This window comes from Clostridium sp. AF34-10BH (assembly GCF_003478095.1).
GTDB classification, from domain to species: Bacteria; Bacillota; Clostridia; order Lachnospirales; family Lachnospiraceae; genus Acetatifactor; species Acetatifactor acetigignens.
In genome coordinates, this window is record NZ_QUEC01000009.1 from 57,672 (window position 1) to 114,130 (window position 56,459).

General features: G+C 38.8%; 53 protein-coding genes (1 of these 53 only partly in view). 49 read left to right on the plus strand and 4 right to left on the minus strand.

The features are described from left to right. The 3 genes from DWZ61_RS08195 to DWZ61_RS08210 all read left to right on the plus strand — a co-directional run. Positions 1-569, plus strand: partial view of a hypothetical protein gene (locus DWZ61_RS08195; protein ID WP_118538025.1) — the 3' portion only. The gene continues 328 nt to the left of window position 1, outside the view; the window shows 569 of its 897 coding nt (coding positions 329-897); its start codon lies beyond the left edge, outside the window; its stop codon occupies positions 567-569. A 26-nt stretch (positions 570-595) separates the two neighbouring features. After that, positions 596-1,219 carry a hypothetical protein gene (locus DWZ61_RS08200; protein WP_118538026.1) on the plus strand — a complete coding sequence of 208 codons (624 nt, stop codon included), beginning with the start codon at positions 596-598 and terminating at the stop codon, positions 1,217-1,219. A gap of 580 nt (positions 1,220-1,799) precedes the next feature. Continuing rightward, complete coding sequence (locus tag DWZ61_RS08210; RefSeq protein ID WP_118538028.1) at positions 1,800-2,447, plus strand: hypothetical protein; 648 nt, start codon at positions 1,800-1,802, stop codon at positions 2,445-2,447. 73 nt (positions 2,448-2,520) lie between these two features. On the opposite strand, the gene DWZ61_RS08215 is transcribed toward DWZ61_RS08210, so the two are convergent. Then, positions 2,521-3,567 (minus strand): 5'-3' exonuclease H3TH domain-containing protein, encoded by a 1,047-nt coding sequence (locus DWZ61_RS08215; protein WP_118538029.1) that lies wholly within the window; start codon positions 3,565-3,567, stop codon positions 2,521-2,523. A gap of 108 nt (positions 3,568-3,675) precedes the next feature. Between DWZ61_RS08215 and ligA the strand changes: the two genes are divergently transcribed. The 5 genes from ligA (at position 3,676) to DWZ61_RS08240 (ending at position 9,535) form a co-directional block, all read left to right on the plus strand. Beyond that, complete coding sequence (ligA, locus tag DWZ61_RS08220) at positions 3,676-5,673, plus strand: NAD-dependent DNA ligase LigA (protein WP_182427034.1); 1,998 nt, start codon at positions 3,676-3,678, stop codon at positions 5,671-5,673. A gap of 15 nt (positions 5,674-5,688) precedes the next feature. Beyond that, complete coding sequence (locus DWZ61_RS08225; RefSeq protein WP_118538031.1) at positions 5,689-5,880, plus strand: hypothetical protein; 192 nt, start codon at positions 5,689-5,691, stop codon at positions 5,878-5,880. A gap of 103 nt (positions 5,881-5,983) precedes the next feature. Then, positions 5,984-7,027 carry a DUF1351 domain-containing protein gene (locus DWZ61_RS08230; RefSeq protein WP_118538032.1) on the plus strand — a complete coding sequence of 348 codons (1,044 nt, stop codon included), beginning with the start codon at positions 5,984-5,986 and terminating at the stop codon, positions 7,025-7,027. Between the two features lie 82 nt (positions 7,028-7,109). Next, the gene (locus DWZ61_RS08235; RefSeq protein WP_118538033.1) at positions 7,110-8,240 is read left to right on the plus strand and encodes a hypothetical protein; all 1,131 of its coding nucleotides are present in this window, start codon (positions 7,110-7,112) and stop codon (positions 8,238-8,240) included. Positions 8,241-8,338: 98 nt separating this feature from the next. Then, positions 8,339-9,535: a hypothetical protein gene (locus DWZ61_RS08240; protein WP_118538034.1), complete on the plus strand. Its 1,197-nt coding sequence runs from the start codon at positions 8,339-8,341 to the stop codon at positions 9,533-9,535. Positions 9,536-9,582: 47 nt separating this feature from the next. Here the strand turns inward: DWZ61_RS08240 and DWZ61_RS08245 are convergent, their stop codons facing one another. Next, positions 9,583-9,879: a hypothetical protein gene (locus DWZ61_RS08245; protein WP_118538035.1), complete on the minus strand. Its 297-nt coding sequence runs from the start codon at positions 9,877-9,879 to the stop codon at positions 9,583-9,585. Positions 9,880-10,045: 166 nt separating this feature from the next. On the opposite strand from DWZ61_RS08245, the gene DWZ61_RS08250 reads away from it, so the two are divergent. Beyond that, complete coding sequence (locus tag DWZ61_RS08250) at positions 10,046-10,627, plus strand: hypothetical protein (RefSeq protein ID WP_118538036.1); 582 nt, start codon at positions 10,046-10,048, stop codon at positions 10,625-10,627. Between the two features lie 36 nt (positions 10,628-10,663). Here DWZ61_RS08250 and DWZ61_RS08255 read toward each other — a convergent pair whose 3' ends face one another. Further along, entirely contained in the window at positions 10,664-11,326 is a 663-nt protein-coding gene (locus DWZ61_RS08255) for a hypothetical protein (RefSeq protein ID WP_118538037.1), read from the minus strand. Between the two features lie 213 nt (positions 11,327-11,539). Between DWZ61_RS08255 and DWZ61_RS08260 the strand changes: the two genes are divergently transcribed. The 27 genes from DWZ61_RS08260 (at position 11,540) to DWZ61_RS08390 (ending at position 36,548) form a co-directional block, all read left to right on the plus strand. Next, positions 11,540-11,818, plus strand: coding sequence for a hypothetical protein (locus DWZ61_RS08260; RefSeq protein WP_118538038.1), 279 nt, complete (start codon positions 11,540-11,542; stop codon positions 11,816-11,818). Then, on the plus strand, positions 11,808-13,241 hold the full coding sequence (locus tag DWZ61_RS08265) for a hypothetical protein (RefSeq protein ID WP_118538039.1): 1,434 nt from the start codon (positions 11,808-11,810) through the stop codon (positions 13,239-13,241). The genes DWZ61_RS08260 and DWZ61_RS08265 overlap by 11 nt, the downstream gene beginning before the upstream one ends. Position 13,242: 1 nt before the next feature. Next, complete coding sequence (locus DWZ61_RS08270) at positions 13,243-15,672, plus strand: type IV secretory system conjugative DNA transfer family protein (protein ID WP_118538040.1); 2,430 nt, start codon at positions 13,243-13,245, stop codon at positions 15,670-15,672. 120 nt (positions 15,673-15,792) lie between these two features. Continuing rightward, the gene (locus tag DWZ61_RS08275; RefSeq protein ID WP_118538041.1) at positions 15,793-16,155 is read left to right on the plus strand and encodes a hypothetical protein; all 363 of its coding nucleotides are present in this window, start codon (positions 15,793-15,795) and stop codon (positions 16,153-16,155) included. Positions 16,156-16,212: 57 nt separating this feature from the next. Further along, positions 16,213-17,268 carry a hypothetical protein gene (locus DWZ61_RS08280; protein ID WP_118538042.1) on the plus strand — a complete coding sequence of 352 codons (1,056 nt, stop codon included), beginning with the start codon at positions 16,213-16,215 and terminating at the stop codon, positions 17,266-17,268. A gap of 15 nt (positions 17,269-17,283) precedes the next feature. Continuing rightward, positions 17,284-17,724, plus strand: coding sequence for a PrgI family protein (locus tag DWZ61_RS08285; protein WP_118538043.1), 441 nt, complete (start codon positions 17,284-17,286; stop codon positions 17,722-17,724). 83 nt (positions 17,725-17,807) lie between these two features. Next, a complete protein-coding gene (locus DWZ61_RS08290) occupies positions 17,808-18,890 on the plus strand; it encodes a hypothetical protein (RefSeq protein WP_118538044.1) in 1,083 nt (360 codons plus the stop codon). Next, the gene (locus DWZ61_RS08295; protein WP_118538045.1) at positions 18,847-19,086 is read left to right on the plus strand and encodes a hypothetical protein; all 240 of its coding nucleotides are present in this window, start codon (positions 18,847-18,849) and stop codon (positions 19,084-19,086) included. The genes DWZ61_RS08290 and DWZ61_RS08295 overlap by 44 nt, the downstream gene beginning before the upstream one ends. 14 nt (positions 19,087-19,100) lie before the next feature. Beyond that, the gene (locus DWZ61_RS08300; RefSeq protein WP_182427035.1) at positions 19,101-20,318 is read left to right on the plus strand and encodes an ATPase, T2SS/T4P/T4SS family; all 1,218 of its coding nucleotides are present in this window, start codon (positions 19,101-19,103) and stop codon (positions 20,316-20,318) included. Further along, positions 20,278-21,282 (plus strand): hypothetical protein, encoded by a 1,005-nt coding sequence (locus tag DWZ61_RS08305; protein WP_118538047.1) that lies wholly within the window; start codon positions 20,278-20,280, stop codon positions 21,280-21,282. Before DWZ61_RS08300 ends, DWZ61_RS08305 begins: the two co-directional genes overlap by 41 nt. Before the next feature lie 19 nt (positions 21,283-21,301). Then, positions 21,302-22,147 carry a hypothetical protein gene (locus DWZ61_RS08310; protein WP_118538048.1) on the plus strand — a complete coding sequence of 282 codons (846 nt, stop codon included), beginning with the start codon at positions 21,302-21,304 and terminating at the stop codon, positions 22,145-22,147. Between the two features lie 103 nt (positions 22,148-22,250). Beyond that, positions 22,251-22,478, plus strand: a complete 228-nt coding sequence (locus DWZ61_RS08315; protein WP_118538049.1) for a hypothetical protein — start codon at positions 22,251-22,253, stop codon at positions 22,476-22,478. Between the two features lie 61 nt (positions 22,479-22,539). Beyond that, entirely contained in the window at positions 22,540-22,956 is a 417-nt protein-coding gene (locus DWZ61_RS08320) for a hypothetical protein (protein ID WP_118538050.1), read from the plus strand. Between the two features lie 5 nt (positions 22,957-22,961). Continuing rightward, on the plus strand, positions 22,962-23,654 hold the full coding sequence (locus DWZ61_RS08325) for a hypothetical protein (protein ID WP_147354700.1): 693 nt from the start codon (positions 22,962-22,964) through the stop codon (positions 23,652-23,654). Between the two features lie 14 nt (positions 23,655-23,668). Further along, positions 23,669-24,364 (plus strand): hypothetical protein, encoded by a 696-nt coding sequence (locus DWZ61_RS08330; RefSeq protein ID WP_118538052.1) that lies wholly within the window; start codon positions 23,669-23,671, stop codon positions 24,362-24,364. 67 nt (positions 24,365-24,431) lie between these two features. After that, the gene (locus DWZ61_RS08335) at positions 24,432-25,052 is read left to right on the plus strand and encodes a hypothetical protein (protein WP_118538053.1); all 621 of its coding nucleotides are present in this window, start codon (positions 24,432-24,434) and stop codon (positions 25,050-25,052) included. An 11-nt stretch (positions 25,053-25,063) separates the two neighbouring features. Next, a complete protein-coding gene (locus tag DWZ61_RS08340; RefSeq protein ID WP_118538054.1) occupies positions 25,064-25,324 on the plus strand; it encodes a hypothetical protein in 261 nt (86 codons plus the stop codon). Between the two features lie 86 nt (positions 25,325-25,410). Next, positions 25,411-25,983 (plus strand): GNAT family N-acetyltransferase, encoded by a 573-nt coding sequence (locus tag DWZ61_RS08345; RefSeq protein ID WP_118538055.1) that lies wholly within the window; start codon positions 25,411-25,413, stop codon positions 25,981-25,983. 316 nt (positions 25,984-26,299) lie between these two features. Next, a complete protein-coding gene (locus tag DWZ61_RS08350) occupies positions 26,300-27,013 on the plus strand; it encodes an MBL fold metallo-hydrolase (RefSeq protein WP_118538056.1) in 714 nt (237 codons plus the stop codon). A gap of 18 nt (positions 27,014-27,031) precedes the next feature. Next, positions 27,032-27,658, plus strand: a complete 627-nt coding sequence (locus DWZ61_RS08355) for a hypothetical protein (protein ID WP_118538057.1) — start codon at positions 27,032-27,034, stop codon at positions 27,656-27,658. A 487-nt stretch (positions 27,659-28,145) separates the two neighbouring features. Further along, entirely contained in the window at positions 28,146-28,367 is a 222-nt protein-coding gene (locus tag DWZ61_RS08360) for a hypothetical protein (protein WP_118538058.1), read from the plus strand. A gap of 340 nt (positions 28,368-28,707) precedes the next feature. Next, positions 28,708-30,882, plus strand: a complete 2,175-nt coding sequence (locus tag DWZ61_RS08365; protein WP_118538059.1) for an AAA family ATPase — start codon at positions 28,708-28,710, stop codon at positions 30,880-30,882. 90 nt (positions 30,883-30,972) lie between these two features. Next, positions 30,973-31,188 (plus strand): cold shock domain-containing protein, encoded by a 216-nt coding sequence (locus tag DWZ61_RS08370; RefSeq protein WP_118538060.1) that lies wholly within the window; start codon positions 30,973-30,975, stop codon positions 31,186-31,188. 78 nt (positions 31,189-31,266) lie between these two features. After that, positions 31,267-35,379 carry a DNA polymerase III subunit alpha gene (dnaE, locus tag DWZ61_RS08375; protein WP_118538061.1) on the plus strand — a complete coding sequence of 1,371 codons (4,113 nt, stop codon included), beginning with the start codon at positions 31,267-31,269 and terminating at the stop codon, positions 35,377-35,379. Positions 35,380-35,477: 98 nt separating this feature from the next. Beyond that, the gene (locus DWZ61_RS08380; RefSeq protein WP_118538062.1) at positions 35,478-35,990 is read left to right on the plus strand and encodes a hypothetical protein; all 513 of its coding nucleotides are present in this window, start codon (positions 35,478-35,480) and stop codon (positions 35,988-35,990) included. Further along, on the plus strand, positions 35,991-36,227 hold the full coding sequence (locus tag DWZ61_RS08385) for a hypothetical protein (RefSeq protein ID WP_182427036.1): 237 nt from the start codon (positions 35,991-35,993) through the stop codon (positions 36,225-36,227). Positions 36,228-36,275: 48 nt separating this feature from the next. Next, positions 36,276-36,548, plus strand: a complete 273-nt coding sequence (locus DWZ61_RS08390; RefSeq protein WP_118538063.1) for a hypothetical protein — start codon at positions 36,276-36,278, stop codon at positions 36,546-36,548. Here the strand turns inward: DWZ61_RS08390 and DWZ61_RS08395 are convergent. Beyond that, positions 36,545-36,772: a hypothetical protein gene (locus tag DWZ61_RS08395; RefSeq protein WP_118538064.1), complete on the minus strand. Its 228-nt coding sequence runs from the start codon at positions 36,770-36,772 to the stop codon at positions 36,545-36,547. The genes DWZ61_RS08390 and DWZ61_RS08395 overlap by 4 nt on opposite strands. Positions 36,773-36,838: 66 nt before the next feature. Here DWZ61_RS08395 and DWZ61_RS08400 point away from each other — a divergent pair, with 66 nt between their 5' ends. The 13 genes from DWZ61_RS08400 to DWZ61_RS08460 all read left to right on the plus strand — a co-directional run. After that, on the plus strand, positions 36,839-39,121 hold the full coding sequence (locus DWZ61_RS08400; protein ID WP_118538065.1) for a type IA DNA topoisomerase: 2,283 nt from the start codon (positions 36,839-36,841) through the stop codon (positions 39,119-39,121). Positions 39,122-39,215: 94 nt separating this feature from the next. Further along, positions 39,216-39,902: a hypothetical protein gene (locus DWZ61_RS08405; protein ID WP_118538066.1), complete on the plus strand. Its 687-nt coding sequence runs from the start codon at positions 39,216-39,218 to the stop codon at positions 39,900-39,902. A 117-nt stretch (positions 39,903-40,019) separates the two neighbouring features. Continuing rightward, positions 40,020-42,173: an anaerobic ribonucleoside-triphosphate reductase gene (nrdD, locus tag DWZ61_RS08410; protein WP_118538067.1), complete on the plus strand. Its 2,154-nt coding sequence runs from the start codon at positions 40,020-40,022 to the stop codon at positions 42,171-42,173. A 39-nt stretch (positions 42,174-42,212) separates the two neighbouring features. Further along, positions 42,213-42,650: a DUF488 family protein gene (locus tag DWZ61_RS08415; RefSeq protein WP_147354701.1), complete on the plus strand. Its 438-nt coding sequence runs from the start codon at positions 42,213-42,215 to the stop codon at positions 42,648-42,650. Between the two features lie 309 nt (positions 42,651-42,959). After that, positions 42,960-44,708 (plus strand): ATPase, T2SS/T4P/T4SS family, encoded by a 1,749-nt coding sequence (locus tag DWZ61_RS08420; RefSeq protein ID WP_118538069.1) that lies wholly within the window; start codon positions 42,960-42,962, stop codon positions 44,706-44,708. A gap of 83 nt (positions 44,709-44,791) precedes the next feature. Next, on the plus strand, positions 44,792-45,979 hold the full coding sequence (locus DWZ61_RS08425; RefSeq protein ID WP_147354702.1) for a ParM/StbA family protein: 1,188 nt from the start codon (positions 44,792-44,794) through the stop codon (positions 45,977-45,979). Positions 45,980-45,990: 11 nt separating this feature from the next. After that, entirely contained in the window at positions 45,991-46,716 is a 726-nt protein-coding gene (locus DWZ61_RS08430; RefSeq protein WP_118538071.1) for a hypothetical protein, read from the plus strand. A 12-nt stretch (positions 46,717-46,728) separates the two neighbouring features. Beyond that, positions 46,729-46,995, plus strand: coding sequence for a hypothetical protein (locus tag DWZ61_RS08435; protein WP_118538072.1), 267 nt, complete (start codon positions 46,729-46,731; stop codon positions 46,993-46,995). Between the two features lie 113 nt (positions 46,996-47,108). Next, positions 47,109-48,275 (plus strand): hypothetical protein, encoded by a 1,167-nt coding sequence (locus DWZ61_RS08440; RefSeq protein ID WP_118538073.1) that lies wholly within the window; start codon positions 47,109-47,111, stop codon positions 48,273-48,275. Then, entirely contained in the window at positions 48,272-53,557 is a 5,286-nt protein-coding gene (locus DWZ61_RS08445) for a hypothetical protein (protein WP_147354703.1), read from the plus strand. The genes DWZ61_RS08440 and DWZ61_RS08445 overlap by 4 nt, the downstream gene beginning before the upstream one ends. 467 nt (positions 53,558-54,024) lie before the next feature. Continuing rightward, on the plus strand, positions 54,025-55,047 hold the full coding sequence (locus tag DWZ61_RS08450; RefSeq protein WP_118538075.1) for a tyrosine-type recombinase/integrase: 1,023 nt from the start codon (positions 54,025-54,027) through the stop codon (positions 55,045-55,047). A gap of 25 nt (positions 55,048-55,072) precedes the next feature. Then, positions 55,073-55,459, plus strand: coding sequence for a hypothetical protein (locus DWZ61_RS08455; protein WP_147354704.1), 387 nt, complete (start codon positions 55,073-55,075; stop codon positions 55,457-55,459). 205 nt (positions 55,460-55,664) lie between these two features. Continuing rightward, positions 55,665-56,459: RNA-guided endonuclease TnpB family protein (locus DWZ61_RS08460; protein WP_147354705.1), on the plus strand; the 795-nt coding region annotated here is incomplete at its 3' end.

A 56,459-nucleotide genomic window follows, 5' to 3' on the forward strand; every position in this document is an offset into this window, starting at 1 on the left:
TTGATAATACAGGATATGCATTATCTCCACAGGACTATGCAGAACTTTATACTGGAGATGCCGGCGAAAACGCAAAAACGCCCGCTCCCGTCGATGAAAATACGCGCTTTGGCTTCGTTACATTTGCAGCCGCTGTCGAAGATGTTATTCACGAGCCTTGCTTCGTAGGTATTAAAGACGAAAATGGCGGTTATCAGGAAATCGATCTTTATGAAGCAAATGGATTTACAACTTTACAGCAGCTTCCTGTAGGAACTTATACCATTACGGAAGGTGGCATCATCGCAGACTTTACCGGAAAATATCCTTTGAAATACAAGGAAAATACGTTTGAAATTACCGAAAACTGCTCCATTATCGTTCCGTTAGCTATCGGTGATGTAGATATCCCCGGACAGAAGATTGAAGAAACGCCGGAACCTACACAGACACCGGAAGCAACCTCAGAGCCTGTAGAAGAAGTGGTCGAGAAGAGCAATAGCGGAGTGATTGCATGGATTATATCCGCAGGTTGTCTAATTGTTTTGGGAATCATTGGGTACGTTATTTATAAGAAAAAAACTAAGTAGTTATTATACCGAGAGAGGGAATTGATATGAAAATTGATGATATAGCAAGGCTGGTTGGGCAAGAAATTGTAAGTGAATCCAAAAATGGATGTGTTGATGTGAAATATAAGCATAGTTGTTGCTCTACATACATGAGAAAAAATGAATATTATCTTCAACTAATTACCGGATGTGACAATTATGGAAAATGGTTTGACATGAAATATTTTACCTCAATCTGGCTATTCCTTGGATCAAAGGGATTGATTTTTTGGGCAACTCCACTGGTGGGTTTTATCACAAAATTTTATATTCAAGATAAAACGATTAAAGCCATTATTTGTGCAATCCTTGCTTTAATTTGGATATTTTTTGTATCAGAGCCTATATATGATCGCATTGGATCTGCGTTGAATAAAATTCAAATGCCGACAATTATGTATTTATCAATTCTGTTTTTTACACAAGCTGCCGTTATTATGAGCATGAAAGCCGGAGAGATCATAATCATTCGCCATATATGTCAAACAGTATGTAAATTTTCTATTGGATTATTTTTTGTCGGATTAGCCCAAGCTATTATTTGGACAATTGGTTCAATTGCTCTCGATATAATTAATAGTTTTTGGAGCAAAAAAGTAAGCGCTCCTTATACGCATAAGAAAAAATAGGTAATAAATATGAAGCTAAATAAACAATGTTTTATTGATCGATACGATGAAGATAATCTCATATATTACGAAAAAGACTCGGATGGTAATCCTGGCGATGTTGAATTTATTTACAATTGGGAGTACGATTTACAGAGAATTACCGGTTGTGGGTGCGGAGGCCATTTCCTGAATCCAATTTTCCTTGGATACAATTTGCATTTTAAGGGAATCGCTATCATGTATGTTTTAGCCATGTTTGTTACATGGATATTATATATGTATCGGATCATCGACGTTCCTTTTCATAAAACGATGCTTACTTTTTCTTTATGTTTGATTGTAGCATATCCGGTAAACTGGCTGGCCGTAATATTGCCTACGTGGACTTCCGTATGACTTTGGATGTATTACATCAAGTCGTGCATGGATAGTTATTTTCCGGTAGCAGAAAGATTTCCTCATTACGAAAATATTGCAAAATTCTTTGTATACGTAGGATTTGCATTGTTTTTTTGTAAATTGTATTGGAAAGTGGATCAGTAATTTTATCCGAAGCCGAGAGGAGAAGAAGGGGAAACATTATGCTTATTATAAATATTTGGATAAGATAAAGGCTGCAGAGAAAGGAAGCAAAGAACTTAAATCCTCCGATGAACAAGAAGAGCCATATAAACCATGGGAAGATAAGGATTTTTTCACAAGGATTGCGATTCAGGATGCTATTGAAAATGAACAAATTATGAAATGTTGCGAAGAAGAGGAAATATATGAAGATTGGATGGACAATCCAAAGAATTTTCCAGAAGATCAGACGTTATTTAATCTTAATGATAAAATTATGGCTCCAATCTATAATTATGTTGGTGCTGAACGTCCTGAAAAAGCAACAGAAAAACAGAAGAAGCGAGCGAATTTCATCAGAAGAACATGGGATGCAAGAGGCAAAACAGAATTTTATTTCAATAATATAAGAAATGAGGCCCACGAAAGATTAGTTCGTTACGCAAAAGAAGAAGGCTTTCAAAAATATGGCAACGATGTAGATAAAATCATAGATGAATTTAAGAGAAAGTTATTCATAGAATCGGTGCGCGATTCTACATTGCAGGAGCTGAAATATAAAAATCCAGATATTTCACAAAAAGAAATTGATGATTTTTTGAATAGTTATGAAAAAGTTATTAAAACGGCTAAGTTTGAAGAATTGTATTTGAAACATGGTAAACCTATTCACATGGAATTGTGAATCTCTACACACCATAAAGGAATGTGGCTTTACGACAAAATTTATAAAAAAGTCCCCAAGTTGGGGACTTTTATTATACGGTTTTCAGAAGAGAGTAGAACTCAAGATATTCGTACCACTGTCTTCTTTTTTGCTGATCGATATTCAATTTTAATTGATTGAGAGCAATGTTGAAAGGAACATTTGTCTCGATCTGCGCAATTTTTTGAAAGAATCTGGCATTTTTCTCAAAATCCGGATCCAGCAATTTAGCTACAGGCAGGCGTGTACCGGTCTGCGCTGCAAAATCCTCTTTCAGTTTTTTCAACTTATCCTTATCCGCAAGTGCGCCGCTATTGATCACTTCGATAATCTTATCTATGGAACCGAAATATTTCAAAAGAGCGATTGCCCCTTTTTCGCCGATTCCTGCAATGCCGGGATAATTATCCGAAGTATCTCCGCTGATTGCCTTCAGATCAACAACCTGACTGGAATTGATACCCATAAAATAAGGAACATATTTCATGTTTACTGGAAAGATCTTATCAGGAAGTCCGTACTGAGATAAAGAAATCTGTTGTTCTCCCTGCATCATGTCATCGAACAGTTCCTCTGCCTGATTCGGCTTTTTGCAGGAAAACCACAACTGGGTACTGGGAGAAACTAACTGTGTCATATCTTTATCACCACTTAAAATAACTACCGGAATCTGATTTTCGAACTTTTTAGCTAGAGATCCAATGCAGTCATCAGCCTCATATCCATTCATACAAATAACTGGATAACCAAGTTCTGTGAGCATTCTCGGAAAAATTTCGCGCTGGCTGATAAAGCTTTCGTCCGGCTTTTCTCTGTTGCCTTTATATTCCGGATACATCCGTTTTCTAAAGGTATCGGAACTGATATCCCAGGCGATAGCGACGTACTCAAAATGCTGTTCTTCAATGATTTTTTCAATTCTTTTCATTGTAGTGAATAGAGCATTTGTGATAATCCCTTCTTTATTACGTAGCATTTCATGATACCATAAGTGCCATTTGCTTCTGTCTTTTTCTCTTTTCATCTGTTCCGGAAGAGTGCCGTAATAGGATTCATTAAGCACCGAACTTCCATCAATAATTAACAATCTCTGAAACATTTTATTTGCCTCCTATTTTTCTCATTTTCATTAATATGAGAGAAAATTTATAGATAAAGATTCTTTCATATTAATAGAGAAACTTATTGACAAATGGAGGATTTGAAAATGAACAAAGAAGAAAATATTGTAAAAATGCAGCACCTCATTGAAAGGATGAAGGAGGCTGCAGACGCGTATTATAACGGACAGGAGATTATGTCTGATTTTGAATATGACACCCTGTTCGATGAATTGCAGAAATTGGAGAAAGAGACCGGAATCACATTACCCGAAAGCCCCACTTCTTTTAAAGTAGGGGCTGCCCCAGTTGATGGAGCGGTAAAGGTAACCCACAAATATCCGGCGCTGTCTTTAGCAAAGACCAAAAGCGTGGATGATCTGAAGAACTTTCTCGGGGAACGAAAAGGTTATTTGTCTTGGAAGCTCGACGGATTGACAATGGTTGCCACATACCTTGATGGAAAACTCAAAAGCCTTGTTACAAGAGGCAATGGACTTGTCGGTGAAGATATCACAAGAAACGCTCCGTATATTCGCGGTGTGGCTCTGGATATTCCCTACAAAGAAGAGGTTGTGATCAGAGGAGAGGCTTTATGCAGTTACCCGGCATTCGAAAAAATCAATGCAAGGATGGAAAACGAAGAGGATAAGTACAAGAATCCTCGTGGAGTTGCTTCCGGAAGTGTGAGATTACTGGATGCTAAAGAACTTAAGGAACGAGACATTCATTTTATTCCTTTTGAGCTGGTGTCTCCCAAAGTAAATTCCGTATTAGATGAAAGAGATCTGATAGCGGCCTGCGGAATGCAGTTTGTAGAAAGCCATTGTGTCGATGCAAATAACATCGATATACTGATTAAATTTTTTGCAGGATATGTGGAAAGAAAAGGCTATCCTTATCCTACTGACGGACTGGTCCTTACCTACGAAGATCTCGAGTATGGCCGGAGCCTGGGACTCACTGGACATCATCCCAGACATTCCATTGCTTTTAAATGGAAGGATGAAGAGTTTGAGACAACGCTCAGAGAGATTTTCTGGTCCGCTTCCAAAACAGGATTACTGAATCCGGTAGCCGTGTTTGATCCTGTGGAAATTGATGGTACAACTGTTAAGAGAGCTTCCGTTCATAATTTGAGTTATATTGAACATCTGAAGCTGGAGCCGGGAGACAAGATCACCGTATATAAGGCAAATATGATCATCCCTCAGATCGCAAGAAATCTGTCTGCAGAAAAGAAAATGCTTTATACGGCGAAGGCACCTGCAGTATGTCCTGTTTGCGGAGGAAAAACGAAAATCGTCATTAATAACAACACTGGGTCCAACGAAGCAATCAAAACCGTTTATTGCGAAAATGAGATGTGCCCTTCTAAGCAGATCGGCCAGTGGACACATTTTGTGAGCAGAGATGCACTTAACATCATGGGATTGGGCGAAAACCAGATCATTGATCTGATCGACGAAGGAATTCTCACTACATTTTCTGATCTGTTTACAAATATCGTCCCGAATAAGGATAAGATTGTAGATTTGGAAGGCTGGGGAGAAAAATCTTATAACCTGATCGTAGATGGTGTTGAAAAAGCAAGAAAAACGACTCTCGCAAATTTCATCAATGCGCTGAGTATTCCGTGGGTTGGTAAATCAACCGCAAAACTGATCGCTTCATATTATGACCAGGATCCGGAAAGATTTTTGTTTGACAGCGATTTCGGAGGATTAAAGGATATCGATGGAATCGGCGAGACAGTAATCGAATCACTGAGAGACTGGAAAAACGGTAATTTGCCGTTAATATGCAGTGGAAAGGATGTTGAATATCTCGCTTCATTCTTTGAATTCGAGAAATCCAAGACTGGAGACAGACTGAAAGGTATGACGTTTGTTATTACCGGATCTTTACAGCGTTACGAAAACCGGGATGCTATGGTCGCCGTCATTGAATCTCTCGGCGGAAAGGTTTCTGGATCAGTGTCATCCAAAACGACTGCGCTTATTAATAACGACGTCAACAGTACATCGGGAAAGAATAAGAAAGCAAAAGAATTGTCGATTCCTATTATTTCCGAGGAAGATTTTGTTCGGGAATATATAGGATGAATAGGGGTGGAGAATATGACAGTTGAGGAATTATTAAATAAATATGTTGGTGATACTAAAATATGTATTTGCGATATATTTTCTGATCCGATTTCCAAACCACTCGATGCGAAAGAATCAGTAATATTATATGGCCACTATAAAGTGGCTAAATGGGAAGTCGTTTATGATGTTGTTACCTACCGATTAAAAATAATTGTTGTGTAATAAAAGAAATTGAGAAAGCTGCCGTTTGGCGGCTTTTTCTTTTGGGGCAAGAAATCTTTCATATTAATTACGTGACAATAAAGATAATAAAGGAGAAAGATAAATGAACGATGATAATTTAGTTTTAGCAAGTAGTAATGTACAGCCCGCTATAATCACTTACAATTACGAGGTTGTGAAAAAATGTGTAGAGTTGAAGGCACAGCAGTATGCTGGAATCATCGTCACCGACGATAATCTGAAACAGGCAAAACAGGATCGCGCTAATCTTGCTTCTGCTAGAGTTGCTATTGACGAGTTCCGAAAAGCCAAAAAGAAGGAGATGTCCGTAAATATCGATCTGATGGAAAAACAATGTAAAGAGCTCATTTCCATTATTGAGGGCGTCGAGAAACCTCTTCAGGCAGGAATTGACGTTTACGACAACGAGAAACGCGAAAAGCGTAGACAGCAGGCGTTAAAATTTATCCAAACGACAGCTGACTCCCTGGGACTTCGTGCTGAATACGCATCCAGACTGGTTGTAAAAGATTTTTATCTCAATCTTACCGGAACGCAGAAGGAAGTGAAAGAGGATATTAATAAGGAAGGGTTGGCATTGAAAGCGGAGCAGGATAAGCACGACGCCGATATTCAGACAATTCGCACAGTAGTTGATAGCGTCAATAATTCACTTTCTACAAAACTGGATGTAGAGGAATTTATTAATGTTCTGAAATTCTATTCTGTTTCTGAGGTCGTTGACAACATCAATAAACGTGCCGAACAGTTAAAAGAAGCTGAAAAGAGAGCACGGGAGGAAGCTGAAAGAAAGGCGAAGGAAGAGGAAGCAAGGAGACAGAAAGAAGCGCAGAATGCTTTTATGAAAGTTGCAACGGTCGCCCAGGCCATGCAGGAAATGACTTTTGCTACACCGCAGCAGGTTGCATCAGACGTCTCCGTGGCTCAAACGATGCCCGGACAGATTCCACAAGTGCAGATTCCTGTACCCACTTTTGCAAATCAGGAGAAAGAGGAAGAGAAAAAAGAAGAGATGTGGTTATTATCCGTAAGTATTCGAGGAACCGGTGATCAGTTGAAAATGCTGAATAAGTTCCTGTTGGATAACAACATCGAATACCGTAGGATGAACTGCGTAAGAGAATAACGGGTTTATAGCCCGTTTTTCTTTTGCTCTCTGTTTTCTCTCATATTAATGGAAAGACAAGAGAAGTGGAGGAACACTTTTAATGGAAAAGGTTTTATTTCAGCCTATGAAGAACAAAATATATCGAATGAAAGAAAAGGAAGGGAGGATTGTTGTCGAATTCGGATATGTTGGGAGCAGGATGTATACAAAGTTTTTCCCGACAACATCCTGGAACGAATTATATCGGGAAAAAATTTCGAATGGTTATGTAGATCAGACGAGTCTGATATCAGAGGACGAAAATACAGAAAAGAACAAAATATCTGATGTTTCAGATATCAATTCGGTTCTCGAAAATCTCAGGGCGATATCGAGACAGATGGTAGATGACAATTACCGTGTTTTGGGGTTTCAGGTAACAGATGAAGCAATCGCAAAAGCAAAAGATTTAATCAAAAAACTTGAAAATACCGGTAGTTTGTTTGAATTCAATAATATTTTGTTCGAATTGTTTTCTTTGATACCTAGAAAAATGCGGAATGTAATTCAAAATACCGCAAAAGCAGAGGACGATTTTTTCTCTATCATCGAGAGAGAAAACGACCTGTTAAACAATCTGGCAATCAGTAAGGAAGGCAGGAATATTCAGCAGGTGCCGTTCATTTGTAAGGAATGCTCTCCTGAGGAAGTTGAGCATATTCGAAATATGCTTGATCCGGCCTCGAAGAGAAAGTTTTCGCGGGTTTGGAGAATCGATAATCCGAAAAATAATGAAAGATTCGACCGGTATGCCAAGGCGAATGGGATTACAAAAACCAGAGAACTGTTTCACGGCAGCCGTTCGGAAAACTGGTGGAGTATTTTGCTGACGAGACTTATGTTGTCGCCATCTAATGTGATCAAAAGCGGAGCTATGTTTGGCCGAGGTATTTATTTTGCCGATAAGGCAGATAAATCTTTGGGATATACATCGCTATACGGTTCCAGGCACGCCGGAGGACAGAGTAATAAAGCTTATCTGGCTATTTATGAAGTAGCAACCGGTAATGAATTCGATGTTGACACATGGGATAGTAGCATGGTTATGCTGGATAATTCGAGATTCAAGAAAGAACATCAAAGTTTCGATAGTTTACATGCTCATGCTGGTCAGGATCTCATTAATGATGAATATATTATCTATAACGAGGATGCTTGCAGAATTAAATATTTTCTTGAGTTTACGATTTGAGAAAAGCGCCGATGGCGCTTTTCTTTTGCTTATGTTTTTCTTTCATAATAATAATAGCAACTCAAAGGATAATTGGAGAAGACAGGAGGAAAAAATAAATGTGTGTATTATTAAAAGATGACGAAATTAAAACAATTAACAGCAGAGAAGAGCTTCAGGAGTATTTAGATTTCAGAAAGACACATGATAAGTGGTTTATCAGCCCTATTAATCTGATGCAGGTATTCACCAAAAGTTCGAGCGAACTGATCAACACTTTTAAAAAGAGAACCGGGTCTATTATTTCCGATATTGCGATTCAGGATTGTGCAGAGAATGGGACTAATATGTTTCTGAAGTTCCATACAGAGATCAATGGACAGGATAAGAAGGGAGTCGTGCCTCTTCGCTATACCGCCATTAGATCTTTATTGGATAGGGCAAAAATCGGAGGATTTTCTCTTTATAATGAAGAGGAGGATGCCGGTATCGAAGTGCTCCCTTTGCAGGAAAAGGCAAATATTATCAATAAATGTCTTTCCTTGTATACCCAGAGAGCAAAAGTGCTGTACAGAGATGAAAAGATCTCTGCAATCATGTCTGGACAGTATGCCGTTCTCGCAGAAAAAGATATTGTCGAGGCGGTGGAGGGATGTCTCAAGAATAATTTCCCGAAGGCTGAATTTTTGACAGGATCTGTTTCGCATGAGTTTTTCCGCATGGAATACGCTTTAAATGCCGACGAAATCGAAGAGGATATCTTAATGACCCTCAATGATAACGGCATTGCAGTTGATAGAGTAAAGGCAATGCTCGGTATTTTTACTTCCGATATTGGTTCTGCAGCAGCCACCGTGTATTCCTATCTGGATCTGGACGGACAGAAGATGTACTATGGAAAGCCCTTTGCCATCAAACACATCGGTCAGCGTACCGGAGATGATATTGCGAAGTCTGTTAATAAACTTTACTCTTTGTTCCAGAATAACCCGGAAGACTTCAAGGCAATGTCTGAAACGGTGATCGAAAATCCTGCCGGATGTCTCAGAAGCATTGCAAAGGAATTCGAACTGCCGAAGAAGTATTCCATGGCAGCAGCAACGGCTCTGGAAGCTACAGGAAAGGCTACATGTACTGCTTACGAAATCTTCTGGTATCTGAATGATATCGTAAGAAGATTCGATGAAGAGAAAAAGGATATGTACCGTTCCTTAAAACTTCAGGAAACAGTGGCAGAGACCGTGAAAATCAACTTCAAAAGATTTGACAAGCCATTCGAATGGGTGAGAGGAGAATTCTCCGAAGAAGCAGCTTGATAAAAAGATCCGCTATCGTATGATAGCGGATCTTCTTTTACTCAATTTTAAAAAGTGGTTGGAGCTTTCTTTGTACACAGAAAACTGTGAGTCGCCGGATTTTCAACGAATTCTAATACAAATTCATCTTCTGTGATATCATAGGTCTCCTTGATGTAATTAATTGCCCCTATTGTGGTACTTTCACCAGAATTGTCATCAAAGACAAATCTTAGAGGCTGCGGCTCCAGAGCTTTCGGGTAAATAATGATGTTCCCGCAAACCCGGTAGATGGTAAAACTATCCATTTTGTCAAAACCGAGCAGTGAAAAAGTGGTTCCCTTTACGGACATAAGTCTTTTCATAGTGCACTCTCCTTTGATGGTTAGGTTTAAAAGAAGCAGTTACGGGTTACTCCAACCTTTTTCCTATATTTATCATAACATATTCACTTACGAAATAAAATAGCGAATATTTTGAAAGCAAAATTCTGACATAATAATGAAAAAGATAAACCAGGAGGAAAATAGAATGAATATTTTAGACACAAAAATCTATAAAGATGGCAACAGAACTATTGTCGTCTTTAATAATACGACTCCGAAGACGGAGGAAATGATCCGTAATATTTTAGGGGCAGCGATGGGCGCAGATTTTCAGGCAGAACGCATCAATAATGTTGTTCCTATGAAGACAACGCCGGAGCCGATGCCGCAGATTCCGCAGGAGACAATGAGCTCCGCAGTGCCTATTCAGCATATTGAAATTCCAGATATCGACGAAAACAAATTGTTTGAACAAAAGGGATTTGCTGGATATGTTGAAGTGTATGAATATTACATAAGCAATTCGAATATCTTGGCAGTGGAAAGAAAAGCCGAACTCCTCAATTTCATCAACATGCATGCCATGATGATGAAACAGACTGATCCAAATGCAATCGAGGAAGGACAGCTGAAGAATATAGTTTCTCTGGGACTGGATTCTATATTTTCCAAAAAACTTCCGCAGATCTTAAAAGAGACAACCTGTCTCACAAAAGAAGATTTGCTGGCAGGAGGCAGGCAGTTTTTGAACTACGCGTACAATATATGCGTAGGAAGAGCAGCGTAAAATAAAACAGACCGCAATGCGGTCTGTTTTTCTTTATTATTGATTTTCTTTTTCAATGCGGTTGTATAGGTAAATAAACTTATAGTAGTTGTATAAAAATTCATTACGCTGCGAAGCACTCAAAGTCTGGTGTACATAGTCGATCGGAGTTTCAAACAATTCAAACGCTGTTGTGAGATAGTAATTCCGGATGTCCGAACGTCCCTTTGTGGTGAGAAAGTGTCTGTATACTTCCTCAATATTTGAGAAAACCAGTTTCTCCCGTAATACATAAGATAAACAAACTTTGGCTCTATTTACTCCTTTTTCATCGTGAAAGAACTTTTTAGGATAACTGCAACCTTTTGTGGTAATGACACGCTTGTACGTATCCAACGCAAGATTTGAGTCATTATAATAAATCCTATCTGGATACAAAAGATGAGCCAAATATTTTGGATCCAATTTTCCTCCAAATTCATCCGGAATTTGAAGATATTTAATTAATGGATGTATTTTCATAATTTTAAGGATATTCATGTTTACCGAATTTGCAATGTCATCCGGATTCCATTCCAGAAATTTTTCAAATACATATTTCATAATAAAAACAGCATTTTCCTTTGCCGTTTCCTCATTTCCTTTAAAGAAACTGCTGGAAAATGTTTTCTTTTGTCCCGTCACGATTTTTTCATATTCCGCATACAATTCTTTTTTCATGTATTTTCCCTCTTTTAGAAAAGAAATAAAATATATGTTCCTTTATTATTATGAAAGAATTTGTCTTTTTACCAAAATTCTGCACAGAAATTCATGACCAGCGTTTTCGTTAGTTGTCTTTCATAATAATAGTGAAGGTAAATCTGACCCAACGCAATCATCGTTTCAATCCGTTCGGATACCAAATCCCAATTTTTGAAAGGAGAAGTATACATGTCGAATACTTATTCACTCGTTTTTGAGAACTATCTGAATGAAGAAGCTGACCAGAAAACAGTATCTCTTTTGATCTGTAGCTTGATCAATGATCTTGAGTCCGCTGGTCCTGAGGATAAGCCTGAATTGTTAAAAACCGCAAGATACGTAAGAGACGCAGTAGAAAAAGTAAAGAATGATTCCATCGATGAAGAAAAAATCAGATTTTGGAACAGAGTCAGCTGTTTGATTTCTACATCGATCAATAACGCACAGGAGGTAGCAAATGTCGGATAGTATTACAAATACAAACACAAAAATAGCGAACACTGTTGAGGACTTTTTTGCCGAATTGCTCAAACTTCTCGATCAGTCGGATATTTATGATACCGATGTTTCTTTTTTGAGAAGCCTCGGGAAAGACGGACAGTCTCCTAACATGGTCTGTGTAGACACAATGATAGCCAAAAGAATGGTTAAGGAAATGGAAGCGCAAAAAATCCCTTACATGCAGTTCAGAATCAGAGCAACCGGAAAAGATATTATTCTCGTCAGTCCGGAAATGATGTCTAAAATGCAGGCTATCGAAAACAGCATCAGAATACACGCCGGCCTCGAATTGGATACGAAAGCAGAACTTGATAGGGCATTAGCCATTTCAGAACCCGGCGCAAAAGAATACATAGTTGAGGGTTTGACGGAATATGAAGCGGATAAAATTTTGTCTTATTCCGCAAATGCCAAAAAGCCGTTTGTGGTGGTTAAAGAAGAAATGAGCGATGGAAAATTCCTTGTTGCAACCCACGAAAAGAATAAAGTTGCCGTAAATTACTATGCCGCAATTTCTATGTTCGAAGATTCTAATGTAAGCAAAGAAATGGCTTCCATTGTGGAAGGACAGGCTTATCTTACTCAACAGAGAAAAGAAATTGAACAAGCCGTCGATGAAGTAAGAAATACCAATGAAACGAAGCCTGCTTATGTATTTTCTTTGAATGAACCAGAGAAGTACGTGAAAATCAACGAAACCTCCTTTGAAATTCATGACAGGGGTAACGTAACGCATCGAATGAATATTGCTCAGAATCCGGAATTATACGCAGATGCTCTGAAACTGATCTGTAATTCGCTTCCAAATCCTGTTTTTAAACTGGAAAGCGAGGTACAAGAACTTGGCGGAATGAACGAATGCCTGCGTGATGCAAAAGCACACATACCGAACGGCACCAAACCCAAGAATTATCCGATTGATGCCGCTTTCAAAAACTGGTTCCTTGAGCAGGCAAATCCTCAAAATGGCTATATTTTTGAACATCCAGAAATGTTGTCAAAAATCAACGTCGAAGAATTCAAAAAAGCTTATTTGAAAGACCATCCGTTTGAAAGAGAAACGCTTGAGAATAAAACTCCGTATCTGGAAAAACAGCTTAAGGTCATGGAAGGAAAGCTTAAAGAAACCTATGTGCAGACTACAGCTCCTCTTGTGAATATTGATGATACCCTTGCAAGAAATGGTTTTGATGTTAGCACAATGGAAGAATTTTATGACGACAAAGAAGTCCGGGCAATCAAAAACGGAATCTATCAGGAACAGGTAGGTGGACAGATTCCTGAAACGCACGAAGCTCCCATTCAACCCATTGCTCATGAAGAAACAAAACACGCACAGGAGCAGGAGAAATCTCCCGCAAAGACAGTAGAATGGAAGGAGCAGAGATAATATGCCGTTAAAAGAAAATAAACTCAAAACTTATCTGCTGGTCGGCGGATTGATTTATCTGCTGCTCTTTTATTTTTCCCTGCATATGGGACATGCCGTGTATCTTGACGAGGCTGCTACAAAAGCAGCTGAAATCTCTTCATCGATACAATTTGGAACTTATGGCAATGCAGCAAGTGCACCGGTTGTAAAGGAAAGCATAAATTGGTTTACTGTTGCCTTTGAAGCACTTGCCAATATGTCAGAAAACCCTGTAGCAATATGGCCTCTGTCTATAAAATTTCTGATTCCTGCGTTATTTTTTCTTGTATGTGTAGCTTTCGGAATAGGCTGGATGCTTGCCATAGGAGATACCAAAAGACAGGACGCTCCCGGTAAGGAACACGGATCCGCAAAATGGAATCTGGATTACGCAAATTATTATAAACAATTTGTTGAGCCTTACGACTCCAGAAAAGACCCATTTGACCCCAATATGCCTTTTTCCAACAGGGTTATGTTAAATCTAAATAATAAGAAGACAGGCCGAAATGCTAATGTATTTGTTGTCGGTGGTCCCGGCACCGGTAAATCCTTCCGAGTAATCAAACCGAGCCTCATGCAAATGAATTGCAGTATGATTACTACGGATCCGTCTGGAGAGCTTATGCAGTGTTGTGGAAAGCCGCTGCATGAGCATGGAATTAAACTGAAATTATTCAGTACTTCCGATATGAAGCATTCTAACTGCTACAATCCATTTGATTATATTTTTGATGAAAATGGAGAAGTGGAAGAGTCGAAAGTCAGTACTATGATCAATCTGTTTTTGGAAAATGCCAGTGGATCTTCCTCGAAATCAAAGGGCGACCCTTTCTGGGATAAATCCGCCAGAGCACTAATGGCTGCACTTGCTTATTATATGCTCGAAAATCCTATGACCAATCAGGTCAGAAAAGGCAAGAGATATGCGCCGGATATCAATTTCTGTACAATGCTTAAGCTTGTTCAGGCAGGTAAGGTAAGCGAAGAAAGCGAAACATCACAGTCTGCGCTTGATAAACTGATGGAAGAGCACAGATTGCTGATGAAAACTGAAGGCAGAGAATCAAAGGCTCTTTCCAATTACGACACATTTAAGTTGGCTCCTGGTAAAACCGCAAATTCCATTTTGATCACCGTTGCAGTAGATCTTCAGATGTTCAATAACGAAGATGTGCGTAATCTTACGAGACACGATTATGAAGATGAAGAGAATAATCTTCAGCTTGATAAGATCGGTGATGAACAAACTGCGTTATTCATCAACATTCCGCAGGCGAACACCACATTTAACTTTCTGGTATCTATGTTATATGCACAGATGTTTGACGCCTTGTATACCAAAGCCGAGAAAATCTGTCCTAAAAAATGGATGCTGATTGATCAGTATAATCGTCCGGTGATTACGATGCTTAATTCCGAAGATGAAGCAAAACGTCTTCTGGAAGATCTCAAGACAGCTACTGTAAAAGAATATAAAACTCCCAGAGACGCAAGCAGATTTCAAATTGTGATCGGAAATAAGGTAATTCAGGAAAAGCCCACAAGAGAAACCGCTCAAGCTGTAATTGACAACGCAGCGAATTATAAGGTGCAAAAGGGTGATTTAAGATTGCCTTGGCATATCAGATGCCTGATGGATGAATTTGCAAATATTGGATCTGTGCCTATGTTTTCTGAAAAATTAACTACTATGAGAAAGTATGAGATTTCCTGTACCATCGTAGTCCAGAACATTGCGCAAATTAAGGAGAAATATGACAAATTATTCGAATCTATTATTGGTGGCTGTGACACCATTGTATTTCTAGGAAGCTCTGAAAATGAAACCTGCAAGTATATCTCCGATACATTGGGAGAGACGACTGTCCGCACACGAAATATAAGTCTAAGCCATGGGCAGAAGGGCGGAAGTTCTGAAGGATTCGGTACGTCAAAGCGCATGTTGTTGACGCCTGAAGAAGTCAAGAATTTGGATAATAAGGAGTGTATCGTTATCATCCGAGGTTTACATCCATTTAGGGATTTAAAATATGATTTTTCAAAGCATCCTCATTTTTCCGAAACAGGAAATGCGAGCCGTAACAACGAATTATCAGAAGAATTTATTGAAAAATACTTCAATACAAAACCTGTTAAAAAGAAAAAAGTCACGAAAAAGAGACAGCAGAAAGCTGTTGCATTAGTGGCGGGCAAATCTGAATACGCAAATGACCTTGAAGGCGCAAATCAGATCATGCAGGATAATCGTGTTACCAAAGAGAATATTGAAGAGAGAATGGAAGCACAGATAAGCACAAAGACAAATACCGAAAACAAAAAAGATGCGATGGATGAAAGAGAATCCATCAAGAAAGCCTTGAAAGAAGATACCGGTACATCGATGTCCGATTCAACATTTATGTTTTAGAAAAAGACCCTGCAGAACCGCAGGGTCTTTTAGCGTCAGCCGCCAAACGTTTCGCGTTTGCACTATTTTTCTCTCATAATAATTATGAGAGAAAAATAACTTTACTCAGGAGGTAAGTTTATGAAAAAAATCGCATTATTTAAAAACAAGGCACAGAATGCTCTGTTGGCCGTTGAAGCAATGGCAACCGCAGTAATGGCTCCGGTGATTGGTCATGCTGGCTTCAGCTCAGTAACCGTTAATCAGGGAGCTCTTGATGGAGTTGACCCTTTTGCTATTGCAGGTAAGGGCATCGGTATGATTCTTACTGTGTTGCAGATTCTCGGTATTGGTATGTTAATTTTTGGTATCGTTTCTGTCGCACAGTCCATGCAGGATAACGGCAATCCTGACAAAAGAGCACAGGGTTTTGCTACTATTGCAGTTGCAGCAATCCTGATAGGCATGAAATTCGTATTACAGGCTATGGGTATTCTCGCCTAACGATCGCGATACCCTGGTTTATACCGGGGTATCTTTTTCGAAATTTAGGAGGTCTTTATGAGAAAACGATTATTAGGACTAGCACTCGCAATCATAATGATTTTAGGTTGCTCAATGATCACATTTGCGAAAACCCCTGAAGAAGCCGGTATGGAAGAAACTACAACAACGGTAAAAGAATGGGGAAAAGCTATTAATAGTATTCAGGATCTTTTTAATTCCTTGGGCGACGCCGTTGCAGATGGTAAGGCGTGGTATGAAGGGATGAAAGATGGTTTCCAAAAAACCGTTGCCGAAGCTTATATTATGAACGCTGGCGGCTTGAGTGTACCGCGCGATGCCATCATAGTTACTAACCTTGAGAAGAATTTGATTGCTCAAATCTGGGATTACCTTTCTCCAATTGGATACTGTATGTTGTTGTTTTATTTTCTTTTGACCATTGTACAGGATATGCAGGGAAAAGTAAGGGATCTTGATATAAAATATTGGATTACAACAATAATGAGATTTGTCTGCGCTGATGCTCTTATTTATTTTGGGCCTACGATAATTGTTTTTGCGATGCAACTGGGAAATACTTTTATTGATTATTTCCTCAGTAATCCTATCGCTACCACAAAAGGAGAAGGCGGAGCTGATTATGTAAACGCTGTAGCTGATTATTTTGCAAATGGACAAGGTAAAAAATTCACCAAAGCTCTTTCTTTGTATATTTACTCAATTATTTTGAAAGGAGCAAATACCATTCCGAATCTCATGATATTACTTCATGCGGCAAGCAGAAAGATCGAATTAATCATTCGAGGCGGAATTTTATGTATTGCAATTCCTGACGTTGTAATGTCTGGCCCACATTCGAGAGGTTTATCATACATAAAAAAGTTCTTTGGAATTTGTTTGTACGGATTTGTGATGTTGTTGGTTGTTCAGATTGCCGGCACGCTTTCAGCAAGCAATATGTATGCATCAATACTGGATGGCGGTTCCAAAGGGATAGTTGATGGAGCCATGACAAATCTGAGCGGATTACTTAATGTAGCTTTATATAATTTTGCGGCCGTCGGTATGCTCAGTGCGTCAAAAACTATTTTGAATGATTTTCTGTCTTAAGGAGGAGAAATAGATATGCAGGTATACATTAATAAAGATATTCGTGAATATCAGGTAAAAGATATCGGACCTCTTACGCTTAGACAAGCTATTTTTTCCATTTTGGCCGTGGCTTCAATTTTTGCTTCGAGAGCAATACAGAGAGCGTTATTCGGGACTTATATTTCTTTGTTATTATATCTTCCAGCTGTTCCGTTTTTGCTCTTTGGATTTGGATCTTCCTTAAGTATTTTTGGAGGATTGCCGTTCGAAAAATGGCTGAAATCCGTTTTTGCTGAGAATTTTCTGAACCCCAGAAATCGTCCGTTTTGTTATGAAATGACATGGAATATCAACGATATTCTCGCGGAAGATGAGTTAAAGATTTATCATCAGATGGAAACAGAAAAAGTTAAAAAAATAAAAAAATCCAAATTAACCGAAGAAGAAAAAATATGGCTAAAAGGTTATAAATAGCAGAAAAACAGGGTTGCAAAAAGCATCCCTGTTTTTTGATGAAATCATTCATAATAATTATAGAGGAAGAACAGGAGGTTATTATGAAAAGCAAAATCTTACTTTTTACATGTGTTTCATTACTCACCGCCGCATTGTGTGGCTGCGGACAAAACAAACAGCAGGATGAAGCGATGGATGTACTGGTTGTTGCTCCAAACGACTGGCAAGGCGCTTTTTCCAGACTGGCAAAAATACAGACAGATGTAATGAATACAACTTCAATTCTCGATAAACATAATTACACAATCGTTCAGGGACAACCTGACGATTATTGGAACAATGAAGAATTCCATTATCTAAAGTTTATTCCTATGAATTCGAGTTTACTCGGATACACGCAGTTGTTTCAAAGTGGGGTAGATGTATCGAACTTACAGGAGACAATGTCTACTATGTTGTCGGAAGCAGGGTATACATTGGCTTCTTTGAGCGAGGTTGGCGTAAATCATTATACATTTGGCTTAACTTATCATGATAAATCATGGCGTTCCTGGACTAATGTATATAAAGAAAAAAATGTGGATTGCATTTATGATGCCTCCCATGACTGGCTTCAGATGTCAACTTCTGTAAGCGAAGATTTCAAGGGTCAGAATTATGAAGAGGAATTATATGAATTCGCAGATCTCGGTGACAAAACTTTTGCGTTGCAAAACGAAAAAGAAAGACTGTATGTAAAATATGATAATAACGGTAAGATTTCAGAATATTATCATACAGTTTTACCTGATGTCACTGAAAACATGGCCAAGGAATTTTATGCAGAGCAGAACGCCGAGGATACAGATATCCAAAAAGTTTATGAAGGAATTGTTAATGCCGATAATGGTTCAAAAACCGGAGAAGTTTCCGAGGAAGAAATAACAGAAGAGGAAACTTATGGCCTTTATTACACCAAGGTCGATAATTCTATATTCAAGCATCTCGAATCAGTAAATCCGGAGTGGGTGCAGGCAGCAGGAAATTTCCAGAGCATTATTGAATATAAGGATCATGTCCTGTCTGTGTCCGTTAAAAACAATCTGACTGGTGAAATGGAAAGTTTTTCCGTAAAAGAAAAAGTACAGGAGGAAATGACAGATGAAACTTTACAAGGATTATCTGGAGGAGGAAATCCGGAATAATAAGAAAGCCGAAGACGAAAAAAAGCTGCGTGAATACGGAGAAGATTTTGACGGCTCTCCTGTGATTATATATGAGCCGGATACAATCGTGCAAACGGGCAGGAAGGTAGCAAAAGGAATTATTACCCTGCTGATATTTATTGCTATATGTGCTGCCGTCGGCGCTTTGCTGATTTATGCTGGAATGAAAATATAAAGGAGTATGCAAAAATGAAAAAGAATAATTCAATAACTCATCAGATAGCAGATGAAAAAGAGTTGCTTCAGGAATTGATCGAAGATTATTCCAAGCTTAAGCAGGCGGACTTGCTGAGTGTTAAAAATAATGAAATCACCAAGGAAGATTTCATGGAAAGCGTTAAAAACTACGCTTTCGAAATGTATGATGTTACCTCGGAAATCGTAGAAAAGACGTTAAAAATGTTCGAAAATTATGTGTTCGGATATTCCATTCTGACGGATTTAATCAATGATCCGCAGGTGTCGGACATTCGCGTCACCGGTTACAATCAGATCCGCATCAAAAGAAAGGGACATAGAGAGGACGCCGGTATTAGTTTTTCTTCAAAAGAAGAATACGCGAGATTTGTTGATTTCGTTGCAACCAGAAATCAGGTCAGCTTATCAAATCTGAACGCAATTCAACGTTTTACAGATGATGAGAGTAATCCGGATTATATTTTGCGTTTTACTATTTCCATACCTTTGGTAAATACGTTCGACGAACCGTATCTGGTTATCAGAAAAGTTGCAAAGAATTTCCCAACCATTGATAAACTAGTGAATATGGATGAACCGATGCTGTCCCAGGAATTAGCTGATGTTCTGGTTTCCAGATTCACAAATGGATCAACCCTTGTGTGCGGCGGTAACTCTTCCGGAAAAACAACTATACTGAACGCTCTAAAAGAGGAAATTTCCCACGATGTTTCAGTTCTAATCGCACAGCAGGCGGATGAATTAACCACAAAAACACATCCGGATATGATGTTTATGCATTCTTTGCCTAATTCCGAAGAGAGTAAAGTTAAATATGATTTGAAAAACATCAGTATCGCCGGACTTACCATGGATGTTGACTTCTTTATCATCGGTGAGATTAAGGGCGAAGAGGCAAGATATTTGTTAAATGCAGCTTATACCGGTCAGTTGTGTGCCGCTACAATCCATGCGCCTTCCGCTCCGAAGGCGTTGGATAAATTGATCGACTATTCACTTATCGACAGCAAATATTCAAAAGATGAACTGCTTCGAATGATGGATTGCTTTAAAACCATTATCTTTATGAAAAATTATAGGGTTTGTCAGGTTTATGCTGTTAAGGGGTATAACCGCGACAAGGGAGAACTGGAATATGAAGCAATATGGGAAAATGGAGGTTTTGTAAATGGATACGATAAAAACAACGCTGGGGAAATTAAGTACTGATTTTTTGGACTCGCTTTCCATCACACATGAGAACCTAATATTCAAAATCGGAACTTTTGTCTTCATTGTTGTGGCATTTGTGATTTTGTTTTATTACCTGAGAAAAACGAGTATCATATCAAATACATTGCAGGATACCTACAACGATATGATTTATAAAAATATGATGCTCAATAAAGGTGGAAAAAAGCTGCTGAAAAAAGACGGGTTCTGGGAAAAATGGATAAAACTATATACATACAGCCGAATAGATAAGATTTTTACCTTTTTGACTCCGGAATTATGGCTGGCAATCATCATCATGTTTGGATTGTTTGTATTTCTTGTTTCATTGATATTCATTAAGGATTTTTCATTGAACGTTATCCTTGGGATAGTAGCAGCAGGACTACTGATATTCTGTGAAATGATGCTGAGTATGAGTAATTATCAGAAAGTCGATAAGGATCTGATTCAGTTTTTGAACATGCTCGGAAGCTACAGCTTAACAGCACAGGAAGTAACAGCCACTTTCAGAAAAGTTGCAAGATTCATGAACGATCCATTAAGAACCGTTTTGATAGAATGTTATGAGGAAGCCAGAACATCCGGTAAGCCAGAGGAAGCTTTAAATAATATGGCTGCCAAAATCGAGCATCCACAGTTTCATGAAATTATCAAAAACGTCGAAATTGCAATCAATTACGATGCTGACTTTACGACGGTAGTAAAAAGCAACAGACAGATTTTGCAAAATTATATGAGTTCAAAACAGGAAAGAAAAGCACTAGCTTCCGATGGCATGGTGAATATGTTTGTTATGGCGCTTGCGTTGATTGGCTGCGTTTATTTTATGGGCCAGTTACTCGGCATTGATATTTGGGCTGAGCTTTTTGGTTCTCTGATAGGTCGGATCGCTCTTATTATTGAAGCTATTTGTTTCCTGGCTATGTTCTGGAAAATCTACACAGTCAATAAATCCTAAATTGCGAGAGGTATTGAAAATGAATGAAACGTTAAATTTAATTGCGCAGTACAAAATCCTGCCGCTTATCATTGCTTTGTTTGGCGGTGGAATTATTCTGATAATTGCATTTTCCTATCATCCCGGACAAGCCATCGCAAAGCAATACGAACGTATCCGTGGCGAGTTGCAGGAAAAGAAAAAGATAGGAATTTTTGATTATGATCAGATTCAGAAGAAATTGATTAGCAATGGGTTTGCTTTTAGACACCCGAGTCTGGCTGATCCATTAGTCTACACCGGTGTTAAGATTTGCATGGGCGCAGCGGCTGCTGCCCTTACAGCTCAATTCCATCCGGCGGTAACGATACTGGGTTTTGTGCTTGGCTATGTATTGTTGGATTTATTAGTCAATATCCAGAATAATAGTGATAATAATAAAATTACTTCGGATTTGCAGATCATTTACGATGCTCTTTCTGTACAGATCAAAGGCGGTGTTTATATTATCAATGCCCTGTGCGAGGATTATGCGCTCGTAAACAGAAGCAAAAGACTTAAGGTTGCACTAATGGAAATGTCTGGAGAAATGATGATGACCTCCGACGCAAAGAAGGTTATCACAAACTTTCAGAATAAATTTTCCAACAGTTACATTGATTCGCTGTGTGTAGCTATTATTCAGGCATTGGACTCTGGAGAAGCAGTGGAGCTTTTGGGAGATATTTCTGAACAGCTCAAATCTTTCCAAAGTGCTGCCCTCATGAGAAAGAAACAGGAACTGGATAGGGCGCTGACTTTTAGTTCCATTGTGGAGTTTGGCGCAATTATGTTTTTCATTATCGTAATTTCCTTAGGATCCTTGTCCATTGGATCACTGTTTTAAACGTCAAAATGACGGAAGTTAAAAAATTCTGCGTTATTAACAAAGTTCTGTCATAATAATGGTGTAAAGAAAATAAATCTTTTTCTAATAAAGGAGAATTAACATGAAAAAAATTTTAGATTTTTCAAATGCAGCTATAATTAATGGAACCGGCAAGGTGCGTCAGATGCTTACTCGTAAGAGAAAAGGCATCGATGGTCTGATGATCGCAATCGCCCTTGTTGTAATCGGTGTTGCTATTGCAATTCTGTTCAAGAACTCAATGTCCAATTCCATGAATCAGTTATTGGAGAAGGCAACAAATTCGCTTTCCAACATCCTTTCTCTGTAAGGCAGAAAGCAAAAATAAAAAAGGCCGTGTATGCGGTCTTTTTTGGATAAGGAGGAACGCCGTGAAAAAGATATTAAGTAATAAAAGAAGCGGTTCCATGGATCAGTTCGTTGCCTCGATCATAACCTTTTTGCTTGAAGCCACATTACTGGTTTTCGTCATCAATACGTTTGCAATTTCTAATTATAGAGACAATATTGATCAGATTGCTAGAGCGGAGATTTTGAAACTTGAAACCACAGGTGAACTTAACAGAGATACTGTGGTTGAGGATTTAAATAACAGAGGCTTTAAGGTCACAGGCACAGATATCATCATAAACAGTGGCGCAGCTGGGAAGGCAGATTATGGCAACCCTGTATCCATTTTGGTAGAGTACGACGCGCAATCAACTGACATTGGAACGATAGGCAGCCGAATCCTCGGCGGAACGCATCACATCAGGATCTATCGCGAATCCATTTCGAAGGCAAGGTGATAGATATGCTACGTAAATTTTTATCACGAAAAAGAAAAGGCAACGCAGAATTGATCCGTGCGACAATGCTTGTATTTTACAGCATAGTGTTAGTGGTGATCGGCGTCTCTATGAAATATACGAAGGTATTGAAAAACAATATAGACGATACCATTGTTTCTTCCGGACTTGCAGCTACACTGGTGGATCAGGACACGTATTCGTCTGAAGAAAAGTTATATATCAACAAATATGATAGTCTCCGTATTTTTGAAAATTGCATGAAGGCTAACCTAGGGATCAATAAGTTTGTCGATGATGCAATCGATATAGATGCCGTTGATTTTGGAGATAGGTTAATTGGCGATAAGGCGAGGGTAATTGAATATCGAATATACAATGTATTTAATGGAACTCCCGCTAAAGTAGTCCCTTCGGATGATCCGAAATTGCAGCCAATTGTTTTGGCGGAAGAAAAAGGTGCCGAAATTGTCAAATGCGTATATAAAGATGGGACGTGGAAGAGCGATGCAATCGTTGCTTCTACGCCGGATTACATTGAAGACTATCATATATCGTATTACGAAAGCGACCTTGACGAAACGATAGATCAAACATCAATATATGTGGAACTCGAAATCCCAATCAAAACGTTACATGGACAAATAAAAGGCGTTATTAGGCAGAAAAAATTATTTTCTGTGGATAAAGTATTATAATGGAGGAAAAGCAAATGTTAAAGAAAAAGGAAAAGAAAGTAAGGGCTGAAAAGAAAAACAAAAGTATTTTGCCGATAGCGTTTCTTATGGCACTGATCGTCGGAGTAGTTTTGTTTTTCGCTATGATTCACATGGAAAAACAGGCATTGTCCAACTATGAAAAGGCAGAAATTCTCGTTGCCAGCACCGAAATTCCCAAAAATGTCGTATTTTCGGAAGATAATGTACCTACTTATTTTACCAAAAAGGAAATCGATAAGGGAATTTTCCCGGAGAATGCCGTAACCGAAGAAGAGCAGCTTTATGGATTTGCCCCGGAATTTACGATCAGCACCGGCACCGCAATGAGCATAAATATGTTGAAGAATATTGATGAAAAAGTTGCGGCCATGAAGGAGCCCAGATCCGTCGGTACAGGTTCGGCTGATCTTTCCCAGATCGTAAGCGGTACTATAAGGCCGGGGGATACGGTGGACATTTATATCATCGCAAACAGAAAAGAAGACGGAATCGACCATTCTGATGAAGATCTTTTGTATTCTGATATTTATGTATTGCAGGCATTTGACTCTGCCGGTACAGAGATTAAAAATGGTGATGAAACATCGGTTTGCGAAAGAGTAAACCTGCTGTTTGAAAATGCTTCCGTAGATGAGTATTATAAGGCTGTTGCTGAAGGAACCATTTATTATGTAAAACATGTGGATTAACGGAAAGGGAGCTGAAAAGCTCCCTTTTTAAATAAAAAACTTTCATAATAATAGTGAGGAGTAAGTTATGCTAAATGTCATTATTTTTATGATGGTTTTTATTTTTGCAAGAAAAATCATCTTACAATATAGTAATAAGATAGGCAAAGAAAAAATCGAGGAATCAAATAAAGAAATAGTAATTGAAACATTCATCATATTTCTTCTGGCTATATTGCATTATATTTTGCCGTTACCATTAAAAATGCATATAGAACATTCATGGTTTACGAGCATCATGGAAGCTATATTCTTTGCGAACACGATTGTAATGGTTGAAATGGATATGAAGTATCAGGAAGTATATGATCTGTTTCATTTTATAAATTTGGCTTCTATGATCCTTTTTATAGGATATGTTGGGTTCCCGAGCAATTATATACCGTTCCTATTTTTCGCCGCATTGCAATTAGGGATATTCCAGTTTATGTATGGCCAGGCGGATGCTTTTTTGTTTTGCGAATGCGCCGCATTTCTCATGCTTCATAACGCAGAAATAGAAGAATATATGTGGCACATGGGAATAATGCTTATCTTTTTGGCCATTGTGCAGGGAGTCAAAAAGAATATCAATAAACGTGGTAATCTAAAGCGCCCTGTTGCGATGACACCGTATATTGTGGCTTCATTTTTAATATTTTTCATTTAGGAGGAAAAAGCGTGAAACGAAATAAAGTATCAATCTGGTTTTATGTTGTTATGGCAATTGTAGCCCTCATTAATTGTATTTTTCAGCTAATAAACGGAACTTTTTATTGGGGAAATGGATTAGTGCTTATTATATTTATCCTCGTGATAATATACAAAGCCACAAGATTATATAGAAAAGAAAATCTTTTGTTTTGGAGGGAAGATCCCGAAGAACTTGATGAAGATGACGAAAACGATGTAGAAGAGTTGGATGAAGATGCCGAAGAATAGCCAATGTCATTAAGTTAAGATATAAATTACACCCTTCTCTTTTTCTTAAAACGAAAAGGGAGGGGTGTTTTTGGAAAGGAATATGTATGAGATATAAAAATTATTCTGCCTGTGATAGTCAAGGTCAATCTCAGATAAAAGAAATATATGAAACTTCGTTTCCCAAAAGTGAAAAGTTTCCTTTTTGGATTTTGAAACAGTGTAATAAGGAAAATAATGTCCGCCTTGACGCAATTATTGACCACGATACAGATAAAATTATAGGGATAAGGTTTCTTATTTTCTATGATGATATAGTCTATCTTATGTATGTGGCGATAGATAAGAAATACAGAAATAAAGGCTTTGGAAGTCTTGTGTTAAGAGATTTAATTCTCTGGCAAGCTGATACAACTATTCTTCTATGCATTGAAAGACCATCTGTGGAAACAGAGGATATAAAAACACGTAGAAAAGATTTTTATTTAAGAAATGGCTTCTATGAAACAGGCTGTTTTATAGAAGATTCTGATGTTGAGTATGAATTTTTATCTTCTTCAAAAGAAAGAATTATTACCGAACATGATTTGAAGAAAAGATATTCGTGCATGACAAGAAATATGTTGATGAAATTTATCATTAAAAATACGTTTGATAACAATATCAATTTTATTGATTAGGAAGGTGCTTAATTATGGATTGTATAAACTCTGTAATAACAAATAAGATGGATGTTAATAATATACAACATATTAAATGTGACAAATATTTATTATCATCAACATGTGATGCATCCAATGTTCAATCTCTGTTGAAAAGTGAACTTAAAAACACACTAAAGTGTGCTTTGAGGATAGATGTAATTCTTTAGTTGTTGGCGAACATTCTTCATTTGAAGATTGCGGATTTTATGTTAGTGGTAGAAATAATGAAGTTATTATCGGTTCTAACTGTAGAATTATAGATAAATTTATAAAAGAAAGGAAAACTATAAATATGCAAATAAATTTAATAGGAACTGGTGCAATGTATACTGCCTATAACAGTGCATGTACGTTGATTGATAATAAAATTATTGTAGATATGCCAAATGGGACAGTTAAGCAAATGTTAAAAAAAAGATTGCCTGTAGAAAATATTGATATTATATTAATAACTCACATGCATGGAGATCATACAGCAGACATTCCTTTTTTTCTTAAATATATATTTAACTACAAAAAGAGAAATACACCAATAAATATAATTGGGCCAATTGGTACAAAATCCAAAATCAAGGATTTATTTGATTCATATAATTTTGAGAATGGCGCTGAAATTGAAAGATTTTTTAATATTCATTTTATAGAAATACTAGAAAATGAATTTAAAATAAATGAATACAATATTAAATCCTATCTAATGTTACATGGAGAAGAAAAGCCGGCGTTAGGTTATATTATTGATAATAAATTAGGGGTAACAGGAGATTCGGGACTATGTGAAGGTATTGAAACTATTTTTAAAAAATCTACTGTGATCATAGCAGATTCCTCATCAAAAACAGGAGATATGTGTCATATGGGAATTAATGATTTAATCTATTTATCCAATAAATACAATAAAAAAATATTTTGTACTCATTTATTGGATACAACAAGGCGTGAACTTATAGAAAATGTTCATCAAAATATTATTGTCAAAGATGATTTTTATGTATCGGAAATTTAAAAAGGAGAATATCAACGTATGGAAGAGAATATGAAATTAGAAGAAAAAACATATATAAGAGACGCAAGGCTATTGGAAATAGCGAAAATAAAATATGTATTTTTTGATATAGATGGGGTACTTTCAATACCCAGATATAAAAACTTCTTAACAGGAAAAATAGTAAGTGGCTTTTCTGATGAAGAATGGCTTAAATATGATATCTTCAGTCAACACCCTTATGAATATTGCATAGCGCCTAAAATCATGAAAGAATTAGTAAATAAAATGCACAATAATCGAGGTATCTGTAAAAGATGTTTTGGTTTAACGGCTGATACAAATTCTTTTTCCTATAATAGCAAAAAAAGATTTATAAAGAATAATTATCCAGAAATAAACACAGAAGATATTATATTAGTATCATCAGCCGACATGAAGGTTGACGTTATAAAATATATTGCTGAAAGAGATGGTATAAATTTAAAAGAATGCCTACTTGTCGAAGATACTTTTCAAACAATTATAAATACGGAGTTAGCAGGAATATGTAATTTACATATTTCTGAAGCATCAGAATTGTTGTCTGATATTAAAGAATATCAAATAAACACTCGTCCAAGAAATTATGATTTATTAATAGATATGACTGGAAGACTCTTTTAAAAAGAAAAAAGATGAAAATAAAATTACGGTTGGACAACATTCGTCCGATTCCTTTTCGGCTGCTGGATTTATTGACAAAACGGGAGAGATATTGGAAATAAAAAGTAACCTGCAGCATTAGCTACGGGTTTCATTTGTGAATGCAAGGGTTTACCTTCAGATGTTGATAAAGAAACTGCATTTTGGTTAGAAGATTTAACTTTTACGTCATACTTATCGTTAGAGGAAATACAAAATTTTGACTGGGATAAGGGAGTATACTATTTTGAGGTATAAATATTTCTATTTTTGCTTATTTTTGCGAAATTTTTTGACATATATAAATAAGAAGATTGCAAGCATTCGGAAATTGCTTGTGACTTTTATACTGAAATTATTCCTTTTATGCTTTCAGTCGATACCAATTGTCAAAATGTACGTATTGTATTTGGATTAAGTTTATAAAAAAAGACTAGATTTTATAATATATAAGGAAGAAAGATAAAATATGAAACCTTTATTTAAAAGAGGAGAAACTTTTTATTATGCTAATAGAAATACAAAACAGGCAGAAAAGTGTACCGTTGTTGATTGGGTTTGTCAATACCCAATGGCGTATATAGCAAAAACGACGCATCGGGAGAAATTTTTAAATGTTATCATGATTTTGGATGTTTTGCATCGGAGCAAGAAGCATATGATGATGCTCAAATCGAGGAGGATAGAATAATATATTAAATCGAGCAAACATAATGATTTTTCCCGTTCTATGTGACTATCTTCAAATCGCATTGAATACCAGAAACACTCGGATGTATACTGGATAAACTCATCATTGTTATATCGGGCATTGGAAGTATCACCTTTGTAATCTTTTTGATAGCACAAATCGGATAAAAACAACCCTCCCTTTTCTCTTTTGTAGAGTTCTGGGAGGGTTACTTTTTTGCTTAAAAGAGCTTAACTTAATGACATTGGAAGAATAGCGGGCATCTTTTTCTGTGCAGAACTTTCCATAGAGCCGCCAAATCTGTCATAATAATAATATCCAAAGATAGGGAGGCAGACTCATGACCATAGACGGTGTATACCAAAAAACTTTATTTCGCAATATCAAGTCAGGTTATACATTCTTTCAGTTCAAGGGACTAAAATATGACGAAGACGGCGAAAATTTCTATAACTGCCGCGGAGTCATTCCGAATTATGCGCCCAAAACGCCATTAACAATCACCGGCCATAAAGAATTATCCGGAGATAAAAAAGAACCCCTATTTATTGTTGATTCCATTAGTTTGAATATCAATAACGATATTTTAGCGAAGTCTTTCGTTATGGCGCATTTAGAGCCTGGAATGGGAAGCGCCTGTGCAGATAGGGTTATTGCTTATCTTAAAATCAATAATATGACCATCGATCAGCTTTTGCAGTCAGATAAGGCCGTTGGGCACATAGAACAAATCAAGGGATTTTCTCATAAAAAAGCGGTTGCTTTCGTAAAGAAAGCAGAAGGATCTTTGATCGAAATGGATCTGTTGAAAGAGTTATCTCCTTATGGAATTTCTTTCACACAGATCAATCGATTGAGAAAAATGTATGAAAGAAATGTCCGTACAGAAATCAAAGAAAATCCGTATTTGTCCATGAAGCGCGCAGAAATCCCTTTTGAAAATATTGATGCTTACGCAAGAGATAATGGGTTCACTTTCTGTGATCCGGATAGAATCAGGAGTATCGTAAATCAGGCATTTTATTACCTGGCGACAACAGGAAACAGTTATTGTTCAGCAAAAGAAATTCTTCCAATGTACCGAAAAATTGAAAAAAGAATATCCTGTTTTGATGAACAGGCTCCCGATGGACTGGTTCTTTTTGAGATTTTATCAAGTAAAGCTGGCTATCTTGATACTACAACAGGACAACCCAGATTTTATTCCCGCAAATCATGGGACGCCGAAAGTGAAATAGCCGGAGGTCTTGCGAGACTTAAGAGAAAATCGCGGACCATGTTGAACGACAGGGAAATTGATGATTACCTGAATACAGACGGAAGTTATCTGGATGATTCGCAAAAAGAAGCTTTTTGTTTGCTTAAAGATACAGAACCATGTTTTCTGATCGGTGGTCCCGGCACAGGAAAAACAACAACTTTGAAGAATCTGGTAGCCTGTTATCAGAAGAAATATCCGGATAAGCGTGTCGCCGTCTGCGCACCGACAGGCCGTGCGGCAGAAAGAATCAAGGAAGCAACCGGACTGGCTTCGTCTACGATCCATCTGCTGATGGAATACCGGATAGAAGACGGACAATCGTTTCCTATGAGAAACGAAAATAACCCCATAGACGCTGATTTTATTATTATCGACGAATTTTCCATGGTTGGCATTTATCTCTTTAAAAGTTTTTTGAATGCAGTAGGAGACGAAACAAAACTTCTTTTTGTGGGCGACTGGAATCAACTTCCTTCGGTAGAGCCTGGATTTTTGCTACATGATTTGGTAAATAGTGACAAATTCCATTATTTCGAATTATCAAGTACACATAGACAGAAGAAAGACAGCTCTATCTGTATTAACAGAGATTTGATTTTGGAAGGTAAAACCGAACTTAAACAGGATAGTCATTTCATTATAAAACGTTTTCATAACGACTCAGAAGCAAGAATGGAAGCAAAAAGAATATTTGAAACACTTTATGATCCGGTAAATTACCAGAAATTACATGTTATAACTCCTCAGCAATCGGGTACAATAGGTGTACAGGGACTAAATTTGCTGGCACAGGAAATATTCCATAACGCAGACGAAGATCATATCTGCTATGGCGAAGATTGCTTTTATAGGTCTGATAAAGTTATGACGGTTAGAAATGTGTATGGTGATGAATCGTATTTTAACGGCAATTTATGGCTCGTTCATGATTTTTGCTCGGAAGAAATGATTCTTTCTGCAGACGACGATACAAATGTACATATTCACGAAGATCATTATGAAGACATTGCGCTTGCTTATGCGACCACGGTTCATAAATATCAGGGCAGCGAAGGAGAGATTATTGTGATAGCCCTTCCGTCGGATGTTGCGCCGTCTATGATAAGCAGATCAATTTTATACACAGCAGTAACAAGGGCGATTGATAAGGTGATTATCCTTTCTTCCGAAAACATGCTGGAAAGATTTATTACCGCAGATATCCATCCGAAAAGAAATTCTGGAATTGTGGAAAAATTAGAAAAAATATTATAAATGTGTCGCAATATTTATTCTCTGTGTTCAAAAAAGATTTCTTTCATAATAATATTGAAGGAAAAATATACCGAACACGAGGAGAATTGTATGCGTAAGGGTGTACTGAAATTTTTTAATCTCAAAAAGGGTTTTGGATTCATTGAAGATGAAGAGACCGGAGAACAATATTTTGTGCGATATCGAAGTTTTTTGCCAAACAAAATACGTATGATACCGGCTGCCAACAGCAGAGTATCTTTTGATATCGTTCAGAATAACAACGAAACGGAGCTGCCGCTTGCGGTAAATGTAACGTTTCTTTAAGAGAGCCGAAAGGCTCTCTTTTTTTAACCCTTCTTTTCTTTCATATTAATAGAAATTAGAAATCGGGAGGAAAAAAGAATGGTAAAATATGGTTTTTTACACTGTCATACACAGAATTCAGTAAAGGATTCCGTTATGACAGTAAAAAGACTTTGTCAGAGAGCTAAAGAAATGGAAGCACCTGCAGTGGCTATTGCCGATCATGGTGTATTAACGGGTATTCCTTCTTTTCTGAAGGAAGCCGCTGAAAATGAAATCAAACCTATAGTTGGATGTGAGTACTATGTCAAGGAATTTTCTTATGACAAAAGACTTCATCTGATAATTTATGCAAAAGATTTGATTGGATATCAGGCAATGATGAAAGCGGTGAAGCTTTCCAACAAGCGAATCGAAAAAGTAAGAACTATGCTTTTTCCTGCGTTAAACGAAGAAATTATCAAAACATGCTTCGGACCTGGTTCCAGGGGTTACGGACATGTAATCGCAACTTCTGCCTGTGTAAACGGCGTTCTGGCTGGTTTGATTCTTCAGAACGAAGCTTATAAGAAAGAAGCTGAAAAACTGGCTGAACAGCTGTCTGAGTTCGAAAGAAACAAGGATCTGTTGGAAAGTCATGAGGCAAAGAAAACAGCCCTCGAGAAACGTATCGATGAAATTCAGCACCTGACTCTTTTGAAGTTTGGAAAGGAGAAGAGAGCCGCAGAAAAGCTTCCTGAAGATGAGAAAGCGAAAGTACTTGCAGAAATTGCCGAAAAAGAAGCTGCTGTTGAAAGAGCCAAGGCTGAAGTAACGCAGCTCAAAACCACAAAGAACACAATTTGCAAGCAGATTACTCTTTGCAAAAATAAGTTTAGTGGCAAAGGCGACGCTCTGAACGAAAAATATACTGTATTGAAAGAGTTGAGAGAGAAGATTTGCGACAGACCTGCTCTGGCCGCAAAGATGCGCTCCGAGGCTCTCAGATATCAGCAGATTTTCGGAAAAGAGAACTTTTATATTGAACTCCAGTTTCACGGAATGTTCGAAGAGAAAGATGCTATGATGGAGCTCGACCGCATTGCACAGGAACTTGATATCCCTGTAGTGGCTGCGAACGACGCACACATGGCGACAAATTCCGAAGAAGACCTCATGGGAAGAGAAACCGTAAGATCCTTACGCTTCATGAAAATGGAACCCTTAGAAGATTCCGATAAGGAATTGTACCTGAAAGATGACGAAGAGCTTTATAAAGCCATCAGACAGGTTGTAACTCCCGAAAGAGCCAAGATTGCAATGGAAAACGTCGGTAAGATTGTTGAACAGTGCAATTATGAGCCCAGTAAGGAAAAGCATTATCCCGTCTTCGATAAGAGCGTAGATTCCTTCGAACTCTTAAAGAAGATGACATACGAGGGTGTTCAGAAGCGTTTCCCCGGTGGTTTCCCTTCCAAGGAATACGATGAGCGTCTGGAGTACGAACTTAGTGTAATTAAGAAAATGGGCGTTTCAGATTATCATCTGATCGTTCAGGATCTGGTTAACTTCACCAAGAAACTTGGTAAGATGCCGGAAGACAGATACAACTATCTGAAAGAGAATATCTGGAACATGACATTCGAGCAGATTGTTGAGTATGTCGAAGCAGATCAGACCTACGTAGGTATGACAGTGGGCCCCGGAAGAGGTTCTTCTGCAGGTTCTCTTGTTTGTTATTGTATTGGTATTACCGATCTGGATCCTATCGAACACGGTCTTTTGTTCGAAAGATATCTGAATCCAGAAAGAGTAACTATGCCTGATATTGATACAGACTATGCCAACGGCTACAGAGATGTGGTTGTTGTGTATACCTACAAAAAGTACGGAGAGGACGCTGTATGTAGAATTATCACATACGCAAAATCAGCTCCCAAGTCCGCTATCAAGGATGTGGCAAAGGCAATCGGCATTTCCAAGGGTCAGGAAGACGAATATGTTACTTTGGGAGATATTCTGGCAGATGTAATTCCTCAAAAACCCAAGGAGCATATTGCAACATATCTTCCGGTATTTGAGGAAATGAACCAAAAGAATCCTAAGGTTGATGAGATCATTAAAAGAGCCATATCAATTGAAGGAGCATACAACCATTATGGTATGCACGCTGCCGGCGTTATTATTTCTGATAATGACGATGTTAACGAATATGTCCCTCTTTCCTGGGATGACGTTAACAAACAGTGGAAGTGCCAGATGGATATGGTGGAGGCTGAAGAAGCTGGCTTGTTAAAGATGGACTACCTTGGACTAAAAAACCTCAATATCATTACCGAGATGTTACGTCTTATCTATAAGAGAACCGGCCGCAAGATCAATCCTCAGACAGACATCAAGGAAGAGACAGAAGTTATCAAGGCAATTTGCGCATCCGGAAAGACCAACGCGATTTTCCAGCTTGAATCTGCCGGTATGAAGGACGTAGAAAAGAAACTGGGAACCGATAAATTTGCCGACCTGGTATTATTACTGGCAGCATACAGACCCGGCCCCATGGATTCCATTCCTTCTATGATTGCAGTTAAACATGGTAAGGCTCCCGAATACAGACATCCGATGCTCGAGCATATCCTGAAAGATACCTATGGTTCCTTGATTTATCAGGAGCAGGTACAGCAGATCTTCCGTGATCTGGCAGGATATTCCTTCGGGCGAGCTGACCTGGTGCGTCGTGCCATGAGTAAGAAAAAGGAAGCAGTATTCCTTGCAGAAAAACCTATCTTCGTCAACGGAGATCCTGAAAGCGGAATCAAAGGATGTGTCGCTAACGGCATTCCTGCAGAGGTCGCTGAACAGATTTTCGACGACATGGTTGACTTTGCAAAGTACGCTTTCAACAAATCCCACGCAGCAGCATACGCGCGGGTAACATATATACTTTGTTGGTTAAAGTATTATTATCCGATTGAATTCATGACCGTAGCATTAAGCTGGGCGAGCGAAAAACAATTGGTTGCTTTAATTGCAGAGTGCAAGTCAATGGGTATTGAAGTAAAACCCGTAGATATCAACAGATCTGGGGCTAAATTCAGTATCGTTGACGAAAAAATCTATTTTGGAATGACTTCTATTAAGGGTATTGGCGCAGTGGAACCTATCATGGCTGCAAGAAAGGAAGCTGCTTTCAGTAGTTTCCACGATTACTACAGAAGAGGCCACTTCAAAAAGAATGTAAGCGAAGGTTTGATTAATGCAGGTGCGTTTGACTGTTTCTGCAAAAACCGCAAAGCTCTTATGATGGCTTTTGAGGAAATGGAAGAATGCGCTGGCGGCAAGTCAAAGAACGATTCTGATATCGAAAAGCAGACCGTTATTCTCAATGTTCTGAAAGAGATTGAGAACGAAAAGAACGGATCAGCAGTAGATGCAGATTATGTATTTGGCAAGCTGAGAGCAGTCGGCTACAAAAATAAAACGCTTCCAACCATCGAAAAAATCCAGGCGAAGATCGATTCTATCGTTAATAAGAATCAGGAAATTGACGCTCAGATTTCTGAGATTGAAATTCCTGAGAATATTGATGAAGATATGATGCAGAAGCTGGAAAATGAGAAGAAGCTGATCGGGGTATTTTTATCCGGACATCCCATGGATGCCTACAGAATCCCCATAAATGCCAAGATGATTTCTGAACTTAAGGGTGGCGACGTTGTCAACATCTGCGGAATTATTGAGGATTATAAAATCCGCCAGAGAAAATCCGATAACGCTGATATGTCTTTCTTCACTTTGGAAGACAAGAGCGGTGTTATTGAAGTAGCCTGCTTTACAAAAGCGTATGCTTCTTTCGGAGAATTACTTGGTGAAGGCAGAGTTGTCAATATCAGAGGTAAAGTAATGGAAGAAGAAGTCTCTGTTTCCAATAACAATACTGATAGTGATGACGACAATGCAAATGAGGAAGAACATAAAGAGACAGTTCTTAAAATCTCTGTATACGAAGTAAAGCCTATGGCTCCTGCAAGCAAGGATCTTATGCTTGAGATTCCGGATATTACTATTTGGAATGATTTATTTAAGGAGTGTGTGGCACAGTATGTTTCTCCTGTTGGGAAGTATCATGTGATTCTTCATGACATCTTATTCAATGAAATAAGAGAGACTTCGCTTCATGTAGTTCCCCAAATCAAAAATGATCCAATCCTTGGATCTTTGATCACAGCTCTATAATTAACAGGCGTCGCAAGACGCCTGTTTTTCTGTGCAGAAAAATCGTTAATTTTCAAATTCTGTCATAATAATTATAGGCATAAAGAAAGGAGAAACGCATGCTGACTATATCTTTTACAGAATATGATGATTTGGATCAGAAAGCGGAATTGTTTGAAATTCCTGAGGATTACGAATTCCCATTAAGAGAGAGCTTTCAATCAAAACTGGACGAAAAACACGGCTTATTTGATCTTATGGTCGCATTTTACAATACTACAGATTCTGATTATCGCGAAGAATTGCGGCGATTTATGTATCAGGAAGTAAAAATCGTAGACTCCCTTGAAGATAACAATCCGATTGGAAAAGCGGTTAAAGGGCAGCTTAAGATCTCGCCCGAAAAGAACATGAAAATTATGCAAAATGTTCAGAGCATGGATTTTCAGCTTACTGGATATTTTCCAACAAAACAGGATATCGACGATTACGTGAAAGATAATTCGGAAACGAATCTTGCGTTTTTATACTGGGTTTTAAATACGCCGATGGATGATCTTTCTGGGGACGAGTTAGATACCATGAACTATATCAAAACAATTATCGGAAGAAGAGTAAAACTGGAGGAGTAAATGGGAAAGAGACTTTTTTATGTAGAGCTCAACATATTACAAGCAAATGTGAATTTAGTCTATATTCGTGATCTGCTTGGACACAGTAGTGTCACTACAACAGAAATATATGCGAGAGCAGATACAATGCTCAAACGGGAAGCTCTCGAAAAAGCAAATCCTATTAAAGGCACTCCGGCGATGCCGCAATGGAATGATGATGAGGGATTGATGGAGTGGCTTCGAACTTTAATCTAAAACAGTTTTCGCGGGTGATAGAGTATCACCCGCAGAAAGGAATAAGAGATGAAAAATAAATCAATTGACTTAGTAAACGAGAAAACAGAACGAAAAGAACTGCTCGAATGGATACCTATGCTTGTAAAAAAAAAATTAAATTCTCTAACCACTGCTCAACTTCGTATCATACATTATATATTAGGATATGAAAGCCGTGAGATAAATACAGAGGCGTTAATGGAAGAATTCGAAGGATATGGCTACTCCGAGGAACAAGCACTTGAAATTGCAAAAATTTTAAAAAGGGATAATTTTTTAATTATGCAAAAACCGTATTAGTCCCCTTTGCATATTTGTTTTCCCACAGATACAACTTCACACTCAGCCAGACAATTATTATCATTTGACGGTATCCAATTTGCACCTATTACTGATATATGCAAATGCGTTTTATCTTTTAGTTTGTTCGCACACTTTTCGAACATTTTATCATCCGTTACATGTATTTTAAGAATTTTATGTTCTTCCCCCGGCAAATATAATCTTTCATCGGGGCAGTTCATAAATTAACCTCCATAAGTACAACGTATAAATTAAATTATGTTAAGAAAGGAATCAAAAAACTAACTATGAAACAAGCAAAAAACGACAACAACTCAACATATTCTAAAACTCATAAAAAACTTTTTATTACAGAGAAACCAAGCGTAGCCAGAGATTTTGCAAAGGCCCTGCATGTTAACGGGGGAGGAAAAGACGGCTATATCGAAGACGGCAATACAATCATCACATGGTGTGTGGGACATCTCGTTACAATGAGTTATCCGGAGAAATATGATCCAGATTTGAAATCATGGAAACTCGACACTCTGCCGTTTTTACCTAAAACATTCAAATATGAGGTTATTGAGAGTGTAGCTAAACAGTTTGGAATCGTTAAAACACAGATTGAAAGAAAAGACGTGGATCACATTTTTTATTCCGGTGATGCTGCGAGAGAGGGAGAATATATCCAGCGTCTTGTACGCCAGTTCTGCAATATCGGAAGCAATGTAGAAGAGCGCAGAGTATGGATCGATTCCCAGACGGAAGAGGAAATTCAGAGAGGTATCAGGGAAGCGAAACTTCTTTCCGAATATGATCTTATCTCCGATGCCGGTTATATGCGTGCCATAGAAGACTATCTCTTTGGAATCAATCTTTCCAGAGCCTATACTTTGAAATTCGGCAGACTTTATAACAATATCGTAGGCAACACGAACAATGAAGCTATTGCTGTTGGCCGTGTTATGACCTGCGTGCTTGGAATGATCGTAAATCGCGAACGACTAATTAAAGGCTCAAAAGAAATTCCGTTCTATGGGCTTAGGGGATTTGTTGGCGATTCTTCCGCTGATTGGAAAACAACGGAGACGTCTGCATATTTTGAATCACCTATGCTTTACAAGCCCGGAGCATTTTCTGATAAGAAGAACGCAGAAGAATTGAAAGCGAAATGTGAAGAAAAAGGGCAGCTTCTTTTTAAAAATAAGGAGAAAAACAAAGAAAAGAAATCCGCGCCCATGCTTTATAACCTTGCCGAGCTGCAGGGAGAGTGTTCTTCCGCGCTTAAGATTACGCCTGACCAGACTCTTCAGATCGTTCAGACCTTATATGAGAAAAAGATGGTGACTTATCCCAGAACAGATGCAAGAGTCTTATCATCTGCCGTCGCAAAGGAAATCACAAACAATATCAATGGATTAAAGAGTCATCCGGTTGTTGGCAAATGTGCATCTATGATCGATGCCGGTTATATCAACAACATCGGAAATACCAAATACACGAATGATGCGTTGATTTCTGACCACTATGCAATTATTCCTACCGGAAAAGAAGTGAGCAGTTATAATTCCCTCGGAGATGACGAAAAAACGGTTTATACCATGATCTGCCGCCGTTTTCTTGCTATCTTTTATCCGGAAGCCGTTTATGAGAAAAATGCATATTTCTTCGATTGCGATGGAGAAAGTTTTCAGGCAGCAACAAAAACACTTGTAACGCCTGGATACCTTTCCGTTTATGATAAAACGGTAGAAGAGACAGATGAAATGTTCTCAGGATTGGAAGAAGGAGAGAGCTACGACGCAAGATTTGAAATTGTGGAAGGAAAAACGCAGCCGCCCAAAAGATATACTTCCGGTAGTATTATCCTTGCAATGGAAAACGCAGGACAGCTGATTGAAGATGCAGATCTCAGGGCACAGATCAAGTCCAGCGGAATCGGAACCAGCGCAACGAGGGCAGAAATCCTCAAAAAGTTGATCGCCAACAATTACGTAACACTTAATAAGAAGACGCAGGCATTGTCTCCCAGTGAGCGCGGAGAGGTGATCTTTGATATCGTCAACGCTATTACGCCGTCCCTACTCAGACCGGAAATGACGGCTAACTGGGAAAAAGGACTGGACATGGTAGCGAGCGGTGATGTGACAAAGGAAGGCTATCTGGAAAAGTTATATGCTTATGTCACCAGAGAAGTAAACGCTGTAAAAGATGCAAGCGTAGAAGAAATCAAAAAAGATCTTCCGGAAGAAAAGATCAAAACTTCCAGTTCCGGTGGCTATACTAAAATGGAAGTGAAACCGAAATTCAAAAAGACAGCGCTGGCAAAAATGCCCGAAGTATGCCCTCATTGCGGCGGAAAAATCCGCGAATTTGAAAAAGGATATGGCTGTAGCAAATGTACCGCCGTCGTTTGGAAAAAGATCGGACAAACAACACTTTCCGAAGAGCAGCTTGCGAAGCTGTTCTGTTCCGGAGAAACAGATTTTATCGAGTTCAAGAAAAAAGATGGCTCCGGCACATTTACAGCTAAATTAAAAGCAGCAAGTGACTGGTCCACAAAATTTGTGTTTCAGGAAAGAAAATAGCGTACATTAGGAAGCGGGGCGTTTTGCTCCGCTTTCTTTCATAATAATTATGAGGGTAGTACTTCTAAATATAATTTATGAAAAGGAGATTATTATGGACGAAAAAGTCGTTGAAATGAATCTGTCTCTGGATGAAGAAAAGTCCGCAGACAACGAAGTAACGGTTGAAACCGTTAAACATTATGAAGACACCAACCGTGCCGAGATTGAGGGTACGATGGTCAGTCGTTTTGATGCCGGTAAGGCAGTATTATTAACTATCCTTGTAACCACAGGGCGTGAAAAGAATGAGACTTCCGGTATTACCGTTGTTGCGACCGGTGATCTTTATGAAAAAGCCGTTGCCATCAAAGAGGGTAGACGCGTCAAAGTTACAGGAGAAATGAGAACTATTCCCGACAGGAAAAACCCCGGTTTTTATACCTGCCAGGTATTTGCAAAAGAGCTAGAAGAAGCAAAGAGTCAGCTGGAAGAAGAGTTTGATATCAAAGGTCGTGTGTATGACCAGTCATTCAACAGGGTATTTGTCGTCGGAACCGTATCCCGTCTGATTCAGATTAACAGAAATTACATCAAGGTTGTAATTCAGGTTAAGAGCGACAAAAAGACAAGATACATTGAAGGATCCCTCATCGCAAGAAACATGAAGAATGTAATTCCTCACGTTATGGTCGGCAGCCGGATCTGCGCCGTTCTCGAAATGCGCAGCACCAAAAAAGAAATAGATGGAAAACCTGTTTTCCGCAAGGATGCCTATATCGTAGATATGAAGGAAATCTAAGAAGCCGCCTGCCGTGTATCATACGGCAGGCATTTTCTTTCATAATAATTATGATGTTCAAGAGATGGGGAGAAACCTTATCTCTTTTTTATTTAGTACGAAAGGAGATCAAAATATATGAAAGACGTAGTAGTAATCAAAAAAGATGGAACTAAGCAGGATTTTAATCCTGAAAAAATCAAAAAAGCAATCACAAAAAGCGCGGATCGAGTTTTGATAAACCTCAGCGAGAAACAAAAAGATGAGATCGTCAATATTGTTGAAAAACATATTGATGAAAAACATTTGACTGAAATTTCCATATACACAATGCATAACCTGGTCGAAGGCGCTCTTGATAAAGTGTCCCCGGAGGTAGCAAAGAGTTATCGCGATTATCGTGATTACAAAACTACTTTTGTGGATATGCTCGATAAAGTATATCAGAAAAGCCAGTCTATTATGTATATCGGAGACAAAGAGAATGCAAATTCTGACTCTGCCCTGGTATCTACCAAGCGCAGTCTGATTTTTAATCAGTTGAATAAGGAGTTGTATCAGAAATTCTTCTTGAACAGAGAAGAACAACAGGCTATCAACGACGGATATATTTATATCCATGATATGTCCGCAAGAAGAGATACTATGAACTGCTGCCTGTTCCGTATGGGCGAAGTACTTAAGGGCGGCTTTGAAATGGGCAATGTCTGGTACAATGAGCCGAAGACGCTGGATACGGCCTGCGATGTCATCAGTGATGTTATTCTGAATGCAGCAAGCCAGCAGTACGGCGGATTTACTGTTCCTGAGATTGACAAGATACTGAAACCCTATGCGGAAAAATCCTTAAATCTTCACAAAGAGGAATATCTTTCTGTGTTTAAGGACAGCGAGCAACCTGTGACCGATGAAATTCTGAAAAAAGCTGAAAAATATGCATGGGACAAAACCGTAAGAGAAATGGAACAGGGCTATCAGGGCTGGGAATACAAGCTCAATACCGTGGCAAGCAGCCGTGGAGATTATCCATTCACTGCAATTTCCTTTGGTCTCGGAACCGATCCTATTGAAAAGATGATCTCCAAAGCAATTTTGAGAGTTCACAGAGAAGGACAGGGCAAAAAAGGAAATAAGATCCCGGTGCTGTTTCCGAAGCTGATTTTTCTGTACACCAAAGACCTTCACGGAATCGGCGCTGAAAACGAGGATGTGTTTGAGGAAGCTGTCAAAACATCAGCTAAAACGATGTATCCTGATTACACCAGCCTCGACAGTGATGACACGATCGGAGAAATGTGGCATAAATATCACAAGGCGATTTCTCCTATGGGCTGCAGAGCATATCTGTCCCCCTGGTATGAAAGAGGCGGATCACATCCGGCAGATGATAAAGATGTTCCTGTTTTTGAAGGACGTTTCAATATCGGAGCCGTATCACTGCATTTGCCTATGATCCTTGCGAAAGCAAGAAAAGAGAGCAGAGATTTTTATGAAGTTCTGGACTATTACATGGAGCTGATCCGTAAGCTCCATATTCGCACCTACGCATATCTCGGAGAGATGAGGGCTTCAACGAATCCTCTGGCATACTGCGAAGGTGGCTTCTACGGCGGCAATTTAAAACCTTCCGACAAGATCAAGCCGTTACTTAAATCAGCGACAGCAAGTTTTGGTATTACGGCACTGAATGAGCTGCAGGAACTGTATAATGGCAAGTCACTTGTTGAAGACGGAGAATTCGCATTGGAAGTTATGCGGCATATTCAGGACAAGGTGAATGAATATAAGGCAGCCGACGGAAATCTGTATGCCATTTATGGCACGCCCGCTGAAAATTTGTGCGGACTGCAGATTAAGCAGTTCAGAGCAAAATACGGTATTGTCGATGGCGTTTCCGACAGACCGTATGTGAGCAACAGCTTCCATTGTCATGTATCCGAAGATATTACGCCTATTCAGAAACAGGATTTGGAAAAGAGATTTTGGTCTTATTTCCAGGGCGGAAGAATCCAGTACGTAAAATATCCGGTAAATTACAACGTGACAGCAATCAAGAGTCTTATCCGGAGAGCAATGAGTCTTGGGTTTTATGAAGGTGTCAACATGGCATTATCATATTGTAATGATTGTGGACATGAGGAACTGGATATGGATATATGCCCCGTCTGTGGCAGCCGTAATTTGACCAAAATCGATCGAATGAACGGTTACCTGGCATATTCCAGGGTACATGGAGATACGCGTCTGAATGAGGCCAAAATGGCCGAAATCGCAGACCGTAAGAGCATGTAAAAATAATTATTGAGAAGGAGCCGAAAGGCTTCTTCTTATTTGGAGGTAAAAATGATTTACTTTAGAAATATCAATGACATTGAAGATTATTCTGGAAAAGAAATCTGGCTGATTATGCGGAGCGTCACCGGAAATCTTGAAAAGATAGCAAAGCTGCCGAATGTTCATGTTGTGCCGGAACTTGCGCCGTCAGAGAAATTATACACAGACTTTCTTCTTTGGAAAAAGAAATTGGAATGGGGGCAGGAAAAGTTCGACAACGAATATACGCCACGCTTCATTTATCAGCTTTCTACCGATAAGAAAGCGCAGCTTAAACTATTGGAAATATATAAAAGAAAAGATAATCCGATATATTTGTGCTGTGCCTGCGAGCGCGAGCAGATGTGTCATCGGATCATCGTTGCGAGAATGTTAGACCAGTGGGGTGTCCCCGTTGATGTCGAAAATGTTACACATTTAAAAAGGCAGCTGTAAGCTGCCTTTTTCTTATCTTAAAAATATGCAATTTGTTCACGAACAAACTCCCTTTTTAATTTTGGATAAGGTCCTCCATCAACGTCATAATTTTAAAAATAAGACTGTGATTTGTTTTTACGGATAAACCTGCAGATTTTCGCATAAAACCGGGCTGTTCGGTGCCGCCTACAAAACATACTGTACAGTGAAATTGATCAATCAATTCATACCTTCATTATATCAAAAGTATTTTGAAATGCAAATTTCTGCACAGAAATTTTGATGTTTTTGTTTTTTATGTTTCATATTAATTATGGAGGATAAATTATGGAAATTAGAAATTTTAATGTAACTGCATGGAAAGAAGATAATATTCCGACACCGGAAGGAAATTACATGTGTGTCGTTCCGGGAGAAAACGGATATCAATGGGCGGATCTTTTTAAAGACAGATTTCGCGAACTGGAACCTGGAATCGACAACGACCATATTAAGGCTTTGTCTTTTTCTTTGGAATTTTTATGCGAAGATATCGAATTTATTAAAATCAATTATTTTATTTTAGATTTCTTCGAGACAATTTTTTCAGAAGGAAATGTTTTGTCTATTCGGGGGTTGAATAACGATAGTTTATTTAAGTATGAAATATTGTGTTTTCCGCTGGTAAGAAGAGTTTTGAAAGCTTCCAACTGGGTTGCAAAGGATGAGGAAGGATATAAGATTCATCAGGATATATTAAATACTTTTCTTGCTTCGTTTGAAAATACATTTTCCACAAATATTACCAACAGAGCTGATTACGCTGATTCTGGAGCATCAGCAGAGCCGGTTGCAAAAGTGGATTTGATTTCACAAATGGACGTTCCCGAACCTAAAGCTTCAGATTATAAAGAAATGATTTATGATGCCGCAGGATTTGACGCTCAGACGATTACGGACGCCGGATACGAGCGTTTCACGCAGATGTGTTCACATATCATTTCCTATTACACAACCGGTGTCGAAAAAGCGCTTTACTTTAAGGCACAGGTTGGTGATATTACGCCTGAGAACTTCATGAAGAACGTAGAAGATACTACAAGACGTCTGTATCAGAATATTACTGACAGAGATATGAAGCTCCTGCTCGATAAAGTTTACAGCGCCGTTTATAAGAATTACGTTCTCGATCAGCTGATCGAATCAGATGAAATCAGTGATATTAAGGTCATTGACCCGAAACATATCCGCGTAAAAGTAAACGGGAAAAGAATGACATCCAATGTGGGATTTATTAATGCGAATGATTACATCAACTATATAAATAGTCTTGCCATGCGATATGGATTGAATTTGGCAAATGAAGCTTATCATGTGTTTACAGACGAATATACAAGTCCCAAATTTATTCTGAGAATGAATATTGCCACACAGTATGTAAATTCCTCGCCTTTTCCGTATTTACACATCAGAAAGATAAGAAAGAATAAATATACTATTGATGATTTGGTAGAAAAAGGTGTTATGCCGAGAAAGGTAGCAAATTACCTTATTGAAAAAATTAATACCACAGGAGTCGTAATCTGTGGCAAAGGCGCATCAGGAAAAACGAATCTATTGAATGTATTGCTTGATCGGATTTATTATAATATGTCCGGATTGGTTATCCAGGAAAGCAAAGAATTATTTTCAAACAAACATCCTGATTTTATGTTCCAGCATATCACGAACAGCAAAAATGGTCGTCCGGCTTATGGATTAAAAGAAGAAGCTACAAACGGTCTGCTGACCGATCTGGATCATTTCATCATAGGCGAAATCAAGGGTGGAGAGGCATGGTATTTCTTAAATGCTGCAGCCACAGGTCATATCTGTAGCTGTACCGTTCATGCGCCGTCTGCGAGAGATGCGATAGATAAACTTGCTGATTACGTTACTTATGAAAGTAAATATTCCAAAGAACAGGCCATGTATATGCTGAAAGAACTTAAGACTATCGTATTTATGTCGCATTTTAAGATTAGGGAAATTGTTGAAATTACCGGATGGGACGACGAAAAGAAGCAACTCATTTTCAAAACAGTATACCAGTTATAATTTCTGTGCAGAAAAATGCGTTTTTGTGAAAATATGTCATAATAATGATAGACAAAGAAAACCAGCCAAGAAAGGACAAAAATATGGATACAAAAGCTTTTAAGACACGGACCATCATTCAGTCACAGACCTTAAACGGACAGAGGCCTGCAATCAGACAGAATCCCAGTCGAAGACAGGATCAGTGGGTAATCGGCCTCGATATCGGTTATTCTTCCGTAAAAGGAATGAGCCAGAACGCTCTGTTTACTTTTCCCAAATTTGCGAAAAAGCTACCCAAAAATGCAGTAGCCCTCGCAAAACCTTTGGATACAGATATTCTGTATCGTGACGAGAATGGCGAAATTTACGCTGTGGGCGAAAAAGCAGAGAAGATGCTTTCCATTGAAACAGCAAGCGACAATGATCCTACATTATTCGGGAGAAATCATTATTACAGCGAAACGTTCAAGATTGCCGCGCGTGTAGGCCTGGCAATGGCACTTCAGAGCAACACTTACGGATCCCCCGAAGGAAAAAGAATTGTTGTACAGACCGGGCTTCCTTCCGCATACATGCTCGATGATGCGAGATATATTAAGGAAGTGTTCGCAGATAATTACAGTTTTGATCTCAAGATGGGGCGTGAAGACTGGAGACATTATGAATTTACGCTGACGGAGAATGACATCTTTGTTATGCAACAGCCGATGGGAGCTCTGATTTCCCTGGTGGTGGATAAGAATGGTATTCAGACACTTGATTCTGAAGCGATTTTCCGTTCAAGAATCCTTGTCTTTGACCCCGGCTTTAAGACAGGAGATACCGCATATATCAAGGGCGGAGAAATCAACCCCGCAGATTGTCAGACTTTCGAGGAATTGAGCATGCTCGAGGTACTTAATCGCACCGCTGCAAAAATTCATCAGAAATACGGCGTTACAGTAACAATTCCCGCTATGCAGAATTATCTCGAAACAGGGGAAGTAAAGGTACTGGATCGGAAGAATATGAGATCGTACCCGGTTGACTTTGCTGATTTGTTGGAAGCTTCCAGCATGGAAGTGTGCGATATGGCGATTTCAAAGCTGGTGGAAGTATATAATTATTTCAGCGAAGTGGATTACCTTACACTTTCCGGAGGAACCGGTGCTGCATGGTATCCTTATTTTAAGGAAAAATTATCCGGTTTTGAAACTCTCAATATCATTCCTTGTAACAGAAACGATGACATTTCTTATATTTTTGCGAATGTCAGAGGTTACTACATGTACCGGATCAATATTGGATAAGGAGTGTGCCTATGGCTAATAAAACAACATTCTATGTCCGTATTTATTCCCGTCACGACCATGACCTTATGATGTATTACCTGTCCCTTTGCAGTTGCGAGGGGACAGGCAGCAGAGAATTTTCTAAAGTGCTCAAAACGGTATTGAGGGATTATGCACGAAAAAGAAAATCTCAGATTCCGATTGTAAAAACGCAGGCTGATATAATTCCAAAAGGGTCGCTGAAAATCAGATTTACTCTTGATAACAAAGAAGATGCGGATGTGATAAAACTCTTGCGATCCGTATATAAAAGGCAAATGAACAGCTTCATCAAAAATCTGCTTAGGTCAAGAGTAGAAGAAAGCCAGCTCGAAAGCTATTTCCGTACTTCTGAAAAAGCAGCATTGGCTGTAGTTGATGGCGTCGGAAATAGAACAAAGCGTATAATTTCCGCCAGACATGAAATTAGCGCTAGAAAAACCGCACAGGTTCTTGCTAAAGCACAGAAAATGAATGCGGAAGAAAAGGCGGCAGAGAATGTCGCGGCAACGGAAAAAGCATCTACCGAAACTCCCGTCATTCCTGAGATATCAAAAATCGAAGAGACAACACCCATAGCAAGTTACAACAATTCATTTGTCTCAACACCGGACGTGCAACAGGAAAACAATAATGCTGCACCTGCACAGACAGAGAGTCCTTCCGGATTCGACATCTTCGGCGCTTTGGAACAGGCGATGAATTTCGGACAATAAGAGGAGAGTAATATGAATGAAACAGTATTGAAATTAACGAATACGGAGCTCGCCAAGCGAGTTGCCGCAGTAGAAGAATTCTGCAAAAGCAACAACCTGCCGTATTTTATCGGAATACCGGTGGAAAATACCAAAGAAGGCACATCTTATTTTTATTCTTATCTGACCCCGGCAGTATCCGGTGTGGAGCTGACGGAAGATAAGGTAACGAAGATGTTGAATGTAGCGAATGGATTCAACACCGTACCTCCGGTTCCAGTAACAGAATTTATGTTTTAAGATTATTGCGAAAGCGCCCATTATTGGGCGCTTTTTTATTGAATAAAACGTTCGTATAAAGAATCTTTCATAATAATAGTAGCGGAGAAAATTAACTTCAGAAAGGAAAATCTATGGATTATTTACTTTTAAAAAAGAATGATCCAATCCTATCATTCAATCTTTCCAAAAATAACGTAGTACGAATGCGCGAAATATTTGCTGCAGAGCTGCTGCCTTATAACATGCAAGATCCGGACGGCAAGCAGCTGAAGGATTGGCTGCAAAAGAGATGTATTTCTCAAAGCAGACCTAATGTAGATAAATTGTATGAAATTACAGGAAAGAGCACTTCATTTGAATTATCCATATCATGCCATTGCGTAAATTTAACAGATTGTTACTGGGTAAAAACAGAAGAAGATGCAGTTAAGTGGGAAGATGTTAATTTCCGCACAAACGGCTATTCGGAATCTGTCGGAAATCTGCTGTTGAAAAATGAATCTTATGGAAATGACTTCATTTCTCCGGATCTGACAACAAACGGCATTACGGAAAAAGCCTGGAAAAGGATAAATGACCTGGATTATTTGTTTAAGCTCGGAAGGGCTCCATTTTTTCAGGAACCCTATAACGAAATCGCCTGCTCAAAAGTCGCGCAATGTTTTCCTGTATTGAATGCGGTTCCTTATTTTTTGGGGCTCGTAGGAGATAAGCCGGCGAGCGTATGCGAAAACTTTCTGAAAGATAATCAGGAGTTTGTCCCAGCTGCTTATTTGATTCCCAAAGGGCATCCACAGGAAGCAAGGTATATCAGACTCACATACGTTTGCAAGGAACTTGGAATGCATAACGTTAAGGAGTTTCTTGATAACATGATTGCATTCGATTACATCATCAACAACACAGACAGACATTTAGGGAATTTCGGTTTTCTTAGAAATGCGACGACGGGAGAATATTTAGGCCCTGCTCCGATTTTTGATAACGGCAATTCCTTGTGGTTTGATGAACCGATCGAGTGCAATTACACAGTAGATAATTTTTCCAAACCATTCTGTGATTATCACGAAGATCAGCTAAAGCTTGCAAAAAAGTTGGATAACGTGGACTTCGTTAATCTAAAACTGATGCCGGAAATTGTTCGCGCAGAGCTGCTTAAGGTATGCGACGTCAAGCGCGTTGATAAAATTATCGGGACTTTTTCAGACAGGATCAATTCTTTGTATGAATATCGTGAAAGGATAGCGGTACAGAAAAAAGATTTGTTCAAAAAATATTCCATTGAGGAGGTAAGATGATGAGTGTTTATGATGATAAAATGAACCAAGAAATGCTCAAGGTGGTTTGCGATCTGAATAGATTGATTGCGGAAGTTGCAAAAGTAGCCGGAGTGACTATTTTGAATGCTTTGACTAATAAAAGCATGAAAGATAAGCTTGATATTCATGGCCGTTTTAATAATTATGATGTTTTGAGTGTAACTGGGCTTTCTATGGACGAGGCAAAAGCTCTGTTAAAAGAAAAGAAAAAAATCATAGCTAATGGTTTTTATGACAGAGATGGCCACTATATTCTTGCAATCAAAAGATCTGATTTTAATAAAATTTCCGAACTTGAGAAAGAAATTGCCGACGGTACATTAAATGTTGATGATTTTCTTGAAGAATACAGAAAGAATAAATCCGAACAGGAGCATTCATTAGCTGGCGAACAACCTAGCCGCATGCCTAACCCGATCGATGTCCCCTTTGAAGAGGTTCCCGAGGATGCTCCGGAACTGACCGAAGAAGATTTTGAGCAGGGTGGGGATTTTAAGGTCAATTTCAATCCCGAGGAAGTTGCTCGGAGTATTGAAAACGAAAAAGTCAATGAAATAGAGAATGAAGTCGCTGCAGAAGAAACCGTGGATCATAACAATGATTTTGCATCCGGCGAAAGAGATGAATTAGAAGCGGTTGAATCTGCGGATACTCCGCAGATAGAAGAGAATATCGGAGAATCTGATATTTCGCCGGAAGCTCCTCCTGTTCCGAAAGAGGATATCGAAGAACCGACTGTCGAAGACCAGAATATTGATCCCAGTGATGAGCATGCGCCCGAAGCGACAGAAGAACCTTTAAAAGAAGATTCCGATAATGTACCGTCTATTCACGAAAAGCAGGCTGAATCAGATGTTTGTGAAAAAGAAGATGATTCATTCGAAAGAACGACTGATGACGCAGATAATGTTGTCTCGGAAGAATCCAAAAAAGTAAATAGTGCAGATATCGAGGAACAACGAAGCGCAAAAGTAGATAATGAATCTGAGCAGCGCGATATCGATGCAAATAACGAATCGGAACATCACGAAGTTGAAAAATCTACCGATGATCATCCCAATAACTCCTATTCAGAAGAATATAAGGAAGATTCTGGACGCCTTGAGGAAGCTTATACCGAAGGCGGCAAAAGTGATTCCTTGCGTTCTGAAGAATACGAAAATGATTCGATGGAACAATGTATAAAATCAGATGAATCTTTTTCAGAAAAGCACAATGCCGAAGAGATTTTTGATCATTCAGAACCGTCCGAAAGCAGCGCTACAGATCGTTCCGGAGAAAATGCTTCCTATCGAAATGATAACGCAACGACACATTCTAATGAAGATGCATCAAACATCCAATCTATTGAAGCAAGTGGCTCTGAACAGAAAGCAAATGAGCCAAAACAAAAAGTAGATAAGACCGAACAGCCACGTTCTGCTGCGCAGAGCGCCGAAACGGAGAAAAGAAACGATGGCTATAGTAATGCCTCGGATCATTCACAAAACGACCGTTCTTCATCTGAGCAAAAGACGTCGCGTTCCGCTTCGTTAGACGAAAGAGATAGGCGCGAAAAAGAAGAAGCTATCCAGAAACAGATCGATCGAAGAGAACGCAGAGAAAACGTAACCGTTACCGAGGTTGGAACCGGAGCGAGCTTATTTTCTTCTTACAATGACAGCAAAGACGCGGAACAGCTGCACGCAGCAGATAGAACGAATAAACCGGCCTTTTCTGACCACAGAGAGATAAAAGCTGATTTAAAGGATGAAATTTCCGGGTCAAAAACGTTACAGAATGGTAACTCTCACAAGGAAACACTGAGTTACAAGGAACAGTCTCAGAATCATTATACGCTTCCTTCAACAGATTCAGCAGGAGATAAAACCAACGTTCAATTCAATAGATTGACGCTGATCAACAGATATACAGGCAATGTTGCTACCGATATGGTCAAATCTGTCGGAACTGTATTTGAGGGCTCTATAGAAGAGGGATACAGAGAATCTGAGCAGGGACGCGGAAAAGCCCAAATGTCGGGAATATCCACATTTGTCAATAATATCGGTTATTCCAATCTCGCTTCAGTTAAACGGGACGCATTAATCAGAAAAACTCAGCGAGAAATAAACAGTGGAACCGGAGCTTACAGACAGCTCGACCAACTGTTAAAAACAAAGGGGTTTGCTGGAATTAATTTTTCATCACGTAAGAACGCCAATACTTCTATGGAAGATATTTATAAAATGCTTCAGAGAAGTGGACTGGCTTCCAATAGAGACGGCGTGTGGGATTTAACGAAATTTGATCGGTTATACCGTCAGGCAAGAAAAAGTGGCGATTACAGCAATATTGCCAGAGCTTTAGGACTTAGTAGTATATCCGGAGCAGAGATGAAGCTTCTTGCGGAGCAAACTCATCAAATTGCTAAAAGAGACAGAATAGGAAGAAAAGGCACAGAAGGTAAGATAACCACAGGCAAAACGTTCCGTTCTATGATCGCACACAAGCTCGGACAGGATAGTCAGGTTCTTGCCGGATACATGAACGTTAAGCAAACCGTCCAAACAGTACGTTCTACTGCGAAAGCGGCATGGTTGATGGCAGTCACAACCGGCCGTGTTATCGGCAAGCTTGGAAAATGGGCCGGTCGCATGATTGGTTTTGGTGCCAATACAAGGCTCTTGAGGGACACTACATTTGGAAGAGGATATAGAAAAATTGATTCCGGGGTAATAAGAGCCGGCAAGAAAATAGATGACCTAAAAGAACATCACAAAGATAAAAAAGATAAAAAAGAAACCAAAAAAGAAGACAAAAAAACAAGTAAAAAGAAAAAGAAAGAAACTAAAAAAAATCTTAGGAGAGACAAAAGACAGGCAAGATTCGCTTCCCTGGCGAAAAAATGGAATCGTTTTGCCCCAGGTTTCTTAAAAACAAATAGCCTTATTGGAAGAACAATCGGTCACGCAGGAAAATTTGTTGGAAAGTTAACAAAAGTATTAGGCAGTGTATTTAAAAAAATCGCTAGCGCAATCGGATTTCTCGATCTTTTAAGGTTTGCCGCTAAAAAATATATATTTTGCGCAATTGCTGGAGCTTTTTTGATACTTGGGGCGGCGGTTGTTGTTATCGCGGTTCCGGCCGATTTTATACTTGGATTCGAAATTGAAGATGACGAAGACGACACCGGTGATCCTATAATGAATAAAACGATGCATTCATTGCAGGAAATGGAGACAAAATGGACTGATAGTTTGCTTAATGATACTCAGGGGGTAGACCTTACCGATTATAATTTAAAATACGGTTCCTCTTATAAAACAGCGGCAGAATATATACCCGAAAGTGGTGCGCCGAGAATTTTCTGGGGACAACATAATGTAAAATGGAATGATATATCTGGATTTACAGCTAATCCATTTGGCAACTTTGATCTCGAAAACGATAATACGGCATCATTTATGAACAATATAAATGGCGGCGTAGAGTTGGCATATAAGACAAAAGATGGATCAGCAAGAACAAGTAATATTAAGGAAATTATCTGCATGGCAGATATTTACACGATGTTTAGTACGGAGCCAGAAGATACTCACGATGACGGGCAAGCTGTAGACGGAAGCGAAAGCGCAAACGCAAAACAGTCTGGAGCCACATTTGCGGCGTCCAACAAAAAAATTAATGGAGACCTTAAATCATGGGCTTCGAACAGCATGATTGCTTATGCGCAGGATCTATTCAATATGTCTCATCAGGAGATCATTGATCTTCAATACGTCATTTTACCGACCAAAGTAACGAAAGATTCTTTTGATCCGGACACAACGGTCGTCGATGGTGAAAACAGTACAACCGTAAAAGTAACGCAATGTCCTGATTACGATTTTGGCGGCTGCCAGATTTATGAGAATTTCTATTATGACAAAAATGGCATAGCCGTAAAGGACAAAGACGGAAATCTTCATACAGCTGGCGGCGTATATCCGTTAAAAAAAGATAATATGGAATTCGAAGAAGACGACGAAGGAAATATTATTAATTATGAACAATGTTATGCCGATTCGGTAGATGATTTTAATTCTGTATACAATGAAAATAATTCGGATTGTTGGGAAATTGAAAAAATAAGCAGTCACACAGATTCTCCAAAAGATTATAGCGAACCTGACGAAAGCGATTTTTCAGACACAATCAAGAGTTTAGCTGGAGATAAGGAATATGTAACGGGGTTTAGTTGGAATTCAGATTTACAATGTTTTATTTTTACTACAGAAATCGAAGGAGATTCTCACGAGCATTCAAACCCAGTTTTGATAATCGATGAACCCGGAGGAAAAGGAAAACCAGCCAAAACGCATATCGAATATGATTCATACACGACAACGGATGTTGAATATTGTACTTATCATGTGACTCATGAATGCGCAGGAGATCATCACGGACGTTATTGTGGAGGTCATTTAAAGGCAAAAATTACCGGTGTAATATATGGTTTCACAGATACTGAAGTTGGCGCTGAAGAAGCCGGCGTAACGATTGCTGGAAAAGTAGAAGATGGAACATTTGTCCACAAGGATAGCAATAAATTCGTTCTCAATGATTTAAATGTATTCAAGAAAGCGCAGGATATTTTTGATATTGATGCCGCATGTACACATCCTAATGAAAGAGAAGATTGGGAAGGCTGGACCGAAGAAAATATTGAATTAACGCTTCTTAAATACAACATGGACTGGGAAGATCTGTATGGTTTTGATCTTACGACGACGCTTGGCGGACAGGCATTAACATCTGCCGATACGCAGGAGATTATGAAACAGATCAGAGAAAACTACCCTGGTCTGTCAGAAGAACGGTTAAGTGTTGTGGAAAGAGGATTAAATTATGTAGGAAAAATAGGGTATAGCCAAGCGCACCATAACTGTCCTTTGGAAGGGCCTTGTTTGATAAGTAAGAGCGGACCTTGTTATTTGTCAGATTGTTCCGGTTTTACATCAAATTTGTGGTTAAATAAGCTTGGTTTTATATACACAACAGAAACTTTTCGTGGTCGATTAAATGGAAACTTCGATTCTTCAAAGAATTTGCCTGGAGACATCATAGTGCATTATGATCCGAACGGAAATCACGCGCTTTTGTATATCGGTGAATTTGAATATGATGGAACTTATCAAACCTGGTCCATCGATTGCTCCACAGTAAAAGGTGTCGGAAACGTATTTCTTCGCCACAGAGATTATTACGATAGTTGTTCTTATATTTCACCAGCTCCTTAATTCACAGGCGCCGTTCTCGAAAGGAACGGCGCTTTTTCTGTCCCAAAATGCAAAAATGGGAGAGCATTTTAATATAAATATGTATTCGCATCTTTTCGAAGTTGCGAAAAGAATATTACTTTTGACTAGAATTATATGAATTTGTGATATTTTATGTCTTCTGGAATTTTTGCATTCCCTTTGGTCATACTTTTATGCGTATTGAAATTTTCATATTCCATTCGAATATATTTATATTCTTTGTGGAATATTTTATTTGCTCACGAATATTTCATACGGCACGTCTGTTAAAAACCATTTTCCGTCAATTCGCCGTTTTCGCCAGACCCGCGCTCAAAATCTATATATGGAAAATGTTTCTGCTTCTTTTCCAAAGGATATTTTTGTGCAGAAATTTGCGTGTTTTTGACTTATCTATCATAATAATTATATAAAGAAATGCGATTTTTGTTCAGAGGTACGCAGATATGGGTAAAAACTATTTTAAGGAACGTGACAAAAAGAATATGTCTGTTGTGACGGAAATATCCACTTCTCTTCCTCAGGCAGTCACCGAGTATATGAATGCGATTTCGCTATCCAGAGCTCCGTCTACGCTGGCAAATTATTCGCGGCAGCTTAATACATTTTTTGTATGGGTAACTGATAACGAAATTATTCAGAAAAAACCAAAGGAAATTGATTTCGGTGATCTGGCATTGTTAACTTCCGACGACATCATTTCTTTTATGCATACACTACGATTCGCAGGCGACAATGACGAGACCTTACGGGCTTATTTACGGGCCATTTCTGCATTTTACGTATATTTTATCAAAAACGGAAAATTGAGAGCTAATCCGGTCGATGGCGTGATCAGACCGAAGCATAAAAAGTCTCCACGAATCTATCTGGACGAAACGGATACGAAAAAGTTCATGTATTCAGTAGATACGGCGCATGGCCTTACGGACCGGGAAATAAAATACCGTGATACCATCATGACGGCGTCCAGGGATATCCTTATCGTAAATTTGCTTTATGATACTGGCGTGCGTGTTTCGGAGTTAGTTGGGCTGGATATCAAAGATATTGATCTGCAGAGATGCCGTATGACCGTTCAGCGCAAAGGCGGCGACATCAATATCGTGTATTTTTCAGATAAAGCAAAGGAGTATGTTCTGGATTACCTTGAGGTACGCAAAAAGATTGTTGCCGATAACGAAGATGCGCTGCTGCTATCGTTCGTGGGGAAAAATAAAGGACATAGAATGTCTGTCAGATCAGTGGAAATATTGATTAAAAAATACGCTACTGCTTCCGCGGTAACGAATGCAGAAAAATTTACTCCGCACAAAATGCGACATACGTGTGGCATGTCTCTTTTGAAAGCGACACATGATATAAGTCTTGTGCAAAAACAGTTCGGCCACCGGAATATAACATCAACTACGATATATGCAGAAACGGATGATTCAGATGTGGCCGCTGTGAGAAATCTGCGACGTTAAAAAGTATGAAAAGTGAGGTAAAATAATGTATCAGAATTGTTGTAAAAAATGTGGAAGTATTTCATTGCACACAGAAGTAAAAGGTAATAATACAGGACTGTACTGCGATGATTGCGGAAGTTGGATCAAGTGGTTGTCAAAAGATGAATTAAGGGCATTTGCGTATTCCCAAAATTGTGGTCAGAGAGCAGACACAAATCCAGTTGATGAGATTTGTGATGTAAATCTCAAGGAAAGATTGCAAGTATTTGTGGATTATCTTGATAAGGCAATAGAGAAAGAATTTGAGAAAGAATCATTATCGGTTGAAGATGTTATTCGTAAAAATTCATATTGTTTAGCGTTAGAGAGGGATAAAAATGCTATTTTGAATATTTTAGCAGGCAGAGACTTCAATGATATGAGAGAATAGAGCATTATATGTATATTTATGAATGTCACATGGGGGATTATACGTCACAGACGAAGCGTTAGATTATAAAGATCTGTATTGTGAACAGCGTGGAGATAACGATTGATTGGCCTTGACTTTGATTACAAGTTTCAATCCTGATAAAGTAAATGTTATTTTTCATAATAATTATGAAAGATATTTTACAGAAAGGTGATAGTTTTCGATGAACCGCGCTTACAGATACCGGATCTATCCTACAACTGAACAACGCATTCTATTTACGAAAACCTTTGGATGTTGCCGGAAGGTTTATAACCTCATGCTGTCTGATAAGATCGAAGGCTATAAGGCTGCCGGTAAGTTTCCCACTGTCACTCCTGCCAAATACAAGAAAGATCATCCATATCTTAAAGAAGTAGACAGTCTTGCGCTCGCCAATAAACAACTGGATCTGCAGGCTGCGTTCCGTAACTGCTTCAGTAAGTCGCGAATGAAGAATACCGGTTTTCCTAAATTCAAGTCCGCAAAACACAGCCGCCGGTCTTATACCACTAATAACCAGAAGGGTATTATTGCCATCGTGGACGGCGGCTTTATCAGGCTGCCCAAGGCAGGCAACATCCATCGTATGCCCGGAGACAACTGGCTCATCAAATCTGCCGCGGTATCCCAGGAATCCGACGGGAAGTATTATGTCTCTGTCCTGTTCGAATTCGAGACTCCCGTAAATACTTATACTGCTGATAAAACCAATGCAATCGGGCTGGATTATGCTTCTGATGGGCTGTACGTGGACAGCAACGGCAACGTTGGCACGAATCATAAATATTACCGCGAGAGCCACAGGAAGCTCGCCAGGGCGCAGCGCAGGCTGTCATGCATGCAGGGTTCCCGTAAGAATGAAGCGAAATCCAACAATTGCTTGAAGCAGCTCCGCAAGGTGAACAGGGTCCACAGGCATATTACCAATCAGCGTCTGGATAACCTGCATAAGATCTCTACCGGGATAGCCAACCGG

Bases quoted from the DNA above. Each gene is read 5' to 3' on its own strand.
- DWZ61_RS08235 (WP_118538033.1), top strand. From the start codon at position 7,110: ATGGAAAAGGTTTTATTTCAGCCTATGAAGAACAAAATATATCGAATG.
- DWZ61_RS08335 (WP_118538053.1), top strand. From the start codon at position 24,432: ATGCTAAATGTCATTATTTTTATGATGGTTTTTATTTTTGCAAGAAAA.
- DWZ61_RS08400 (WP_118538065.1), top strand. From the start codon at position 36,839: ATGAAACAAGCAAAAAACGACAACAACTCAACATATTCTAAAACTCAT.
- nrdD (WP_118538067.1), top strand. From the start codon at position 40,020: ATGAAAGACGTAGTAGTAATCAAAAAAGATGGAACTAAGCAGGATTTT.
- DWZ61_RS08285 (WP_118538043.1), top strand. From the start codon at position 17,284: ATGCAGGTATACATTAATAAAGATATTCGTGAATATCAGGTAAAAGAT.
- ligA (WP_182427034.1), top strand. From the start codon at position 3,676: ATGAACAAAGAAGAAAATATTGTAAAAATGCAGCACCTCATTGAAAGG.
- DWZ61_RS08325 (WP_147354700.1), top strand. From the start codon at position 22,962: ATGCTACGTAAATTTTTATCACGAAAAAGAAAAGGCAACGCAGAATTG.
- DWZ61_RS08435 (WP_118538072.1), top strand. From the start codon at position 46,729: ATGAATGAAACAGTATTGAAATTAACGAATACGGAGCTCGCCAAGCGA.
- DWZ61_RS08290 (WP_118538044.1), top strand. From the start codon at position 17,808: ATGAAAAGCAAAATCTTACTTTTTACATGTGTTTCATTACTCACCGCC.
- DWZ61_RS08385 (WP_182427036.1), top strand. From the start codon at position 35,991: ATGGGAAAGAGACTTTTTTATGTAGAGCTCAACATATTACAAGCAAAT.
- DWZ61_RS08445 (WP_147354703.1), top strand. From the start codon at position 48,272: ATGATGAGTGTTTATGATGATAAAATGAACCAAGAAATGCTCAAGGTG.
- DWZ61_RS08295 (WP_118538045.1), top strand. From the start codon at position 18,847: ATGAAACTTTACAAGGATTATCTGGAGGAGGAAATCCGGAATAATAAG.
- DWZ61_RS08440 (WP_118538073.1), top strand. From the start codon at position 47,109: ATGGATTATTTACTTTTAAAAAAGAATGATCCAATCCTATCATTCAAT.
- DWZ61_RS08360 (WP_118538058.1), top strand. From the start codon at position 28,146: ATGAAACCTTTATTTAAAAGAGGAGAAACTTTTTATTATGCTAATAGA.
- DWZ61_RS08300 (WP_182427035.1), top strand. From the start codon at position 19,101: ATGAAAAAGAATAATTCAATAACTCATCAGATAGCAGATGAAAAAGAG.
- DWZ61_RS08255 (WP_118538037.1), bottom strand. From the start codon at position 11,326: ATGAAAAAAGAATTGTATGCGGAATATGAAAAAATCGTGACGGGACAA.
- DWZ61_RS08265 (WP_118538039.1), top strand. From the start codon at position 11,808: ATGTCGGATAGTATTACAAATACAAACACAAAAATAGCGAACACTGTT.
- DWZ61_RS08330 (WP_118538052.1), top strand. From the start codon at position 23,669: ATGTTAAAGAAAAAGGAAAAGAAAGTAAGGGCTGAAAAGAAAAACAAA.
- DWZ61_RS08250 (WP_118538036.1), top strand. From the start codon at position 10,046: ATGAATATTTTAGACACAAAAATCTATAAAGATGGCAACAGAACTATT.
- DWZ61_RS08280 (WP_118538042.1), top strand. From the start codon at position 16,213: ATGAGAAAACGATTATTAGGACTAGCACTCGCAATCATAATGATTTTA.
- dnaE (WP_118538061.1), top strand. From the start codon at position 31,267: ATGGTAAAATATGGTTTTTTACACTGTCATACACAGAATTCAGTAAAG.
- DWZ61_RS08245 (WP_118538035.1), bottom strand. From the start codon at position 9,879: ATGAAAAGACTTATGTCCGTAAAGGGAACCACTTTTTCACTGCTCGGT.
- DWZ61_RS08275 (WP_118538041.1), top strand. From the start codon at position 15,793: ATGAAAAAAATCGCATTATTTAAAAACAAGGCACAGAATGCTCTGTTG.
- DWZ61_RS08200 (WP_118538026.1), top strand. From the start codon at position 596: ATGAAAATTGATGATATAGCAAGGCTGGTTGGGCAAGAAATTGTAAGT.
- DWZ61_RS08370 (WP_118538060.1), top strand. From the start codon at position 30,973: ATGCGTAAGGGTGTACTGAAATTTTTTAATCTCAAAAAGGGTTTTGGA.
- DWZ61_RS08315 (WP_118538049.1), top strand. From the start codon at position 22,251: ATGAAAAAAATTTTAGATTTTTCAAATGCAGCTATAATTAATGGAACC.
- DWZ61_RS08455 (WP_147354704.1), top strand. From the start codon at position 55,073: ATGTATCAGAATTGTTGTAAAAAATGTGGAAGTATTTCATTGCACACA.
- DWZ61_RS08380 (WP_118538062.1), top strand. From the start codon at position 35,478: ATGCTGACTATATCTTTTACAGAATATGATGATTTGGATCAGAAAGCG.
- DWZ61_RS08305 (WP_118538047.1), top strand. From the start codon at position 20,278: ATGGATACGATAAAAACAACGCTGGGGAAATTAAGTACTGATTTTTTG.
- DWZ61_RS08350 (WP_118538056.1), top strand. From the start codon at position 26,300: ATGCAAATAAATTTAATAGGAACTGGTGCAATGTATACTGCCTATAAC.
- DWZ61_RS08365 (WP_118538059.1), top strand. From the start codon at position 28,708: ATGACCATAGACGGTGTATACCAAAAAACTTTATTTCGCAATATCAAG.
- DWZ61_RS08355 (WP_118538057.1), top strand. From the start codon at position 27,032: ATGGAAGAGAATATGAAATTAGAAGAAAAAACATATATAAGAGACGCA.
- DWZ61_RS08395 (WP_118538064.1), bottom strand. From the start codon at position 36,772: ATGAACTGCCCCGATGAAAGATTATATTTGCCGGGGGAAGAACATAAA.
- DWZ61_RS08430 (WP_118538071.1), top strand. From the start codon at position 45,991: ATGGCTAATAAAACAACATTCTATGTCCGTATTTATTCCCGTCACGAC.
- DWZ61_RS08240 (WP_118538034.1), top strand. From the start codon at position 8,339: ATGTGTGTATTATTAAAAGATGACGAAATTAAAACAATTAACAGCAGA.
- DWZ61_RS08345 (WP_118538055.1), top strand. From the start codon at position 25,411: ATGAGATATAAAAATTATTCTGCCTGTGATAGTCAAGGTCAATCTCAG.
- DWZ61_RS08270 (WP_118538040.1), top strand. From the start codon at position 13,243: ATGCCGTTAAAAGAAAATAAACTCAAAACTTATCTGCTGGTCGGCGGA.
- DWZ61_RS08405 (WP_118538066.1), top strand. From the start codon at position 39,216: ATGGACGAAAAAGTCGTTGAAATGAATCTGTCTCTGGATGAAGAAAAG.
- DWZ61_RS08230 (WP_118538032.1), top strand. From the start codon at position 5,984: ATGAACGATGATAATTTAGTTTTAGCAAGTAGTAATGTACAGCCCGCT.
- DWZ61_RS08310 (WP_118538048.1), top strand. From the start codon at position 21,302: ATGAATGAAACGTTAAATTTAATTGCGCAGTACAAAATCCTGCCGCTT.
- DWZ61_RS08215 (WP_118538029.1), bottom strand. From the start codon at position 3,567: ATGTTTCAGAGATTGTTAATTATTGATGGAAGTTCGGTGCTTAATGAA.
- DWZ61_RS08450 (WP_118538075.1), top strand. From the start codon at position 54,025: ATGGGTAAAAACTATTTTAAGGAACGTGACAAAAAGAATATGTCTGTT.
- DWZ61_RS08225 (WP_118538031.1), top strand. From the start codon at position 5,689: ATGACAGTTGAGGAATTATTAAATAAATATGTTGGTGATACTAAAATA.
- DWZ61_RS08425 (WP_147354702.1), top strand. From the start codon at position 44,792: ATGGATACAAAAGCTTTTAAGACACGGACCATCATTCAGTCACAGACC.
- DWZ61_RS08260 (WP_118538038.1), top strand. From the start codon at position 11,540: ATGTCGAATACTTATTCACTCGTTTTTGAGAACTATCTGAATGAAGAA.
- DWZ61_RS08420 (WP_118538069.1), top strand. From the start codon at position 42,960: ATGGAAATTAGAAATTTTAATGTAACTGCATGGAAAGAAGATAATATT.
- DWZ61_RS08390 (WP_118538063.1), top strand. From the start codon at position 36,276: ATGAAAAATAAATCAATTGACTTAGTAAACGAGAAAACAGAACGAAAA.